The following is a 55,004-nucleotide window of genomic DNA, read 5'->3' as shown; positions in this document are numbered from 1 at the left end:
TCGCCGCATCTCAGTCCGGTGATGCGGACGCCTGGGCGGCGAATTTCGCCGAGGACGGCGTCTTCCACGATCCGGTCGGCACGCCGCCGATCGTGGGGCGCAGTGCGATTCGCGATTTCATCGCCGGGGTGATCCCGAATTTCAGTCCGTTCCTGGGGCTTACGCCGCGCGAGGCCCACACCGTGGGCGATTCGGTCGCGGTGTCGTGGAGCGGTGCGGCGGTGTCGCTTTCGGGCGCGCCGGTCAACTGGTCCGGCATCAATGTCTACGAACTGGATGCCTACGGGCTGATCGCCGAGGCGAAGGCGTACTTCAACCGGGAGATCTTCAGCGCCCAGCTGAATCGCTGAGCAACGCGTACTGCGCCACCGCCATCCGGTGCGCCGCTTCCTCGGTCGCACCGGAAATCAGCGCGAGATAGCGGCCCTCCAGGACGAAGCAGGTGAATTGCTGGTCGGGCGCTTGCGGATCGGAGTCGCGCAGGCAGACCGCGTCGGGAATGCCGCTCGGGGCGGTGGCGACCGTTTGGTTCCCGGTGGGCACCGTGTGGTCTGCTGTCGGGGCGGACAGGCGCAGCAGGGCGTGGCGGGCGGCGACGGCGTCGGGGAAGCGCAGCAGCCGGGCGTTGTCCGCTACGGCCATGGCCTCGACCGGGATTCGCACCGAATCGCCCGGGCGATTGACCCAGAGATCGGCGACGCGGGGGCCGTACGCGATGCCGGTCGCGCGCCGGTGTCCACGCCACCCGGCGATGACACCCTGCTCGTCCTCGAACAGCTCGGGATAGGGCCATTGGCCGGGTGTCGCGGGCAGTACGCGGCCCAGCAGGCCTTCCGGGTCGAGGGGCAGCGTCGCCAATTTCTCGGCCGGAGTGGGCGCGAAGGCGTCCAGCACAGGCAGTTCCGCGTCGAAGGCGGTTTCGGCCAGGGACTGCAGGGCGGCGCGATCGGTGGTCGGGTTGGTGACGTAGACGGTCACCACGAACGGGCCGTGGGCGAGGGTGGCGGCCAGCGTCGGCTCGTAGGTGCGCCAATGACCGTGAGTCGCAAAGTAATCGGCGAAGGGGACCGGGAGGTTGTCGCGATTGACGGCGAAGTCCCGGGCATCGATCTGGCGGGCCGCGTCGATGGCCGTCATATTGTCGCGCATCCGCAGCACCGTGAGGCGCACCGACCGCGACACCCCGATCCGGGGCACCCCACTCGGATCATCGGTGCCGCCGATGCTGAATCCGGCCAGCATCCCGTGCTCGGCGAGGGTCTCGCGCGTGGCGTCGGCGAGAATGCCGACGGCGTCCAAGGGCGTCGGCACCGGAATCGCGGAGGTCCACGCCAGCGCCGCATCGAACGCGCGCGGCGCCACCACCGCCTCCGCCATCCGCACCGATTCCATCAGCCCGCCATAGCTTTCCCCGGCGTCCCGCGGGGCGGCCAGCGGACGCCCGCTGTATCCCCCGAGATCCATCCGGCCCACGGCCGCCGTCACCGGCCGCGGCGCCCCCGCGACCGTGCACGCGGTCACGAGCACCGCGATCGAGAACACCGGTAGCCATTCGGCGTAGCCCCGCCACCCACCGGAACCGTGTGACCTCGCCGCCGGATCGAATCGACGCATCCCGCACCCCCGTCGTACCGGTCCGGTGCCTGATCGCCTATTGCCATGAGCCGCACGAGTTTTCGTGCCCCATCGCACGAGAACCACCGAGATCATCTCCCGGACGCACAGATTCGAGTGTGATCGCGATTTCCTTGCGCGGTAAACCTTTCCGCCGAGATCGCGACCGGTCCGTAACCAAACCGCGGGCTGCGGGCTCGTTCGGAGCGAACTCGCGGACGAGGTCGGCGGGCACGGCTCACGCCCTCGTGCAGGGCTCCGAACTGCGCGAATCGAGACGGAAATGTATTTGCGACCGCCTCGCGCCTACGGGAGCATCTCAGGATGCTGTTGACGATCTCTTGTACGCGACCGGACGGTGCCGCATGGCCGGCCAGCGATCTCGGCTATCTGCTGCACAAGAATCCGTCGCGCATGCAAACCTTCGAACAGTCCTACGGCGAGGCGCACGTCTTCTATGCCGAGGCGGGCGAGGAGCGGTGCACGGCCGCGCTGCTGTTGGAGATCGATCCGGTGCGGCTGGTGCGCGGGAAGTCCAAGGGGGCGCCCGACTTCAGCCTGGGCCAGTACGTGAACGACCGGCCGTACGCGGCGTCGTCGCTGCTGTCCGTGGCGATCTCGACGGTGTTCGGGACCGCGCTGCACGGACGGTGCAAGCAGCGGCCGGAGCTGGCGGAGACCGCGCTGCCATTGCGCATCGAACTTCCGGCCGTGCCGTGCAAGGGCGGGGCGGAGTACGCCGAGCGGGTGTTCGCGCCGCTGGGCTGGACGGTCGTGGCCACTCCCCTGCCGCTGGATCCGGCTTTCCCGGACTGGGGCGATTCGCATTACCTGCGCCTCGAACTCACCGGGACCATGCGGCTTTCCGACGCGCTGTCGCACCTGTACGTGCTGCTGCCCGTCCTCGACGGCAGCAAGCACTACTGGCTCGACAGCGCCGAGATCGACAAGCTGCTCCGCTTCGGCGAGGGCTGGCTGGTCGACCACCCGGAGCGCGAATGGATCACCCGCCGCTACCTGACGCGGCGATACACGCTGGTGCGCACCGCGCTGGCACGCCTGGCAGAGCTGGATGACGCCGAGCCGGAAGAGTTGGACGCCGTCGAGGAGGATTTCGACGAGGCCGACGCCGAGTCGACGACCGCGCAGACGGATCCCGATGGAACGGGTGGAGTGTCGCAGTCCTCCGATCCCGCGTATTCGGCCGAAGCCGCTTCCCGTCATTCCGGCGCGCTTTTGGCCGGAATCCAGCCCGGCAGTGTGGATCCCGGCCAAAAGCATGCCGGGATGACGGGTGCAGCATCCGACGACCCTGCTGAGCGGGGGCCGTCACTGGCGGTGCTGCGCCGTGCCGCCGTACACCGGGCGCTGCTCGAGGTCGGGGCGAGCCGGGTACTCGATCTGGGCTGCGGGCAGGGGGCGCTGCTGCGGGAGCTGGTGGCGGATCGGGCGTTCGCCGAGATCGTCGGGATCGATGTGTCCATGCGGGAGTTGAAGATCGCGGCGCGGCGGATGCGGCGGCTGCCGGAATGGCAGTCCAAGCGGGTCACCGTGCGGCAGGGCGCGCTCACCTACACCGATGCGTCGCTGACCGGGTACGACGCGGCCGTGCTCATGGAGGTCATCGAGCATGTGGACGCGCCGCGGCTGAAGGCGTTGGAGCAGTCGGTGTTCGGGGCGGCGGCGCCGGGCGCGGTCGTGGTGACCACGCCCAACAGCGAGTTCAACGTGCGCTACGAGACGCTCGCGGCGGGGACTTTCCGGCATTCGGATCACCGATTCGAATGGAGCCGGGCAGAATTCGCGGACTGGGCACACCGGGTCGGGGAAACGTACGGGTACGCCGTGCGATTCGAACCGGTCGGGCCCGAGGATGCGGAAGTGGGGGCGTCGACGCAGATGGCTGTGTTCACGAAGCAGGGTAAGAGCAGCGACAGCGACGAGAAAGGAGCCGCGTAATGGCCGAGCTGTCCGTTCCGGTGCTGTCGCTGGTCGTCTTGATCGGCAGCAGCGGATCCGGGAAGTCCACGTTCGCGCACAAGCACTTCCGCTCGACGGCGGTGCTGTCCTCGGATGCCTATCGCGGGCTGGTGAGCGATGACGAGTCCGACCAGTCGGTCACCAACGAGGCGTTCGAGCTGCTGCACCACGTGGCGGGCGTCCGCCTGCGGCGCGGGCTGCGGACCGTCATCGATGCCACCAATGTGCAGCCCAAGGCGCGGCAGGCGCTGGTCGAGCTGGCGCGCGCCCACGATGTGCTGCCGGTGGCGATCGTGCTGGACGTGCCCGAGGCCGAGTGCGTGCGGCGCAACGCGCTGCGCGTGGATCGCGCGGATCTGGGCCCGCACGTGGTGAACCGCCACCAGCGTGACCTGCGGCGTTCGCTGAAGTTCCTGGAGCGCGAGGGTTTCCGCAAGGTGCACGTGCTGCGCGGCGTCGAGGAGATCGACGCGGCCACGATCGTGGACGAGCGGCTGTGGAACGACAAGAGCGATCTCACCGGCCCGTTCGACGTGATCGGCGACGTGCACGGCTGCCGCAGCGAACTCGAGACGCTGCTCGGGGAACTCGGCTATGTCATCGCCCGCGACGAGGACGGTCGTGCGGTGGACGCGCGGCACCCGGAGGGCCGCACGGCCGTGTTCGTCGGCGACCTGGTCGACCGCGGCCCCGACACCCCGGGCGTCGTGCGGCTGGTCATGGGCATGGTGGCGTCCGGAAACGCCCTGTGTGTCACCGGAAACCACGAGTTCAAGCTGGTCCGCGCGCTCGACGGCCGCCGCGTCACGGTGGCGCACGGGCTGGCCGAGTCGCTGGCCCAGTTCGAGGGCGAGGACGCCGAATTCCGCAAGGCCGCACACGAATTCATGCGCGGCCTGGTCAGCCACTACGTGCTCGACGGCGGCAAGCTGGTGGTCGCGCACGCGGGGCTGAAGGAGGAATACCAGGGCCGCACCTCGGGTCGGGTGCGCGAGTTCGCCATGTACGGCGAATCCACCGGCGAGACCGACGAATACGGGCTGCCGGTGCGCTACCCGTGGGCCAACGACTACCGCGGCAAGGCGCTGGTGCTGTACGGGCACACGCCCATGACCGAACTGGTGTGGGTCAACAACACGCTGTGCCTGGACACCGGCGTGGTGTTCGGCGGCCGCCTGACCGCCCTGCGCTACCCGGAACGCGAACCGGTTTCGGTTGCGGCCGAACAGGTCTGGTTCGAGCCGGTGCGCCCGCTACAGGCCGCCGTCTTCGCCACCGGCGAGGCGGTGGTGCAGCGGGACCCGGGCGTGCTCGACCTGGACGACGTGCTGGGTCGCCGCGTAGTGGAGACCCGGCATCTCGGCCGCGTCAGCGTGCAGGAGGACGCCGCGAGCGCCGCGCTCGAGGTGATGAGCCGCTTCGCGGTGGATCCGCGCTGGCTGGTGTACCTGCCGCCGACCATGTCGCCGTGCGCGACCTCCACCCTGGACGGCTACCTCGAGCATCCGGCCCAGGCCTTCGAGTACTACCGCTCGGAGGGCGTGGAGACCGTGGTGTGCGAGGAGAAGCACATGGGTTCGCGTGCGGTCGTGGTGGTTTCGCGGTCGGCGCAGGCGGCGCGGGACCGGTTCGGTGTCGAGGACGGTTCGACCGGCGCGGTGTACACCCGCACCGGCCGCCCCTTCTTCGACGATCCGGCCGCCGCCGAGACGCTGCTGGCACGGGTGCGGGCGGCGGCCGAAACCGCCGGGCTGTTCGAGGAATTGGGCACCGACTGGCTGCTGCTCGACACCGAGCTGCTGCCGTGGTCGGCCAAGGCGCTGGGGCTGCTGCGCAACCAGTACGCGGCGGTCGGCGCGGCGGCGCGAGCCTCCCTGGCCCGGGCCTCCGAGGTGCTGGCGGCCGCGGCCGAAAGAGGTTTGGACGTAGCCGATCTCGCCGCGCGCACCACCGCGCGCCAGGATGACGCCGACGCCTTCACCACCGCCTACGGCCGCTACTGCTGGCCCACCGAAGGTCTGTCCGGCGTCCGCCTGGCGCCCTTCCAGCTGCTGGCCGCCTCCGGCGCGAACTACGCCGTCCGCGACCACAACTGGCACCTGGAACGCCTCGACCGCCTGGTCGCCGCCGACCCGGAGTTCTTCACCGCCACCGGCCGCCGCGTGGTCGACCTCGCCTCCCCCGAGGCCGAGGCCGACGCCACGGCCTGGTGGACCACCCTCACCGCAGCCGGCGGCGAGGGCATGGTGGTCAAGCCCCTGGGCTCCCTGGTCCCGGGCACCAACCGCAGCGGCCGCCCGGTCCAGCCGGGCGTGAAATGCCGTGGCCCGGAATACCTCCGGATCATCTACGGCCCGGAATACCTCCGCCCCGACCAGCTCCAGCGACTGCGCTCCCGCGGCCTCGGCGGCAAGCGCTCCATGGCGCTGCGCGAATACGCCCTGGGCTTGGAAGCCTTGGACCGCTTCGTGGCCCGCGAGCCCTTGTGGCGAGTCCACGAGGCAGTATTCGCGGTCCTGGCGCTGGAAACGGAGCCGGTCGACCCGAGGTTGTAAGGCTCGGGGCCGAACGCCCCCGTCATTCCGGCGTGCTCTTGGCCGGAATCCACACCACGGTCTCAGCCCCCGTCGCAGTGGATTCCGGCCAAAGACACGCCGGAATGACATTGCGGAGACACTCCGGAATGACGATGCGGACTCAGTCCAAGTCGGCGGCCAGGTGGTCGCGGAGGCGAGTCAGGTAGGGGCGCTGGCCTTTTCCTAGCTTCTCCTCGGCGGTGTCCAGATCGAACCAAGCGGCACGGTCGATTTCCGGGAATTCGGCCATGCGGCCGGAGCGGGGTGGCCATTCCATTTCGAAGGTGCCGGGGACGATCAGGGTCGGGTCCAGGTCGGCTTCGACCGCCCAGACGGTGACCTGTTTCTTGCTGCTGCCGCTGCCGTATTGGACCTCCCCCAGGGGAATCCAGTCGCCGTCGGGCACGGGCAGGCCGAGCTCCTCGAAGAATTCGCGGCGGGCGGCGGCTTCCGGCTGCTCCTCGGTGGGCTCGTACTCGCCCTTCGGGATGGACCAGGCCGAGGCGTCCTTCTTCGCCCACAGGGGGCCGCCCATATGCCCGAGCAACACTTCGAGGCCGGAAGTGCGGCGGAACAACAGGACTCCGGCGCTGAATCTGAGGCTCATGGGAAGCAGTCTGCCGAACCGCGCTCACGCCTCGGGAATCGGCACGCGCCACACCACCGTCGTGCCGCGACCATCCAGGCCCAGCCCGATCTCCACCACGCCGTCGAGTTCGGTGGCGCGTTCGGCGATATTGCGCAGGCCGCCGCGCCGGGGCGCGTCGCCGACGCCGATGCCGTTGTCCGCCACCGAGATCCGGAGTTCACCGCGGGCGGCGGTCACCGCCACGTCGATGCGGGTGGCGTCGGCGTGGCGAACGGTATTGGACAGTGACTCGCGCAGCACGGCGATGGCTTGGCGGGCGGTGTCGGGCGGGACCAGGGTGTCGATGGGCCCGTTCTGCCGCAGGTTCGGGGTGAAGCCCAGGTGGCGGGCGGCGGTAGTCACCAGATCGCTGATCTCACTGCGCAATCCGCCCTGCCCGCCGGAGGCCGACTGCAGCGAGAAGATGGTGCCGCGAATGTCCTGAATGGTGTCGTCGAGATCCGCGACCACGCGTTCGAGGCGATCGGCGATGTCCGGTGTGGGCTGCATGCGCAGCGCTCCCTGCAATGCCAGACCGGAGGCGTAGATCCGCTGGATGACCGAATCGTGCAGGTCGCGCGCGATGCGGTCGCGGTCCTCCATCACGGCGATCTTGGCGGAGTCCTGCTGCCGCCGCACGGTATCGCGCTGGACCTGCTCGTACATCCGGACATTGGTGATCTTCGTCGCGGCGATGACCGCCAGCGCCTCGATGATCCGTTCGTCCTCGTCGGTGAAGGCGCCCGAGCGCTTGTTGGCGAGATAGAGATCACCCAGCAGCCGTCCGCGATAGCGCACCGGCACGCCGAGGAAGCTGTGCATGAGCGGATGCCCGTCGGGCCAGCCCTCGAAGGCCGGGTGGGTCATGAGATCGTCCAGCCGCACCGGGTCCTCGCCGGAGAGCACCACGCCGAGCACGCCCCGCCCGCACGGCCAGTGCCCGATCCTGCGAATCGTCTGCTCATCCATGCCGACCGGCACGAACTGCGTGAGCCGTCGCTCGCCGCTGCCGTCGTCACCGGGTTCCAGCAATCCGAGCGCACCGTATTCGGCGTCGACCAGCCGGCAGGCCGCGGTCACCAGCTGCTTCAGCACCAGATCCACGTCCAGGTCGGAGACCACGGCGTACACGGCCTCGACCAGGTCGTGCAGCCGCTCCTCCGGGGCGGTCAGCGCCCGTAGTTCATCCGGTACGCCACCCCACGACTCCTCGGACATGACTCAGAGGCTACCCACCGGCAACCTGAGGACATTTGTCTCTGGGGTGGGGTGTCGCGACGGAGCAGTCTGATTTCAGACCATTCGGCTGATTTAGGAGTCACACAATGACGATGATCGGAACCGAACCGCGCACCGAAGCCTGGACCGGTTTCAAAGGCGGCCTGTGGCGAGACGCCATCGACGTGCGCGATTTCATTCAGCAGAACTACACGCCCTACGAGGGCGACGGCGGCTTCCTGGCCGGCCCCACCGCCCGCACCCTGGGCATCTGGGACAAGCTGAGCGCCATGTTCCCCGCCGAGCGCGAGCGCGGCATCTACGACGTGGACCAGCACACCCCCTCGACCATCACCGCCCACAAGCCGGGCTACATCGACGAGGGCAACGAGCTCATCGTCGGCCTGCAGACCGATGCCCCGCTGAAGCGCGCCATCATGCCCTACGGCGGCTACCGCATGGTGCAGTCCAGCCTCGCCGCGTACGGCGTGGAGGAGGACCCGAAGGTCGCCGAGATCTTCACCAAGTACCGCAAGACCCACAATGACGGCGTTTTCGACGCTTACACCGCCGACATTCGCGCCGCCCGCAGCGCCGGCATCGTGACCGGCCTGCCGGATGCCTACGGCCGCGGCCGCATCATCGGCGACTACCGCCGCGTCGCGCTCTACGGCGTGGACAAGCTGATCGAGGGCAAGAAGGCCGACCACCTCGCGCTCGAGGACCTGTGGGCCGATGACGAAACCATCCGTCGCCGTGAGGAAGTCAGCGAGCAGATCCGCGCGCTGAACGAGCTGAAGGAGATGGCCGCCTCCTACGGCTACGACATCTCCAAGCCCGCCAGCAATGCGCAGGAGGCCATCCAGTGGCTGTACTTCGCCTACCTGGCCGCGGTGAAGGAGCAGAACGGCGCGGCCATGTCGCTGGGCCGGACCGCCAACTTCGTGGACATCTACCTCGAGCGTGACCTGGCCGAGGGCCTGATCACCGAGGAGCGCGCCCAGGAACTGGTCGACGACTTCGTCATCAAGCTGCGCATCGTGCGCTTCCTGCGGACCCCCGAGTACGACGAGCTGTTCTCCGGCGACCCGACCTGGGTGACCGAGTCCATCGGCGGCATCGGCTCCGACGGCCGTCCGCTGGTGACCCGCACCAGCTTCCGCTACCTGCAGACCCTCTACAACCTGGGTCCCGCGCCGGAGCCGAACCTGACCGTGTTCTGGTCGCCCGCGCTTCCCGACGGCTTCAAGCGCTTCTGCGCCAAGGTGTCCATCGACACCAGCTCCATCCAGTACGAGTCGGATGAGCTGATGCGGCCGCGCTACGGCGACGACACCGCCATCGCCTGCTGCGTCTCCGCCATGGAGGTCGGCAAGCAGATGCAGTTCTTCGGCGCGCGTGTGAATCTCGCCAAGACGCTGCTGTACGCCATCAACGGCGGCCGCGACGAGAAGAAGGGCAAGATCGTCGCTCGCGGCTTCGAGCCCATCACCTCCGAGGTGCTCGACTACGCCGAGGTCGACGCGGCCATGGACAAGCTGATGGACTGGCTGGCCAAGACGTATGTGCACGCGCTCAACGTGATTCACTACATGCACGACAAGTACGCCTACGAGCGCATCGAAATGGCGTTGCACGACTTGGATATTCGCCGCACCATGGCCTGCGGTATCGCCGGTCTGGCCGTCGCCGCCGACTCGCTGTCGGCGATCAAGTACGCGAAAGTCACCCCGGTGCGCGACGAGACCGGTCTCGCGGTCGATTACGTGATCGAGGGCGACTTCCCCAAGTACGGCAACAATGACGATCGCGTCGACTCCATTGCCGCCGAACTGGTGGAGCGGTTCATGCAGAAGGTCCGCATGTACCCGACCTACCGCAATGCCGAGCACACCCAGTCGGTGCTGACCATCACCTCGAATGTGGTGTACGGCAAGAAGACCGGCAACACCCCCGACGGCCGTCGTTCGGGTGAGCCGTTCTCGCCGGGCGCCAATCCGATGAACGGCCGCGACACCCACGGCATCGTGGCCTCGGCCATGTCGGTCGCCAAGCTGCCCTACGAGCATGCGACGGACGGCATTTCGCTCACCACCACGGTGACGCCGCAGGGTCTGGGCCGCAGCGCCGACGAGCGCATCACCAACCTGGTGGGCGTGCTGGACGGCTACATCGCCACCAACGGGTTCCACATGAACGTCAACGTCCTCAACCAGGACACGCTGTTGGACGCCATGGAGCACCCGGAGAACTACCCGCAGTTGACGATTCGTGTCTCGGGTTACGCGGTGAACTTCGTTCGCCTGACCCGTGAGCAGCAGCTCGACGTCATCAACCGCACCTTCCACGCGAGCCTGTAAAGGCTCACCGGCCGACACCGAGAAAGGTTGAAAGCAATGTCCACAGCGCTTCTGCCCCAGCCGAATATCGGTGTCGGCGCACCGGTCACCGGATCCGTCCACTCGTGGGACATCTCCACCGGAGTGGACGGGCCGGGCACCCGGTTCGTCACCTTCCTCAGCGGCTGCCCGCTCCGCTGTCTCTACTGCCAGAACCCCGATACGTGGTTGCGCAGCAACGGAACCCACATGAGTGTCGACGACGTGCTCATGGAGGCGGCCAAGTACGTGCCGTTCATCAAGGCTTCCGGCGGCGGCGCAACCATCAGCGGCGGGGAACCTTTGCAGCAACCCCAGTTTGCGACCTCTCTGCTGCAGGGGTTCCAAGGTCTCGGGCTGTCCACCGCCCTCGATACGTCCGGATACCTGGGGCGCCTTGCTTCCGATGAGCTCTTGGCGGCCACGGACCTGGTGCTGCTGGACATCAAGGCCGGACAGCCCGAGACCTACCGCCGTCTCACCGCCCGCGAACTCCAGCCGACCCTCGACTTCGCGCAGAAGCTCGCCAAGCGGGGCAAACGGGTGTGGCTGCGCTACGTGCTGGTTCCCGGCCTCACCGACGCGATCGAGGAGATCGGCGCGGTCGCCGGATTCGCCGGCGGCCTGGGCAATATCGAGCGGGTGGATGTGCTGCCGTTCCACACGCTGGGCCAGTCCAAGTGGGAGGCCCTCAACCGTCGTTTCGTGCTCGCCGACACCCCGACACCGAGCGCGGAGCAGGTCGAAGAGGCACGCAATGTCTTCCGGGACGCGGGCCTGACGGCCTACTAAAAGACCTTGTCGGGGACAAGGAACAGGGGAATGACGCGGCGGGTGGCGGAGGTTTCGGACCGCCACCCGCCGCGCCCCGTTACCCGGTTCTGCTCCGACCACCTGCGAGGATGATCACCGTGGACAACTCAGACAAGAAGATCCGAGTCTTCCTCCTGGACGACCACGAGATCGTGCGCCGCGGCCTGCAGGACCTGCTGGAAGCCGAGGGCGACATCGAGGTCGCCGGTGAGGCGGGCTCCGCCGCCGAGGCCCTGCGCCGCGTCCCCGCCGTCCGCCCCGACGTGGCCGTCCTCGACGTCCGTCTCGAAGACGGCGACGGCGTCAGCGTCTGCCGCGACCTCATGTCCGAGATGCCCGACCTCAACGTCCTCATGCTGACGTCCTTCTCCGACGACGAGGCCCTCCTCGGCGCGGTCCTCGCGGGCGCGAAAGGCTATGTCCTCAAGCAACTCCGGGGCCCCCAGCTCATCAACGCCATCCGCCGCGTAGCCGCCGGCGAAACCCTCATCGACCCCCACACCGCCGCCGAGGTCACCGAACGCCTCCAACAGCGCGCCCCCGCGAATCCCTTGGCCGACGTAGACCTCACCGAACGCGAAAAGCAGATCCTCACCCACATCGGCCAGGGCCTCTCCAACAAGGAAATCGCCGGCAAGATCTACCTCTCGGAAAAAACAGTCCGCAACTACGTCTCGGCCCTCCTCTCCAAACTGGGCCTGGCCCGCCGCTCCCAGGCAGCCATCCTCGCCGAACACCTCCGCCACGAACACGGCGACAACTGGGCCGACGGCGTCCGCTAGTCGATCGCGTCGAGCCGCTTGCGGAACCAATGCTCCGCATACCGAGAGTCGTTGTGCGGCTCCGTCTCCACATAACCCAACCGCTTGTAGAGATTGCGTGCCTCGACCAGATCACTGCGGGTATCGAGCACCATCCGCGTGGCCCCCAACTCCCGGGCAGCCTCCTCGGCCGCCGCCACCAGCAAGGCGGCACCGCCCTTCCCACGCACCCGCCGGTGCAAGAACACCCGAGTGAGCTCGGCCGTACCCCAATCCAACAACCGCACCCCCGCACTCCCCACCGGTTCGCCGTCGTACCAGGCAACCAACAACCGCCCACCCGGCGGCGCAAGCTCGCTCCCAGTGGTCGCCGCAATCCCCCGCTCGAGCTCCTCCGGCTCCGTACCCACCCCGCCCCGAGCCAGATACCACCGATCGCTCACCTCGGTGTAATACGCCCGCCACAGCGCACGAGCAACCGCCGAGTCGAACGCCTCCACCGCAACCATCCACACCACCCGCCCATTGTGCGTCCCGCCCGCACTACGGTGTCAGTGCTAGCCCAGGATCGAGAGCCAACCCAACGCAAGCGTGAAGGTTCCCATGACAGGCATCATCATCCTCATAGCCGCCCTCGCCATAGCCCTGTTCATCTGCTGGCTCATCCTCCGCTCCGTCCGAGCGGGCTCCGTCCGCATCGACGTGGAAACCCGAGACCCGGCGCCAGCCAACCAAGACCCGGAGAACCCTCAGCGGTAACCGGCGGAGTGACCCTCGACTTTTGCCAGCCGCTCAGTCCAGGTACGTGAGCAACAGGTCAGTGAGTTCGTCGGGGTGGCTCAGGGCGGCGCAGTGGCAGCCGGGGATTTCGTCGGGGCTGATTCCGAGGCGGGCTTGGGCCAGGCGGCGGAGGAAGGGGGCGGGGAAGAATTTGTCGTCTTGGCAGAGGATGTAGCGGGTGGGGATTGGGGGCCAAGTGGCATAGGGCCAGGGGGTTTTCGCGACTGTCGGGGATTCTCGGCGGTCTGCGGCTCGGCGGAGGGCTTCTTCCGCCAGGGGGCGGGGGACGCCGTTGTAGAAGCTGATGAAGGGGTCGTCGTTGCCGGTTTGGCCGTCGTCGAGGGCGGCCTGTTCCTTGACCGCTTCCGCGTAACCGGAGTTCGACCACCAGTCGTTCGGGGATTCGCCGGGGGCGGGGATCATTCCGGCGAGGAGGACGAGCAGGCGGGTGGGGAGGCGGGTGGCGGCTGCGGTCGCGGTGTAGGCGCCGTAGGAGTGGCCGACTATGACGAGGTCGGAGCGGTCGGCGGCGGCGTCGGTCAGGACGGAGACGTAGTCGTCGAGGGTGGCGTCGTCGTTGCCGGAGGGTAGGTCGGGCGCGATGGTTTCGTGGCCGCGGGCGCGCAGGCGTTCCTCGACGAGGTGCCAGTACCAGCCGATGTCGCCGCCGCCGTGAACGAGCAGGAAGGTCGCCATGGGATCGAGCGTGCCTCATCGGACCCAGAATTGGGCCGAGTCGGAGAGATTCCACCAGGAGACGTAGTGGGGGTCTTCGGATTCCAGGCGCCAGGACGATTCGAGGATGTCGAAGAAGGTGGCGTCGGCGGTTTTTCCGGCTCGGGGCTCACCGAGGTAGAGGAGCCGGGTGCCGCCCGCGTCGGCGAATTCGGTGAGGGTGGCCGAGGCCATGTGGTCGCCCCAGCCGGGCGGCCAGCAGAGCAGCAGGGTGTGGGCGCGGTGTCCGGCGTTGGCGGCGGCGTGAGTCGTGTTGGGGCTCACCGGATGCCAGAGGGTGCGCTGGCCGCGGTAGGTGGGGAAGGAACGGTTCGGGGTGATGCCGGGCGGCTCGGAGTCGTAGGCGTGGACGGTCAGGCCGGCGCGGGTCAGCTGGGCGGCCCAATAGCCGCGGCCCGCACCGATTTCGGTGATGGGCCGGCGGGCACAGGCTTCCGCGATCCAGGCGAGGGTGCCGGGCGTGGGGATCGCGTAGGCGTAGGCGGACTGCAGGATCGTCTGTGCGAAGGCGAGTCTCGCGCTGCCCGCGACGCGACCGCCGTTGACGACGCGGTGGCGGGCGAATTCGGAGACCGACGGGCCGACGATGTCCCAGTACGGATTGTCCGCTTCACCGCCGGTCAGGTAGTGGACGAGCCGCAGGTCGAAGGCTGCGTCGGCACGCTCGTCGCCGGTGCCGGGTAGCCGCGAGGCGGTGTCGAGATACTCGGCCACCCTGGGGAATTCGGCGCGCAGGCGCGCCTCGTCGCCGAGCAGGGCGGACAGTTCGGTCCGGCGTTGCGGAGTGAGCACCAGGTCCGTCACCCGAACGATTCTGGGGCCACCGCGCCGAATTCCGGCGCGTGTCGGTCGAATTCGGCGTCTAGGCGCGTAAACCGTTGATCAGTGCCATGACGACGGGTTCGGTCCGGGTCCGGGCGATCTCGGGGTCGTCGGCATTGGCGATGAACATGGCGGCCTCGCCCAGCATGGACAGGATCATCAGCGACAGCGGCCGGATGTCGAGGTCGTCGCGCAGCACCCCGGCCTGGATGCCCGCCTGGAGACCCGCGACGACCAGACCCAGGCCGTACTTCTCGTCGACCGCCCGCCACTCCTCCCAGCCGAGCACCGACGGCGCGTCGATCAGCGTGATGCGCACCCGTTCGGTGTCCACGCACGACAGCAGGAAGTTGTGCAGACCGGCCTCGAGCATGGCCATGGGGTCGGCCGGCGGCGCCTGCGCCATGGTCTCCCCGACCTGCTGCAGGGTCTCCTGCTGCACCTGCTCGTAGACCGCCCGGAACAGGTCCTTCTTGTCCTTGAACTGGTGATACATCGCGCCGCGGGAGCTGCCCGCCCGCTCCACGATCTCGGGGGTGCCGACGGCCGCGTAACCGCGCTCGGCGAAGAGTTCGCGCGCGGCGGCGATCAGGCTCGCGCGGGTCGACTCGGATCGTTCGGCTTGCTTGGCCATCGGCGCCTTTCTGGTCTCGGTGGGTGGATCGTAACGCCGGACTATTGAAAACAGGCAGCCTGTTTGTTAGTTTGAAATCCTCTTCACCGTCTCGGCTCCAAGGGGAGTGATTCAGATGACGAACGCAAGCACCCTCGAATCCCGCGCCAGCTGGCGCGATCCCGCGCTCGGTACCCGGCGCGAACTGTCGCTGCCACAGGGCAAACTCACCGTATTCGACAGCGGCAGTGGCGATCCCATCGTTTTCGTGCACGGACTGCTGGTCAACGCCAACCTGTGGCGCAAGGTGATCCCCGGACTGTCCGGCGAATACCGCTGTGTCGCAATCGATCTGCCCTTCGGCTCACATGCCCTCGCCATGCCCGATGCCGACCTCACCCCGCCCGGACTGGCCCAGCTGGTCATCGGCGCCATCGAGGAGCTCGGCCTCGGCCCGGTCACGTTGGTGGGCAACGACTCCGGCGGCGCGGTCAGCCAACTGGTCGTCGCCGCCCGCCCGGACCTCGTCTCCCGCCTGGTCCTGACCTCCTGCGATGCCTACGAGAACTTCCCGCCGCCGTTCTTCAACTACGTCGGCCTGGCCGCGCGCACCCCCGGCGCGCTCACCTCGCTGGCCCTTAGCATGCGCATCCGCGCGGTACGCCGCCTGCCCATCGCGTACGGCTGGCTCGCGCGCGGCGCGTTCGAGCCCGCGGTCGGCGACTCCTACGCACTTCCGGTGAGTATCAAGGCAATTCGCGAGGACGCCCGCCGGGTGATCGTCGGCATCGACAACAAGTACACCCTCGCCGCCGCCAAGACCTACGGCGATTTCAAGCAGCCGGTCCTGCTGGCCTGGTCGGCCGGAGACCGCTTCTTCCCGGACCGCTACGCCGAACGCCTGGCCGCCGAATTCCCCGACGCCCGCATCGAATGGATCCGCGACTCGCGCACCTTCTCCCCCGAGGATCAGCCCGCTCAGCTGACGGCCGCGATCACCTCCTTCCTGAAGGAGACCCGCGCCGAGAACCCGCGATGACCGTGCGCGACCTGCCCGACCTCGCCGACGTCGAACACCGTTTCCTCGACGTCGGCGGGTTGCGCACCCATGTGGCGCTGGCGGGCAGCGGCGAACCGCTGGTGCTGCTGCACGGCTGGCCGCAGCACTGGTGGCAGTGGCGGCATCTGATCGGCCCACTGGCGCAACGCTTCCGGGTCATCTGCCCGGATCTGCGCGGGCTCGGCTGGACCGACGCGCCACCGGACGGCTACCGGCCTTCGGTCATGGCCGACGACATCGCGGGTCTGCTCGACGCATTGGCGATCAACCGGTTTCGCGCCATCGGCCACGACTGGGGTGGATTGGCGGGATATCTACTGGCCCTGCGTTTTCCGGATCGAATGCGGCAGTACATCGCGCTCAATACGGCGAGCCCGTTCCTACGGCCGACACCGAAGGTCGTGGCGGGCAGTGCTCGCCTGTGGCATATCGCGGCCAATGCCGCACCCGTGGCGGGTCCGCTGCTCGCAGCGCGGGCGATTCCGGATTGGGCTCTGCGCCACTGGATTCACCGATCGGCGGCGCTGACATCCGAGGATCGAGAGATCTTCCTCGCCCAATTCGACGAACCGGACCGAGTCGGCGCAACCGTTCGCTACTACCGCAACCTCGTCACCCACGAGATACCGCTCCTACTGGCGGGACAGTACCGCTGGTCTCGGCTCACGGTGCCAACGCTGGTTCTCACAGGCAATCGGGATCCGATCGTCGCGGTCGAATCCACCCGCGAATTCGGCAGTCTGGCAACCGATGTCAGCGTCGAGGTGCTCGAGGATGTCGGACACTTTCCCGCGACCGAACAGCCGGAGCTCGTCGCCGCGCGGGCGCTGGAGTTTTTCGGCGCTCAGAAATCTCCGCCGTCGAATCCGTCGAAACCGCCGAAGTCTCCGTAATCGCCGAAGTCCTGGCCGCCGAGATCGGCGCCGGGGTCGATGCCACCTTGGTCGTAACCGCCCTGGTCATAGCCGGGGTCATAGCCGCCCTGGTCGTAGCCCGCGCCGTTGTCGGCGGCGTCGAAGCCCGCCTGATAGCCGTCGCCGTAACCGTTTTCGAAGGCGGCGGTGTCGTAGCCGACGCCGGACATCCCGCTGAAGAGGGCGTTGAACAGCACCGCGGAGCCGACGCCCCAGGCACCGGCGACCAGGGCGGTCTTCCACCAGGGCTCGGAGTACCAACCGGCCGGAACCGGTCGGCCCGCGACCCGGCCGCCCGGATAGTAGTTCGGGGTGGCCGGGGACGGCGTGGGCGAGGCCTCGACGCGGCGGCCGTCGAATTCGATGGCGCGATCCTCGGTGACCCGACCGGCACTGCGCTGCCCGTCGAGTTCGGGCACGGCCGGACCGGGATCCATCCCCATGGCGGCCCGTGCGGCGCGTACGTAGTAGAGCCCTTCCAGCGCGGTCTCTTTCGCGAGCCGCGCCTGGGCGGGCGTGGTGGCCTGCTCGATCTGCGAGCCCGCGGCATTGAACCGCTCCCCCGCATCCGCCAGCGCCTGCTTGGACGCCGGATCGGTGCCGCCGAGGTTGTACACCTGCCCGCCGAGCCGCTCGATCACCCGGCGCGCATCGGCCTTGGCATCCTCGAGCTGGGTGTTCGACCGGGAACGTTGGGCGCGGTTGACCGCGACGACACCCAGCAGCACAACCACCATGACGATGAGCAGAACCACGACCGTAGCCATGCGCCCAGCCTACGCAGCGAAATTCGCTGAACAGTTGCTACTCGCTGTGAGCGAACGGACTATCCGGTCACAACGCGCAGCGGGGTTATCCAGCCACAGCGGCGAATCGACCGTCGCGGCGGGCTGGATCAACCTCCTCTTCGTCCAGCTCCGACACGGCGAACTGTCGCTTGCCCGCGGTCTTGGCCGAATACATGGCCCGGTCGGCACTGCGCAGCAGATCCGAGAAGTCGCAGTCCCGTCCGGGCGGGCAGAAGGCCGTGCCGACACTCGCCGACGCCGGCACCGGCCCGGCGGCCGTGGGCACCGGCTCGCACAGCGCGGCCAGCACCCGCATGGCCAGCTCACCGAGGGTATTGCGACGCGCAGGCAGCGCGACCACGAACTCGTCGCCGCCGTAGCGCGCGATCACGGTCTCGGCCGGGCAGGTCGCGCGCAGCCGCTGGGCAATGGTGACCAGCACCTCATCGCCGACCGTATGCCCGTAGCCGTCATTGATGGCCTTGAAGTCGTCGAGGTCGATGAGCAGCAGCCCCACGCCTCGCGCCGGATCGGTGGACATCACTCGCACACGTTCCTGCAGCAGCGAGCGGTTGGCCAGATCGGTCAGCGCGTCATGGGTGGCCTCGTGCCGCAGCCGCGTCTGCAGGGCCGCGATCTCCTGCACCCGCACCGACACCGCCTCCGACAGGCTGCGCTCCTGCTGCGCCAGCGCCCGCGTCTGCAGCGCCTCGGCATAGGCGTCGATGGCCTGGCTGGCGATGAACGACCAACGGGTGGCGATCAGCGACCCGCGCATGCCCGGCGAGAGCCCGAGCAGCGCGCGGCTGGCCGGGGCGAGCATGCGGGTGCGGTCGAATGGTGATTCGGCCAGACTGCGGCCGATGCGGCGGGCGGCCTGCACCGGAAACGGTTCGGACCCGGCCAATTCGAGCAATTCGTCGATGACCCGGCCGAAGATGCGCTCGAGTTCATCGGAGGGAACCGTGGGCGAGTGCCCCAGCGCGGCGCTGCCGCCGCCCGGGTGCACGGCGCGCACCCATTCCCTGATGGTGACCGCCACGATGGCGGAGGTTCGGGTGTCGAGACGGATGGGCATCGGCGCTCACCCTGCGTACGCGATGACAGGACCGGCGGCCGCGCCGGTCACGCCCTTCGGATCGAACTCACTACTACGCGGTCGGATACACCAGTGGTGCATGCTCACCGCCCCCTTTCCGATACCCCCGTCCGGACAAAAAGGATCCTAGCAAGCCACCCGACATCGAAAACCCCTGATTCAGAACAGGTTCCCGCTGTCTCGCGAATGGCGATCGCAAGGCTCATCGCTACCGTTGCGCCGGTGTTACACCCGATTTCGGCATGTTTGCCGCGACGCGCCGACGGCGCGGCCCGACCGGCGGTGACATGCGAGTACCCGACCTGATTGGCATTCCGGGAGTGAGGTTCGGTACAGTGCTCAACGCACACGGCATCCACGGATGCGGTGCCTGCGGGTGTAGTTCAATGGTAGAACCTCAGCCTTCCAAGCTGATGGTGCGGGTTCGATTCCCGTCACCCGCTCTTTCCCGCCCCGCGCTGCACGGGTGCGCCGCGGGGAGCGTTCACCGAACGCGTAACGGGGTGTAGCGCAGCTTGGTAGCGCATCCGCTTTGGGAGCGGAGGGTCGCAGGTTCAAATCCTGTCACCCCGACCATCTTTCGACTCTTTCATTCCTGGTCAGAGCCTTATCGCCTTCTGCGGCAATGAGACTGGACTGTCCGTTGTTGACCGAATCTGCCCACTTTTGCCCAAGGCTTGTTGCACGTAGATTGCACGGCAGTTTTCAGCCGTGGGCGGTGGCCGTGACGTACACGAGTACACCGGTCACCACGACAAGGACGATCGTCGAGACGGCCAAAGCCCAAGTAGCGCTGGCAAGGCGTCTGGACTGTTCCCACTCGACCTTCATCCGGTACTCCAAGATCCAGATCTCATGGATCTTGAAGCGGGCGAACCCAACCTTGTCGGCCGCTTCAACAGACTGCGAAAGATCCTTCTGGATCCTTCTCGCCTCATCCTCGGTCAATGGGGGAATACCACCGGGGCCATTCATAGCGAATTTGCATGACATACCGGAAGATCGCCAGGGGGTGTTGGCCGTTAGCGGAGCGGCGAGACCTTGTCAGACCCCCCACTTATTATCGAAAGTTTGTTCGACTCGAGCTAGTCTCATGATCATGCCGGAGTTGTCTCGTCTGGAATGGGCACGCATGAATCTCGATCAGGTGCGTAGCCAGCTGCTCACTGCGGCCACCGGTGGCCGGTTTCTCACGCCCGAGCAGCTGGAGCGTGCAGCAGGGAAGATCGAAGAGGGGTTGCGTATCTACGAGGAGGAGACCGGTCCCCCGCCGGTGGAATCCCAGACCGACGGCGCGCGCCCGATCTGCTCGGAACCTCGCCGGTACAGGAGTCGCTGAGGTCGGCGTGGCCATCGGCGGGATGCCGGACCCCAATCGGGCCGGAGCATGATGACCAACATCCGCATCTGGTGGACCCGCCACCGATCGCATGGGTTGCCGGGATCCCCGCTAGTGCGTCGGAGTCGCTGGAGCCGTATGTCATCCATGTTCGGATAGACGCCGCACCGACCGGATCGGTTCCCGTGATTGCGCGAACCATCCGACCAGATAGCGACCACCTGGTCTGTCTCAAGTGTCCCCAAAAAGGGGCAGTTCGATATCTGAGCTTTGCTCATTCACGACGGCTGCTCTCGTTAGGCTTCGTCACGCCGATCACGGAATGCGTTGCGAGCATGGTGATTTCCCTCCAACGCAGGACTTGGTCCGGAGATCGGAGCGGTCCCGCTTGCTATGAACAGGCGGGACCGCGAACCCTAACCAACGCTCGCTGTGAAGAGAGGATGTTCGGGCCCGATGAGCCTAACGCCGATAACCGATCTGGAGGACCCCAAGCCCTCAGAGCCCAAAGGATCTAGCACCAACCCGCTGATCGCGCTGTCGCTGGCGGTCAGCTTGGCTACCTGCGCAGGGCTACTGGCGGGGTGGCCAGCTGCGGTGACTGTTCTGGTCGCCGTTCTGAGTCTGTTCACTCGCGCTCGTAGCGGACCGCAGTAACTACAGGACCGAGGGCATCCGGGGACTGTTCTTCTCCCGGCTTCCTCATACTGGCCGCCCTCAGCGGAGGGAGGGGGTGTCAAGGGTGCCGAAGGCATCGCGTAGCGACGCGACGAAGGAGCGCCCTTGACTCGCCCGAGTGGAGCGAGACAATCGGCCGCTGAGGAAGCAGGGGAACCACCACGAGGAGGCTCACGCCCGCTATCTATCTAAGTAATAGGCGAATTCGGCAGTTGTTCACTGAGTGTGGGTGCGGTGACCGGACCTGGTGGGGGCAGGCCCGGTCGCCGCGTTTGGATTAGAACGGCGGTTCGTTGTTGTCGGCGTCGTTGGCGGTGGTGCGGCCGAGGCGGGTGATCTGGGCCTTCTGGCCTTTCAGATCGACGGCTACCGTGTCGGCGGTGAGGTCCAGTCCCGCACGGGGTTTGGAGTCCTGGCCGAGGTAGGCGTCGGCGATCAGGCGGTGACCGGTGACCGTGACCCGGGAGCCTTTGCTCAGGCTGTCGGCGACGGTTTCGGCCAGTGGGCCCCAGCAGTTGACGCGGATGATGGTCTTGTTGACGTCGACCCATTCGTTGCGGTCGCGGTCGAACATTCGGTCGTTGGCGATGACCACGAAGTTGGTGACGAGCTTGCCGGTCTTGGTCGGCTGGCATTTGGGTTCGTCGGCGAGGTGACCGGTGATGGTGATGGACACGTTGCTGGTCATGGTGGCGATCTCCTGGGTCGGAGTCCGGGGAGCCGGGCTCTCGGTGGCTGGTGAGACGGAGGGCGGCGTGCCTGGGACTGTGCGGTCCTGTCAAGACTCGGCGCGGGTGCAGCTCACAAAAAGGCTTGGGCGCCAGCTCAATTGGGAGGTGTACCCGTGATGACCATCGGCTTGGTCTTGGCGGGATCGTGCGGGCTCGGGCATGGTGTTCTTCGACTCGGCGGACATCGAGAGTCTGGATTCACGGGCATCGCCCCAGGAGAACGCTGCCGTGACCGGCAATGGGTGTAGCGCCAGCGTCGGCCACCTCGCCGGCGAACCCGGATGACGGGCGGGCGAGGGCGGTGGGCTGGGCATCGGCTTCGCGGTCATCGTCGGCGACCGGATGTGCGGGCGTGGCCGCGGCGGAGGGGGCGGTGGCGACGAGACCGGCATCGGTGGCGGCGGCTGGGGACCACTGGCCGGAATCGCCGGTGGCCGGCTGGGCGAAGGCTGCTGGGTTGCGGTGGCCGGTCGCCGCCTGGTCGTTGACGATTGCCTCGGGTAGGACTCCGAATCCTGTGTGGGACTGGATCTCGCGGTCGATGCGGGAGTCGTTGAGTTGGGAGGTCAGACGGTGCAGGTCATGCGATTCGGTTGGGCCGCTGCTGGCGACGTCGGCGGCGGCGGGCCGGTGTGCTGATCCGGGCGTGGTGATCGGGCATGACCCTGCCGGGTCTGGGCATCGTGTCCGCGGTCGGTGAGCGGCTGACGGGTTCGCCTATTACTTCGATCATCGCGGTGTGCGGGCGGGCGCCGCAAACGCGCCGACGCACCCCGGGCGCGGAGCCTGCGGAGCGGACGGGGGCGTGCGGCGTAGCGCGGGTGCGGCGCGCGCCAGCGCGCCGCCTTGATCCTGTATGGCGAAATTCGGCAGTTGATTAGCGGTTTCATCCGTACGGCCACTGCAAGATGACTTCAGGGCTAACCTTCTAATTATGCGTGGGACTTGGCTACGGGCAGCGCTTGCGGGCGCTGCCGGAGCTGTAGCGGGAGCCGTATGGGCGAATATGCACAATCGGGCTGTGCGCAATAAGCTACCCACTCGCACATCGTCAACACTCTCAGAACCGCACGTATCCACAACGCACCCCACACGGGAACAAACTTCACTAACTTCGACAGAATATCCAAATAACGTACAGATGGAGACAACGTCTGCGTCGAATAGCAAGCCCCCCAAAGAGGGAGGGAAGATCTGGCCGACGATACTCACCGTAGTCGTAGCGCCAGCTCTCGTATTCACAGCTGTCACTCTGTCTGCATTTTGGATGAGTGCTCGAATATTACCTGCCGACGAGAATTTTTCGAATACGTCGGCGGGCTTCAATATTTGGGTACCAGTTGATACTCCTAACGGATTGCTCGAATTTGAATCGGTGGAGTACTTTGAATCGCACTCCGACGGGGTCGTGCATCTTTCCGTCGACGTGAACTACGGTTCCCGCAAAGGCGCTACATCAAATCCCGCAGCCCCACCCGCGGAAATAGGAATACAGCTACCTGTCATGGGGGCCTCCGTTGTTCGGTGCGACGATGGTGCCGTTTGTCAAATAACCACAAAGGACGGATACTGGCCACCAAACACTCTCTTGATCGCTAACAAGGATTCTGCGGGCGATCCCCTTACGCACGTGGATATTGATTTAGGTGGCGTCGAGGGGCTTGGATTCACTGTAACCAACTCCCGGGTGCAAGTTAGACTTCCGACTGCATATCCAGACGTACCCGAGGCGCGAATTCCACCCGCTCCGAAATCACCGGCCGTTGACGATGTTGGCGTGGTTTATAAAATTCCAGATGCCAACAAGTTCACCTGGGGTAGCCCGACTCCAAGAATCAGTGCACTATGGGATAGCAAAAACAGTTCTGTCGACGCTCTTGCGTATTGGGAATATTGGCACGAGAATGCGCCAGCCCCTTTCATCGGGATCCGTGACGACGTTTTGGACAAGCAGTCACGTGCTACATTCAATGCTGGGGTATGGCTTGGAATAGCGGGTGCCAGTTTGGTAGCAGCACTGCAGGCAGTTCTCGCCGGAATTACTCTGAGAAGAAGCTGATCACAGTTTTGCCCGCAATGGGTCGCCGAACCCAATTGCTGAGTGGAGAGTAACGGAGTCAGACCCCCGCCTTCAGACAGGGTCTGAGCCATCCCAGCTGCCTGAAGATGGCATCAATCTCATTAGACATCATATCTAGCGGGCTTCCCCGAAATTGAGTGCACGCGAGGGAATTATTCCGATTATCCATACGCTACTTACCTCTCATGGAAGACAACAATTCCGGCATTTCCTTCGTCGCCGAAACACGTTCCTTGTAGTGTGGGTCTACTGCAGCCAAAAGAACTACAGCAGCCCATACGCTAGGCTGGCAGCATCGTTCGGACTGCGATCGATCGTTCTGAATCTCAGCTGCGCGATGTGGTTCAGCGTATCTCGGGATTGGTATAGGCCCGAGGTTGGTCACACATCGAGTAGGCGGCGGGTGAACCCAGCTTCAACTAGGCGTGCGTATGCGGCTCGAACATCGGAGGGCACGTCTTGTTCTATGGCCCATCCCTTTTCTGGGTAGACCCAGATTCGTTGGGTATCACCCACAAGCATGTTGATGACGCGATCGACGTCGCCGATGCTCGCTACATAATCATCTAGCGCAAGCGGGAGTGATCCGCAGACTACGTCCACTTCGGGCCACCGCTTCCGGCAGATCGCGTAGCTACGACGCTGCTGGTAGGGCCTGGAAATGAGCATTACCGACTTGATCGAGTCCACATAGCCACGCTCGCTGAGCAGAGCACGGGTGAGGTCGATGTTGTCGCCGGTATTGGTCGCCTCAGGCTCGATCAGGATGGCCTCCGCCGGCACTCCCAGCTCGATGGCGCGCTCCTGGAAGTGCACGGCTTCTCCTCGCGGGAACCGATCCACGGTTGTCGGGGCATTGGCGCCCGTGAACACGATCAATGGAAAGGTTCCCGCACGATAGAGATCCGCGGCATACGTGGCGACGCCGATATCGTGGCCTCCGAGTCCGATTCCGACATCGACGGGCCGTGGCTCGTGGTGCATCTGGTTGTACTCCCAGAGGCGCTCGACATCCGAGCGATATTCCATGGGCAAGATCGCGATAGGCATCGGCTGCTCCTCTACTCGGGCAGTTTGAAGTCGTACGTCCACGAGAAGCGGGATGCCGCATGAACACCGCGCGCAAACTCAATCAGGACATCATTCGAGGTGTACGTACGGCGCGTGAGGATCATGACAGGCTCGCCAGCAGGCAGTTCTAGGCTTTCTGACTCGTCGGGAGTGGGCATCCGCGCGAAGATCGTTTCCGACATGTGGTCGGGTTCATAGCCCTGCAACGTCAGTACTTCAAAGCCGCCGCCCCGGCCAGCAGGGCCTGGCGTTGGGTCCACCAGCGGCGTGCCTTCGACGATCTTCGGAAGGTAGTAGCTGGTGAGTGTGTGCGTTGGCCGCCCCGCGTCTCGCACGGTGCGCGCTCGCTCATACACCGGTGAATTCGGCTCCAGTCCATAAGCTTCTGCTACCTCTGGGTCGGCCTCGACGAGGGCAACCGTCTGCGTTTGGTCGGTTCGCTGCCACGGTCGGCCGGATGCCTCACGGTCGGCAATGAACGCGACCGTGTCGCCGTACTTCCACTTCTTCTTCGAGTACCGCTCGGTGCCCATTCGGCGCATGGGTGGCCGCTCGCGGACGACGGTTCCGCGCCGACGGATTGGGGTTACCAACCCCTCAGCTTCTAGCAGGTTCACCGCCTGGCGGACGGTCTTGATGTTCACGTCGTAACGGCTGGCTAACTCCTCCTGCTTGGGAAGCGTTGCCCCAGGGAGGTATTCGCCTCGGTTGATGGCTTCGCGCAGGTGGCCCGCCACTTCTCGGTATCCGCTCATGTCGCTCGGGTGCTCTCTCGTTGCCGTTCTGCGGTGTGGTCCGCATTAAGAGTAGCCATATTCCGGCAATTGAGGAATACGGCCACTTAGAACCAGCTCTATTGCTTGCTGTAGCTGCCAATGCTCCAATAGAGCTACCCCTATTAAGGGTCTCAAACAGGGGTTCGATAGCTCAGCTAAGGCAAGGAGTTGGAGCAATGGCTCTCAAGGATGCGTGGTTGAAGCCGGTCTACGAGGACGTGTTCCCGGAGGGAACGATGCTGATCGGCGGTATCGAGCCGATCACCGAGTACAACGCGGATCGCAGCAAGCCGAAGAAGCAGAAGGTCGATTTGGACGACTTCGGCAATGGCACGGGCAAGCGGTTGTGGAAGGGCACGGTGGCCGACCCGACCGGGTCCGGTGCGAAGGGCAAGACCCTGGACGTCGTGTTCGTCTCGGACGTGCAGCCGGTTCCCTCGGTGCCGTCGGTCATGCCGGGTTACACCCCGGTCGTGTTGGAGGGCTTGCAGGTCAAGCCCCGCATCGTCGGTGATGGCCAGTTCAAGTCGATCGGCTGGAGCTTGCGGGCGACCGGCATCGTCGGCGACAACTCCGGCGCGAATCAGCCGCCCGCGGATGTCCCCGCGTCGCGTCCGGCTCGTAACGGCCGCTCCGCCAACGAGTCCGAGGCGGTGGCGTGATGTCGGTACAGATGACCACTTACGTGGTGACCACCGGAGTCCGCTCGGTGGAATTCGCGCCGCAGAGCCTGGACCAGGGCGGTGTGTGCCCGCCGCAGATCCGGGTTCGGTTCGCCGGCTACGTCGCGGGCTTGGATCTCGACATCGACGACGCCCGCGAACTGTTCTACAGCCTCGGTGTAGCGCTGGTGGAACACGATGTGGCGCTGAAGGACTCGCCCTTCGTGATGCGGGTGGTGGCGTGATGGGCATCAAGCACGAGCAGTCGTACGTGACTGTCGGAATATTCGGCAAGGCGTCGGCGGAGTACTGGGTCTGCGAGTCCGATGGCGAACAGGTCGTGATCGTTCACGTCGGCGAGCATGTCTCGGTCTTCATGCCGTTCGCTCAGGCCGTGGCTTTGCGCGCCGATCTCGATGCGGCGCTGGACAAGTTCACCGCGGTAACGGATCCGGAACCTGAGTCCGGGGCGGTGGCCTGATGGACCTCTACAGCGTTTCCCTGTGGGTCGTACTCCTGATCTCGTTGATTCTGTTGCTGGTCGTGCTGGGTATCGGGCTGGGCAAGTTCTTCGCGCTCGCTGAGCGGGTGGACTACCTGTGGGCCTGGATCGGCGAGGTCCGCTACGAGTTGATCGCGCAGGAGCACGCCGAGGAAATCCAGGGGATGCGTGAGCGCATGGACCACCTGCAGCACATGCTTCGCAAGCTTCACGAACACGGCCCGTCCGTGACCGGTGCGGCATCCGACAAGTCGGGCGAGGTGTCGCCATGGGCCTGATGCGCATGATCTACCAGGCCGCACTGGGGCTGGGAGCGATTTGCTTCTTCCCTGTGGCGCTGCTGTTGGCCTTCGGTCCCCGCGAATCCGTTCCGGCGGTCCCGGACCCGGTTCCGGGTGCCTGTGCGCCGTTCTGCGTCACCGCGACCGCGGTAGGTGACCCGCAATGAGCATTCCCTTTCGGCTCGACTTCGACGGGATGGCGGGGGGTGCGTGATGGACATCGCCGTGGGGTCCCGTGCCATGGTCGCGGCCCGCCTGTTCGCGGTCACCACCACGGTGGCCGTGGGTGTGGCCGCCTTCTGGCTCTCCTTCGCCACCCTGCGGGATCTGGCGATACTGGCCCACATTCCGGCCTCGGATGCGTGGCTGTTCCCGATGATCGTGGACGGCACCATCGTCGAGGCCACCGTGGGCGCGCTGGTACTGACCAATTCCCCGGAACGGCAATGGTTCCGGCGGGTGCTGGTCATCGGCGCCATGGTCTCGATCGCTGGCAACAGCCTGCACGCGGTCGCCGCCGGTAAACCGCTTCCCCCGTGGGCCTGCGCCCTGGTGGCGGCTATCGCGCCGCTGAGCCTGCTCGCCGACACCCATGGGCTGGCACTGCTTTTCCGTGCGGCACAACGTGTCTCGGCCCCAGTGGCTGAGGCGGTCATAGAAGAACTCCCTGAGTCGGACCCGGTCAGCGTGGACACGGTCGAACCGGCAGCGTCGCCGGTTCCTGCTCCGACTCCCTCACCCGTTCCTGTTCCTGCGCGTGCGTCGGCCGTGGCAACGCCGCTGCGGCCCGCGCTTCCCCTGCAAGCCATGCTGCCGATCTCTGTACCTGTTGGAGGTGCGTGATGGAACCCATGCACAAGTCCGAGAACTACTGGGTGCCCCGAAACCAGAACGGGCGCATCGACTACCACATCCTCACGACGGGCCTCACCGGTCACGGCGTCCCGGCCGTGCGGTACGACGACCAGGCCAATTCCCGCGACCGCGGCCTGATCGTGTTCACCGCTGGCGGCGGCCCGTGCCGCTCGTCGGGCCACAGCCCGTACCTGACCATGTCGGTATCGACCGCGCTGGTACTGGTGGATCTGCTGTTGGCCGCCATCGTGGATGCGCGGATTGCCGAAGGTGCTGACCTGCGACCCGTCCCGCATCGTGACATCACTTGGGACCGTTGCACCTGCGCTCTGTGCGCCGATGACGGGGCGGTGCGGTGATGCTGTTCATGCGGCTCTGCCTCGCCCTGCTCGTGGCCTCGATGCTGCTGGTCGCGATCGTGCTCACGGTCCGGCGCGGACCCAAACTGCCCGCGGCCGCCCAGCTGATCGCTGCGGCGCCGGACGAATTGGCCAGGGCGGTAGAGGTTCTCGCCGATCCCGCCCGCCGCCGAGCCATGCTGGCCACCCTCGATCTCGGCAGGCTCGAGCGTGGGTTTCCGGAGCTGGAGTGGTGGGATTACACCGAGTCCGGTATCGAGGCGGAGTGGACGCTGCTGTGCGGGCAGTCCACCAAGACCTGGACCGACCCGGACATGCTCGACGCCCTGGCTCACTACCTCATGGTCCCCCAGGTGCTCGCGAGTTCGCCGGAACCGTCCCGGATTCGCTTGCAGGTGAAGGTCTTCGACACTCTCGCCACCCCGATCCTGGCACCGGTGATCGGCCACGATGGCGTGGACTTGGAGGCCGCGCACGTGGGCATGCGTGAGGACGGATTGCCGTGGCTGCTGCGCATCCTCTACGCCCATATCCTGCTCGCCGGCGCGACCGGATCCGGGAAGGGCTCGGTGCTCTGGTCGATCCTGCACGCCCTCGGCCCGGCCATCAAAACCAAGCTGGTGGATGTCCGGCTGGCCGATCCCAAGGGCGGCGCGGAATTCGGCCGCGGCGAGGAGCGGCTGTTCACCGTGTTCGCCGCGACCGGCGACACCATCCTCACGATGCTGGCCGACGCGGTCACCGAGATGGACGAACGGCTCGTCCGCATGCGCCGCGCTGGCCTGCGCAAGCTGGTCCCTTCCGTGGACGAACCCCTGATCCTGATCATCATCGACGAGGCCGCTTCGCTGTCGGCCTACGCCACCCGCGAGGAGCGCGAGGAATTCCGGCGCTTGACCGGCCTGCTGTTGTCCAAGGGCCGCGCTGCCGCCGTCACGGTCGTGGCTGCTCTTCAGGATCCGTCCAAGGAGACGATGCCCAATCGTCAGCTGTTCCCGGTGCGGATCGGTCTGCGATTGGACGAGCCGACTCAGAACACCATGGTTCACGGCCAGGGTGCCAAGGACCGCGGTGCTCGTTGCGACGAGATCTCCGAACTGACACCGGGTGTCGGCTACGTCGGCGAGGACGGCACCAGCGAGTTCGTGCGGGTCCGCGCATTCATGATCCCCGACTACGTCGCGGATCGGATCGTGGACATGTACTCACCCGCACCCGAAATCACTGGCCCCACTGAGGATTACAGCGATTTCGATCCCGATGACCTCGGCGATGAGGATCTCGGCGACGGTCCGGCGGTGGCGGCATGAAGACCGGATTCGTCAACGAAACCTGGGTGGCCGCCTATTGCCACAGCTGTGGCGAACCCTTCGACAACAGCGAGGGCGAACCGGCGCTGTTCCCCTCGACCGACGCCGCTACCGAATGGCTCCGTGACGGCGGGTGGCTGGTGGTCGGCGACCAGATTACCTGCGACGCCTGCGTTCTGGCCGCGCACTGCGCCCAGCACGGCCACAGCTGGGGCGACTGGAAGCCCTGGGAACGCCTCGACCGTCCACACGGCTTCCGTCGCGGCCGGACCCGCCACTGCCTGCACTGCGATCGCCTCGACAAGGAGTACTGCTCATGAACAACACCGTCCAGATCCGCCTGTCCGGCGACCTCGGCGACATCACCATGGTCATCGCCGAACTGCTGGCCTCCAAGCAATTCCGGATGGTCGTCGACGAAACCCCCTACCGCAACCGCACCGGAGCCGGTGTGCGCGTCTACATCGAACTGGCCATGCCGCCCGCGGCCGGGCAGGCGCCCGATCCTCAGCCGCCCACGGCCGACAAGGAGCTCGATCATGAGTAGCGGTCACCGCTTCGAGCGCGGTCTCGATACCCAGATCTCGTTGCGGTTCTGGCTGGAGCGCAACGGCTTCGACCCGCTCGACACTGCCGCCGACCCCATCGACGAGGACGACCGCGCGCTCGGCCTGGCCGTGGACTACCTCGGCGGGCGGTGGGCGGCATGAACACCTGGCGTCCCAACACTCCGCCCGTGCCTCCTGAGCATGACCTCGGCGGCTGCGAACAATGCGGATCCCCGTTCACTGTCGTGATCTCCCGGCCCGATTGCGACGAGGAATTGCAGTGCACTGCTTGCGGATTCGTCAAGCCACTCACCTGCGAGGAACTCGACTGCGACTGGACCGAGTGGTCACGCAAAGGCTATTGCCCGCGGTGCGGAACGATGCTCATCGAGGCCATCGACTGGAACCCCGAGGAATGGGACCCGACGCTATGACCGGCCTCACCATGCCGCAGACCCTCGAATCGGTGCGGTGCCTGTCGGTCCGACGTCCCTGGGCGAACTTGATCGTCGCCGGACCCAAGAGGATCGAAAATCGGACGTGGACAACCGATTACCGCGGCCTGGTCGTCATCCACGCTGGAAAGACGTGGGATGCGGCGGGGGCCGCTATGGCCGCCCGGCTGGGCATGGACGGCTTCGACACCGCCCCGCAATGCGCCACCGGATACCTCGGCCTCGCCGAGCTGCTCAACGTTCACCCCGCCGACGACGGCTGCTGCCCGCAATGGGGTGAGCACGCCCCGGGCATCTACCACTGGACGCTGGGCACCCCGACCGCCTTCCCCGATCCGGTGAGCGGCGGCGGTCGGATGGGTCTGTACACCTGTACCGATCCCGCCGTCCTTTCCGCGATCACGCGCGTCACCAGGAAATCGACTGCGTCGCAGGTGAATCCGATTGTGAAGGCCGCCGCCGCACAGGTCGCCAAATCTCGACGCCGCAAGGCCACCGTCGAACAGCTGTCACTGTTCGCGCTTCCAGAGGAGATCCGCTGATGCTCACCCTGACCGACTTGTTCTGCGGCGCTGGCGGTTCCAGCTCGGGCGCCGCCCTCGTACCCGGTGTCGAGATCCGCTACGCCGCCAACCACTGGCAGCTGGCGGTCGATACCCACAACACCAACCACCCCGCCACCGATCACGCGTGTGCCGACATCTCGCAGGTTGATCCGCGGCTGTTCCCCCGCACCGATCTGCTGTGGGCCTCGCCCTCGTGCACGAACCACAGCCAGGCCCGCGGCCGCCGCCGCGCCGCCGATATTCAGCCGGACCTGTTCGGCGAGTTACTGCCCGACGAGGCGGCCGAACGCTCCCGCGCGACCATGTGGGACGTGGTGCGCTTCGCCGAGCAGCACCGCTACCGCGCCATGGTCGTGGAGAACGTGGTGGATGCCGCGAAGTGGGTGATGTGGCCCGCCTGGCAGCACGCCCTGAGCCTGCTCGGGTATCGCTTCAAGGTCGTCTACCTCAACAGCATGCACGCCGCCATCGGCGGAGACCCGGCCCCGCAGTCCCGCGACCGACTCTACGTGGTGTGCTGGCGTGCCGAGGACCGCGCCCCGGACCTGGATCAGTGGATCCGCCCGCGCGCCTGGTGCCCGAACTGCGACCGCGAGATCCGCGCGGTGCAGGCGTGGAAGAACCCGGACCGCCCGTGGGGCCGCTACCGCTTCCAATACCTGTGGCGCTGCCCCGCGGTGTCGTGCCGCAACACCGTGGTCGAACCGGCCTGGCTGCCCGCCTCCACCGTCATCGACTGGCAGCTGCGCGGAGAACGCATCGGAGACCGCCCGACCCGTGTTTTCCGCGACAAGACCACCAAGCAGATCATCGGCGAAGGCCCGCTGTCCCCGAAGACCATGGCCCGCATCCGCGCGGGATTGCAGCGCTTCGTCGGTGATCCCGCACTGCTGGTGCCCACGGGCGGCACTCGCCGCGACGCTGCCGCGCCGGTGAGTCTGCCGATGTCCACGCGCACCACCACCGAGAACGATGCCCTGCTGATCCCGGTGGAGGCCCGCGACGGTCTGCACGCGCGCCCGGTCACCGCGCCGGCTCGCACGATGACCGGCCGCAGTGAAACCGCGTTGCTGGTGCCCTATTACAGCAACGGCACCGCCCAGGCCGTCGGCCAGCCCATGGCCACGGTGACCACCCGAGACCGGTTCGCGTTCGTGGTGCCGCTGCGCAACAACAACACCGCCAAAGCCTTGACCGAACCCCTGGACACGGTCGCCGCCTCGGGCAACCACCACGGGCTGGCCACTGCCGCCACCACCGTGGAGGACTGCGAATTCCGGATGCTCGAACCCTCCGAGATCGCCCGCGCCATGGCCTTCGACCCGGCGTACGTGATCCTCGGCAACCGCCGTGAACGGGTGCGACAGGCTGGAAACGCTGTAACACCGCCCGCGGCAAGGGATCTGGTCTCCGCGCTCGCGCAAGCCCTCGGCCACGACGTAGGACAGGTGGCGGCATGAACCACGACACCGTCCAGGACGTCCGGCTTGCTGGCGAACACCGCTTCGGCGACACCGTCCTCACCGCGCTCGGCAACCTGATCATCGCCACGGTGACCGCGGTATTCGTCGCGGTGTGGTGGGCGCTGCTGTTCCCGATGATCTCGCTGCCGATCGGCCTGGCCGTCACCGCTGGTGTGGTGATCGCTTGGCCCGCTGGACTCTTCATCGTGGGCCTGGATCTCGCCGCCCTGGCTCTGTGGCTTGCGCTGTGGCCGGATTCGTTCCGCCGCTGGGTGATCCGCCGTGCAGAGGTGCGGTTCCTGCGCTGGTTCCGCTACCGCCGCCGCTGGGTGCCACGGATGAAAGCGTGCGGGCTGACCGACCGAGAAACCGACAAGCTGTACGTGCCGCGGCTGCGCGCCATGACCATCGGCGAAGGCATCGACCGCGTCCGCGTGCGGATGCTCGAAGGCCAGTCACCCGAGGACTACCACACCTGCGCCGTCCGGCTGGCCCACACCTTCGGCGCGCACCAATGCCGCGCCATCGATGCCGGCCCCCGTCACGTGGAACTGGTGTTCCGCCACGGCGATTCCCTCGCTGACCCGATCAAGCTGCCCACCGACCGCCTCCGCTGGAAGGACATCGCCTGATGACCGCCACCGAAATCACGACGGCTGCAAAGGAAACCGCCGCTGCCCGCCGGGCTCAGCCGGATCTGCACGACATCGCTCAAGCCGCCGCCGAGAAATTCGACGTGTGCCGCCGCCCGATCGCCATGCGCGTGTTCGACCCGGCGACGGGCAAGGTCACCTACGAGGGCGCACCCTGCAAGTCCACCTTGGAATCGGTGTGCCCCGCATGCGCGAAAGCCGCTCGCGCCCTGCGCATTCAACAGTGCCGCGAGGGCTGGCACCTGGACAAGGAACCGGTCGATCCCACCGCCGACCCGAGCAGCTGGCAGATGCAGGCATTGACCGAGCGTGCGGAGATGGCCGAGCAGTACAAGCAGGCCAAGGCGATTGGCGATCTCGAACTCGCTGAAGCGCTGCGCGAGGTGGTGACGGCGCTGGATGTCGACTTGCGGGAGTCCGGTGTCCGCGGCCGGTTCCCCGCCCTCGATGCCACCGCCAAGCCTCGCCGCCAGCGCTCGACCCGCCGCCGCCAGGACACCCCGAACCTGCCCCGGCGCAAGGTCGCCAAACGCACCGTCGGCGAGCTGCTGGGAGGCAAGTACCGGCCCGGCATGCTGTGCACGCTGACCCTGCCCTCCTACGGTGCGATCAACCGCGTCGGCGGGCGCGACGCCAACGGCAAGGTCTGCTCCGACGGCTCACCCCGCGACCCCAAGACCTACGACTACACCCGGGCGGCTCGCGACACGATCTACTTCGCCGCCCTGTTCGACCGCTGGATCCAGAACCTGCGGCGCGCCCTCGGCTACGACATCCAGTACTTCGCGGTGATGGAGCCGCAGAAACGCGGCGCCCCGCACCTGCACGTCCTGTTGCGAACCCCGGTGTCGCGCAAGCTGATCGCGCTGGTGACCGCGGCGACCTATCACCAGGTGTGGATGCCGCATTTCGATCACCCGGTCTACGACGACGACCACATGCCGGTCTTCGACGGCGCGACCTTCACCGATCCACGGACCGGGCGCGCGCTGCCGTCGATCGATGACGCGCTCGACGTGATAGGCGAGGTGGACGAGTTCGAACCGGCCCATACCGTCCGCTTCGGCGTGCAGGTCGACCCCCGCCACATCAAAGGCATGGTCGCCGGCGAGGATGCCGACAAGGCCATCCGCTACGTCACCAAGTACCTACACAAATCCATCGGCGAAGTGCTGGAGTCCGATTCACCGCGCACCCTGGCTCACTACGACCGGCTGCACCACGAGCTGACCCTCACCCCGTGCTCGCCGCGCTGCCCCGTGTGGCTGCGCTACGGCATCGTCCCCCGCGGTGTCTCCGACAAGACCGTCCCTGGCCGCTGCAAGGGCAAGGCGCACCGCCGAGACACCCTGGGCCTGCCCGGGCGTCGGGTCCTGGTCTCGCGCCGCTGGTCCGGCAAGACCCTGCCCGATCATCGTGCCGATCGCGCGGAATTCGTTCGGCAACTGCTCGCCTCGGTCGGTATCACCAAGGCCGAGACCGGTCGCCTGCACATGCGCCCGGTGGAACCCGGAGACCCGGATCGTCCACTGCGTGAACAGCTGATCATGAGCGCGATCGCCAAGAGATCGGGATGGCGGGCGCAATACCTGATCGCCAAGCTCGCGGCGGAAACACTTGATGGACAGGAACATTCAGCAATACCGACTGCCGCATAGCCGGGAGGAAGACCCATGATCAGGAACGAAGGCTACGTGGATCTGCACGGAGCGGCCGAGTATCTCGACGCCAAGCCGCGGTTCATCCGCCGACTGGTCGCTGAGCGGCGGGTGCGCTTTTACAAGGTCGGCGGTCATTTGCGCTTCAAGCTCGCGGATCTCGATGCGTACGCGGAAGCCGGATGTGTGGAACCGGTGCGGGTGCGCTGGAGCGGCGGCAGGGTGGTGGCCTGATGGGACGCCGACGGTTCGGCATGATCCGCAAGCTGCCTTCCGGGCGGTTCCAGGCGTCGTACACCGGCCCGAATGGCAAGCGCCAGAACGCGCCCTACACGTTCCGTACGCGCACGGACGCGGACCGGTGGCTGGTGCAGGTGGAGAACGACATCAGTCGGGGTACCTGGCTCGATGAGGGCATCGGCCGAGAGCGGTTCCAGGACTACGCGAAGGCGTATCTGCGGGACAGCCCGGATGTCGGGCCGCGCTGGGAGGAGACATGCCTCCGCAATCTGCGCCTGCACATGGTCATGCTCCAGGACATGCCGCTGATCGCGATCAGTCCAGTGGTTGTTCGGCAGTGGTATGCCGAAGCCATGGCGGGCACCGGCGGTCGGACCTCGATCGCGCAGTCCTATCGCTTCCTGCGGGCGGTGATGAACAATGCCCTGCGGGAGAAGGGAATTCGCGAGAACCCCTGCAAGGTCAAGGGCGCGGGCTCGGACCGGGCCAAGGAGCGGCCGATCGCCACACCGAATACGGTGGAGGAATTGGTGGATGCGATCACTCCCCGATACCGGGCGGCGGTACTGCTGGCGGCCTGGTGCGAGATCAGGCGTGGGGAACTGTGCGCGCTGCGCACCACCGACGTGGACGTGACGGCTGGCATCGTCTGGATCTTCCAGAATCGGGTGGAGCTACTGGAGAGCCCGGTCAAATTCGACAAGGCACCCAAGACCACCGCCGGCGTGCGCCCGATCGCCATCCCGCCGCACCTCACGCCTTATCTGCGCGAGCATGCCGAGAAGTGGGCGGGCACCGAGCGGTTCTTCGTCGGTCGCGACGGGCTGCCGATGCGCGGCAACGCGATCTCACAAGCGTTCGGCAGAGCCAAGAAGCAGGTCGGGTTTACGGGCTCGTTCCACGATCTGCGCCACACCGGGCAGTCGCTGTCGGCGGCCTCGGGTGCGACCCTGGCGGATCTGAAGAAGCGTGCCGGGCATTCCTCGGACGCGATGGCTTCTCGCTATTTGCATGCGGTCGCCGGGCGGGATCGGGAGATTGCCAAGCGTCTCAGCGAGTTGGCCGAGCACGGTGACGCGGCGATCCTGCCACCTGGCATTTTCATGCGCTGACGGTGGACGATGTTGCACAGGGGATGCACGGGCGCTCTACGGAAAGGCTCTGACCAGGGATGGTGTGCCCGCTTTGGGAGCGGAGGGTCGCAGGTTCAAATCCTGTCACCCCGACCATCTTTCGAGCCCCTGACTCCAAAGATCGCTGATCACAACGAAACCCCCGGTCGCAACTATTGCGGACCGGGGGTTTCGTGCGTTGCGGAGTCGGTTGCTGTCGTGTCCGGTGACCTTGACGCCCAGGATCACTCGGGCGTCAGCCTCCGGTCGTGGCCAGTCGCCGGACCGGTTGGCGCACGGTGGGTTCCGCGCCCAGGTCGTGCAGCCAGCGGTCCAGGTCGTCGAGGTCGCGGGGGCCGAGCTGGTCGGGATCGATGGTGGTGCGGAGCTGGTGTGCGACGCCGGAGTCGAGCAGTACGCGCAGGCTGCGGGCGGCGGGGCGGATGCTGCCGCGGGTGGCGGTGATGTCGTCGTAGCGGGCGGGCGGGGCCTTCACGTCGAAACCGACCCAGTCGAGCAACCCCGCCGACAGCAGCTGCTCCAGCCGGCGCGGATAGGACCCGGCGGTGTGCAGGCCGGTCGCGAAGCCCACGGACCGCACCTCGCGCAGCGCCTCGACCAGGCCGGATTGCAGCAGCGGCTCGCCGCCGGAGAACACCACGCCGTCGATCAGGCCACGACGGCGGAACAGGTGCAGCCGCACCACGTTCCACTGCAGCGCCGCCGGTGTGCGCGGCGAGAGCAGCTCCGGATTGTGGCAGTAGCCGCAGCGCCACGGACAGCCCTGGGTGAACAGCGTGGTGACCAGCTTGCCGGGCCAGTCGCAGGTGGACAGGCGCGACCAGCCGCCGAGGCGGATCATGCGAGCACCCCGGACGGCTCCAGGAACGGGACGCGTTCGGCGTGCTCGCCGCGCTTGCCGATATTGAACGAGGACACCGGCCGGTGATAGCCCATCACCCGGGTCCACACCTCACACTCGGCACCGCAGGTGGGGCAGGACGGCTGGGCGCCGGCCAGATACCCGTGCCCGGGACAGATCGAGAACGTCGGCGTGACCGTCAGATACGGCAGCGAGAAGCGTTCCAGCGCCCGGCGGACCAGCGTGCGGCACGCCTCGGCGGTCGTGATGCGCTCGGACATGTACAGGTGCAGCACCGTGCCCCCGGTGTACTTGCCCTGCAATTCGTCCTGGCGTTCCAGGGCTTCGAAGGGATCGTCGGTCCAGCCGACGGGCAGCTGCGACGAATTCGTGTAGTACGGATTGGATTCCGTGCCCGCCTGCCGGATGCCGGGGAATCGGGCGCGATCCAGCTTGGCGAACCGGTAGGTCGCGCCCTCGGCGGGGGTGGCCTCCAGATTGAACAGATGCCCGGTGCGCTGCTGGAACTCGACCATGCGCGAACGCACGTGATCGAGCAGCCGCACGGCCATGGCGTGCCCGCCGAAGCTGGTGATGTCGGAGGCGCCGCCGGAGAAATTGCGGATCATCTCGTTGACGCCGTTCACCCCGATGGTCGAGAAGTGATTGTCCAGCGAGCCCAGATACCGCTTGGTGTAAGGGAAGAGCCCGTCGTCCATGAGCCGCTGCACGGTCGCGCGTTTGATCTCCAGGCTCTCGCAGGCCAGCTCCAGCAGCGCGTCCAGCTGCGCGAACAGCGCGTTCTCGTCTCCGGCGCACAGGAATCCGAGGCGGGCGCAGTTCACCGTGACCACGCCCACCGATCCGGTCTGCTCGGCGCTGCCGAACAGGCCGTTGCCGCGCGCGAGCAGTTCGGTCAGATCCAGTTGCAGGCGGCAGCACATGGAGCGGATGTGGTGCGGTTCGCGATCGGAGTTGAGGAAGTTCTGGAAGTAGGGCAGCCCGTACTTGGCAGTCATGGCGAACAGGCGCAGCGCGTTGTCGCTGTCCCAGTCGAAGTCGCGGGTGATGTTGTAGGTCGGGATGGGGAAGGTGAAGACGCGGCCGTCGGCGTCGCCCTCGGTCATCACCTCGATGTAGGCGCGGTTGATCAGATCCATCTCGGCCTGCAGGTCGCCGTAGCGGAAGTCCATGGGGACGCCGCCGATCACGGGCGTCTCGTCGCGCAGGTCCGCCGGGCAGGTCCAGTCGAAGGTGAGGTTGGTGAACGGCGTCTGGGTGCCCCAGCGCGAGGGCACGTTCAGGTTGTGGATCAGCTCCTGCATGCCCTGGCGCACTTCGCGATAGGTCAGGCAGTCCTTGCGGACGAACGGGGCCAGGTAGGTGTCGAAGGAGCTGAACGCCTGCGCGCCGGCCCACTCGTTCTGCAGGGTGCCCAGGAAGTTGACGACCTGCCCGCACGCGGCCGAGAAGTGCTGCGGCGGCGCGGAGGCGATCTGGCCGGGGACCCCGTTGAAGCCCTCGACCAGCAGGCTGCGCAGCGACCAGCCCGCGCAATAGCCCGACAGCATGTCCAGATCGTGGATGTGGAGATCGCCCTCGCGGTGCGCGCGGCCGATCGCCTCGGGATACACGCGGTCCAGCCAGTAGTTGGCGGTGATCTTGCCCGCCGCGTTGAGGATCAGCCCGCCCAGCGAATAGCCCTGATTCGCATTGGCATTGACCCGCCAGTCGCGGCGTTCGAGGTACTCGGTCACGGAATCGACAGCATCAATAGCGCTCACAGCAAACACCATATTGTGGTGAAAACCGTTCTGGCACACCATATTTTGTGGGACATATGTCCCTGGACAGCGGTTGGCAACCCCGGCCGAGGGCATGAGACCAGCGCCTATGGGACGCGGCGGGGCACACGCGCCGGTTCCTGATGTGCACACGGTGTGATTCAGCGCTCGGAATTCACCCCGGGCCGACCACGCCCGATTCGCCCGGATCCACCGCGCCTCGCGAACGCTTCGCAACCGATAGCACTTCGCTCTGAAATTCACCCGCCGTGCAGGTGATCACACCTCGCCGGTAACCGGATGTTGTGCCTCCGTTTGCACTGTGTTATCGATTTACAGTGCTGGTCGACCACAAGGTGAACATGTCCAGCTCGTCGTTGTCCGGCGGGCGGGTCGGTTCGCGCATTCTGCCCATCGCCGCGCTGGTCGTGGCGGTGCTGTTGCTGAGCGCCGCGCAGGTCTGGGCGTCGATGCACGACACGCTCGGTCCGCTGCGCAGTCTGGTCGACGACTACTTCGCCAATCCGCAGTCCGCGGCGGTGTCGTGGGCCGGATTGGGGCTCGCGTGCATCGGCGTGCCCGTGCGGGCGCGGGTGGTCAGCCTGGTTGCCGCAGGGGTGCTGGATCTGGCGACGCTGGCCCTGCAGGCGGCATGTGGATGGCACGTGTCTATCGGGACGGGACCGACGCTCGCGCTGACCGGATTGACGATCGTGGCCTTCCGCTGGGAGGGCGAGCGGCGGCGGACGGCCTTGCAGGCGATCGCGTTCGGCGTGTTGTTGATCATGGCCTCGAAGCTGGCCGACACCTGGCTTCTGGTCAGCATCATCGCGGGCCCGCGGGTCCTCGATCAGTACGTGCTGCTGGCCGACCGGGCGCTGGGCGAACCGTCGTGGCTGATCGGGCGACTGCTCGACGCGCTGGGACCGGTGCCGTCGCATGTGCTGCACGTCGTCTACATCCAGTTGCCGGTGGCGGCGGTCGTCGTCGCGGCGTGGCAGCTGCGGCATGTGACCACGAGGGGGTGGCCGCGACACCATTTGGTGCGAACCTTCCTGGTGCTGGGCGTGATCGGCCCGATCGGATACGTGCTGTTCCCCGTCGTCGGCCCGGTCTTCGCCTACGGCCCGCTGGGGCACGGGCTGGAAATCGGTTCCTGGCCACAGGTCTGGCCATCTTTCACCTCCGACCCCCAGCCGATGCTGTTCGACTCGGAGACCGCCCGCAACTGCATGCCGTCCATGCACACCGCGTGGGCGACCGCGTTGTTCATCCACTCCCGCACCGGGCCACGCTGGCTGCGCTGGGCCGGGACGTTCTGGCTCGTCTGCACGCTGCTCGCGACGCTGGGCTTCGGCTACCACTACGGCAGCGACCTGGTGGCGGGCGCGGTGCTGTGCCTGACGGTGGAGTCGGCGCTGCGCGATCCCGAGCGCGGCTGGGACCTGTACCGGGCCCGCATCGTGTCGCTGGGCGCGGCGGTGCTCGCCGGGTTGCTGCTGTCCTATCGCTACCTGCCGGTGACCATGTCGGAGCACCCGATTCCCGCCGGGCTCCTGGTCCTGGGCGCGCTGGGTGCCGTCATCTTCACCTTCTACGCGACCTGGTTCGCCACCCCGGGCGGCCGGGTGGCGCAGTGGGGTGGCCGGATGGCGCCCGATGGATTTGCCATTGATTTGCCGCTCCCCCAAGGCAATCCGGACAAGCTGCGCGAAAGCCGGAAGGGTTAGTGTTTCCCCGATGATCACGACGCGGGCGGGGCAGCGAGGCTTGCTGCGCAATCTGAAGACAGACGGTGGCATACCCCGCATTCCGATCTTGATCGGCCTACTGCTGGCCGTGGCCATCACGGCGCTGTTCTCGGCCATGCACGGCTTCCTCGATCTGCAGGTCTACCGCGTCGACACCAAGGGCTGGCTGGAAACCGGCACGCTCTACGGCCCGACGCTGCCGGTGGCCGGGCATACCGATCTGCCGTTCACCTACCCCCCGTCCGCTGCGGTGCTCATGATCCCGTTGGCGGTGGTGCCGCTGTGGCTGGCCGAATTCCTGGTCACCGCAAGCTCGCTCGCCTGCCTGGGGGTGACGATCTGGCTGGTGCTGTCGCGGGTGCGGCCGGATCTGGATCCGCGCACCAAGATCACGTTGAGTGTGGGCGCGGTCGTGGTTGCGCTGGCCATCGAGCCCGTGCGGACCACGCTGTGGTTCGGGCAGATCAATCTGGTGCTGATGGCCGCGGTCGCGCTCGACTGTCTGACCGTGAAGCCGAAGTGGCCCCGCGGCTTGCTGATCGGCGTGGCCGCGGTGACCAAGCTGACCCCGGCGGCGTTCGTGCTGTACTTCCTGATTCGCCGCGATTGGAAGGCCGCGGGGACTGCGGCCGCGACCGCCGCGGCGGTGATCGGCGGCGGATTCCTGGTGTTCCCCAAGGAGTCCCGCGACTACTGGCTGCACGCGATCACCGACACCAACCGGATCGGCTCGCCCGATTACGTGGGCAACCAGTCGCTCAAAGGGATGGTCTTCCGTCTGGGCGTCCCACATTCGGCTGCCACCGCGGTCTGGCTGAGCCTGGCTCTCGCGGCGGTGTGCGCGGGCGCGGCCCTGATGCATCACCTGGTCGGTGTCGAGCAGTCGAACGCGCGGCGGGAGAACATTTCCGGACCCACGCCGGTGACGATCCTGTCCGTCACCGCATTGCTCGTGAATGCCGCGGTGTTGCTGCTGATCTCGCCGGTGTCGTGGACTCACCATTGGGTCTGGGTCGCCCCGGCGCTGGTCACCGCGGTCGCGTGGACCACCTCGAATCCGCGGTTCGCGCCGTACACCGCGATCGCCGTCTTCGCTCTGTTCTTTCTGATCGGTCCGGGTCTGGTGCCCAACGGCAAGCATCGGGAGCTCAATTGGGCGTGGTGGCAGCACATCCCGGGTGACATCTACATCATCGCCACAGTCGTCCTTCTGGTCGTCGGCTTGGCCCGGTTGATCCGGCTGCGCACCCGCCAGACCGTCGGCTGACAAAGGGACGCCGCTGACGGCAGCCCCACCGGTTGCCGTTTGATTGCCATGAGCTGATTTCGCGTGGTTTTTCGCGATGCACTGCAGTTGGACGCATGACCAGGTACCTTGTTGCGAAACATCAGCGGCTCAGACTTGCGAGGACCCGTCATGGCAGCCACTTCGAAATCCCTTCGAGACCATGTCGGCAGAGTGCTGCGGGCGGCACCGGCCTCGAGATGGGCACGCGCCCTGCTCGTTCTGGTGCTGGTGGTGCCGACGCTCGCGTCCGCGGTCTACATGTGGATCATGTGGGATCCGGAGCTGTATCTGAAGCACATACCCGTCGCGGTGGCCACCGAGGATGTCGGCGCTGTCAGTGATGGCAAGGCCCAGAACATGGGTGCGGAGATCCTCGATAATCTGGTTTCCAGCGGCGATCTGCAGTTCCATCGCGTCGACAGCGCCGAGGCGGTGCGCGGGCTGCGGGAGAGCCGGTACGCCTTCTCGGTCGTCATCCCGGCGGATTTCACCCGCAATGTGCTGAGCGTGACCGATCCGAAGCCGCATCCGGCGCGAATCGCGGTCTGGTACAACGACTTCAACGGCACCCTCGGACCGGCCGTCGCCAACAGCGTGGTGGCGGAGGCGCAGACCAAGATCGCGACCACCATCGGGAAGCAGTACGCCGCACAGATTCTCGTGGGCGTGAACAGCCTCGGCTCCGGACTCGGCGACGCCGCCCAGGGCGCGACGCAGCTCGCGCAGGGCACCACTCAGCTGTCCGACGGCTTCGGCCAGTTCTCGACCGGGCTGGGCCAGGCGGCCACGGGCGCGGCCCAGCTCAGCACGGGTGCGGGCCAACTCCACACGGGCACCGCGCAACTCGCCGACGGCGCGAACCAGCTGGTCACCGGCACCGATCAGCTGGGCACCGGCGCGGCACAGATCCGCGACGGCCTCGACCAGGTGCTGACGCCGCTGCTGGCCACACTGGATCCCACCGGCCAGTCGGCCTCCGATCCCGACTCGATCATCGGCCAGCTGACCCAATTGCGTGACGGCACTCGGGAATTGGCCCGCCAGCTCACCGATCCCAAGGCCGACTACCGGGCCGGAGTGCTCGCCCTCGCCGACGGCGGCAACCAATTGCGCGACGGCGCGGCACAACTCGACAGCGGCGCCGGCGAACTGTCGACCGGCCTGCAACAGCTGGTCGACGGCAGCCGCGAAATCGGTACGGGCGTCAGCCAACTCGGCGACGGCGCGGGCCAGCTCGACACCGGTCTGCGCGACGGTGCCGCCGCCGCACCGCACATCGCCGACACCGACGCCTCGGCCGACATGTTCGCCCAGCCCGTCACCATGGACATCCGCAACCAGGAACCCAGCCAGGTGGTCCACGACGGCGACCGCGCCCACAAGGCCCTCGCGGGCGGCGCGGGCCCGATCATCGTGGTCATGGGCTCGTTCCTCGCCACCATCGTGCTGTGGATGCTGTTGAGCCCCTTGCGCGGCCAGTCGGCCGGCAGCCCCTGGCGGCGCGCCGCCCGCCCCGTCCTGTGCGGCGTGATCGTCGGCGGCCCGTGCGGCATCGCGCTGGCCGCGGCCGCCGCCGTCTACGCCTGGTCGATCGGCTGGTCGCCCCAGAACTGGCCGGCCATGGCCGCTGTCATTGTGCTGGTGGGCATCTCAGCGGTGGTCACCGCCCAACTGTTCGTAGTCCTCTTCGGCCGCGTAGCAGGCTCGATAGCCGCCTTCGCCTTCTTCATGTTCCAAACCTTCGCCTTCGGCGGCGTCTTCCCCGCAGGCACCACTCCCCTGCCGTTCCAACCCTTCAAGGACATCGCCCCGATGACCTTCGCCCGCCGCGCGATCATCCGAGCCGACATCTCCCTCTACGACACCATGTTCTGGGTCTCGATCCTCACCCTGCTCCTGATGGCCGTCCTAGCCCTCGCCACCATGATCGGCGTCCGCTACCTACGAACCACCAACCGCACCGGCGGCGCATTCACCGTCTCCGAGAAGCCGGACACCAGAACAGATTTCGCGCTACCGAGCTGATTCCGTCACGAGAGATGAGCCCGGACCCGAAGGCCCGGGCTCATGGGTAAGCCGTCGGTGAACAGCGCGGCCTATTGGCTCGAGCCGCTGGTCGCCGCGCCGAACAGCCCCGAGAGCACGCTCCTGATCACCGCGCTCGGCAGGCCGTCACTCGATCCGGCCGCGGAGCCGCTGGCGGAGCCGGTCAGGTAGCCGCGGCCCGGCCCGCTGGTCGATCCGGTGAAGCCGTCGGGAGCGTCATTGCCCAGCTCGGCGAGACCGCAGGAGGCGAGCCCACCGCCGGAACCGCTGGTCAGGGCGCTGAGAATACCGCCGGCCAGCCCGGCGGCAGAACCGGCCTCGGGTCCACCGGAGGATCCGGCGAGGAAGCCGGTCGCGGAGCCGGTGACCGAGCCGGTGGCGGCCGATTTGGCCCAGCCGCTGAGGAGATTCTGCAGGCAGGCCTGGCCCGGCGGCAGGGCCGGGGCGGCGACCGGAGTCTCGCTCGGGGCTTCCACCGTGAGCGGTTCGGCGGCGGCGGGCCCGGCCCCGACGGCGAGGGCGATGCCGAGGGAAGCGGTGATCAGAAGGGTGTATCGCATGGACAAGCTGCTCTCATGTGGTTCAAGCCGATGTTCCCGTACCGGCGATCACCGATGGCCGCCCGAACCACTGACCGGGTGTAATCCGAAGTGTCACAGGGCCCCCTCTCGAATCAATGGAGGCTCAGGCCACCAGAGATCACCTGGACGTTCGACCAATTTAGCCCGAGGGTCACGCTCGCGGCGCGAATATGGATCACCGGGAACAAAATTCGCGGTATGTACACCGAGATGTTGTCCACCAGAGGCTTATCCAGGCAGTCAGATCCATTTCACACGCGGATTGTCATGAACAGCAGTCGGGTCCGCAGCAGGAGCGTGCGGCGGGTTTGACCGCCTTGATGATGGCGGAGTGCATGCCGTCGGCGACCGCGTGGGTGGGCTCGATCTCGATTTCGCCGAATCCGGCCGCCTCCAGGTGGTTTCGGTACTCGGTGAAGGACAGCGCGCCCGCGATGCAGCCGACGTAGTCGCCGCGTTCGGCGCGTTCGGCGGGTGAGAGGGCGTCGGCGGCGACCACGTCGGTGATTCCGATGCGACCGCCGGGGGTCAGGACGCGGGCCATTTCGGCGAACACGGCGGGCTTGTCGGTCGACAGGTTGATCACGCAGTTGGAGATCACGACGTCGATTGTGTTGTCGGGCAGTGGAATCGATTCGATCTCGCCCTTCAGGAACTCGACGTTGGCGACCCCGGCCTTGGCCGCGTTCTCACGGGCGAGGGCGAGCATTTCGTCGGTCATGTCGACGCCGTACGCCTTACCGGTCGCTCCGACGCGGCGGGCGGACAGCAGCACGTCGATGCCGCCGCCGGAACCGAGGTCGAGAACGGTGTCGCCTTCGCGCAGGTCCGCGACCGCGGTCGGGTTCCCGCAGCCCAGCGAGGCCGCCACGGCCTGGATCGGCAGCTGTTCGCGGTCGGCGGCCCCGTACAGGCTCGCGCCGAAGTTCTCGTCGATATCGATCGCGCCGGTCGCGCAACAGTCGCTGCCACCGCAGCAGTCCTCGGCGGTACCACCACCCGCCACCGCCACCGCGGCCGCGGCGTACCGCTCACGCACCGTCTCGCGCAGCTCGTTGCCCTGCTCTGACATGGGACCACTCCCTCTCGGAATCCCGGAACCGGTGAATCACTTCCCCTACCGGGTTGTATTGATGACTATCGATACAAGTCTGGCGTCTTGATTAGACATCTGTCAATATTGACGTGTGTCGAAACAGGATCTACCGGTGATCGCCTCCCCCTCGGGCTGCTGCAACACCACGCTGTCCTCACGGCTCGATGCCGAGACGGCCACCGCACTCGCGGCCACCTTCAAGGCGCTGGGCGACCCGGTCCGGCTGCGGCTGCTGTCACTGATCGCGGCCGCGGGCGGCGAGGAGGTCTGCGTCTGCGAGCTGACCCCGGCCTTCGACCTGTCGCAGCCGACCATCTCCCACCACCTGAAGGTGCTGCGGGAGGCCGGGCTGCTGACCTCCGAGCGACGCGGAACCTGGGTGTACTACCGGGTCGTTTCCGAAGCGCTGCAACGACTCTCCGATGTCTTGGTTCCCGTCGGCGTGACGGTCACCTCGGCATGAGCGCCGCCGTTCCGGCCCTGGCCCGGCGTGTGGCGGCCGAAGCAGTGGGCACCGCCGCGCTGGTCGCCGTCGTCGTCGGTTCCGGAATTGCCGCCCAACAGCTCTCACCCCACGATGTCGGCCTGCAGCTGCTGGAGAATTCGACCGCCACCGTTCTCGGCCTGGCCGTGCTCATCGTGCTGTTCGGACCGGTCTCCGGCGCCCATTTCAATCCCGCTGTCTCCCTGGCCGATTGGCTCGCGGGCCGCCGCGGCAACACCGGCCTGACCGGCCCCGAGGCCGTCGCCTACATCGCGGCACAGACCTTCGGCGCGATCGCGGGCGCCGTGCTCGCCAACATCATGTTCAACCTGCCCGCCGCCCAGATCTCGACCCACCACCGCGTCGACTCCGGACACCTGGTCGGCGAAATCGTCGCCACCGCAGGCTTGATCGCACTCATCTTCGCCCTCGCCCGCACCGGCCGCACCACCCTGGCACCGGCGGTCGTGGCCGCCTGGATCGGCGCGGCCTACTGGTTCACCAGCTCAACAAGTTTCGCCAACCCGGCCGTCACCATTGGCCGCATTTTCACCGACACCTTCGCCGGCATCGCCCCCACCTCAGCACCCGGCTTCATCATCGCCCAGTTCCTCGGCGCCCTGATCGGCCTCGCCCTCATCGCGATCATCTACCCCGCCGCACCCACGTCAGCCGACAACGTCGTGGTCCCCCACCCCCAGACTCAGGACTGAAAGGCCGACGCCCGCAATGACATCCCCCAAACCGAGCGTCCTCTTCGTCTGCGTCCACAACGCCGGCCGCTCCCAAATGGCCCAAGCCTTCCTGACCCACCTCGCGGGCGACCGCATCGAAGTCCGCTCCGCCGGAACAGCCCCCGCCGCCACCCTCAACCCCGCCGCCGTCGAAGCGATGCGCGAGCTAGGCATCGACATCACCGCCCAAACCCCGAAAATCCTCACCCCCGACACCGTCGAATCCTCCACCGTCGTAATCACCATGGGCTGCGGCGACACCTGCCCCTACTTCCCCGGCGTCGACTACCGAGACTGGACGCTCGCCGATCCCGCGGGCGAGAGCCTCGCCACCGTCCGGCTCATCCGCGACGAGATCCGCGCCCGGGCAGAAAGACTCGTCTGTGAGCTATTATCGGGGAGCAGTGATCGTCAGACCCCCGGCAACCGCGCGTAAACGCCATCGCTGCACGCGCGCAGGTTATCCGACCCGGTACGAATCACGGTAGAGTTCGAACCAGTGATCGCCTGCGGTGCAACGCAATCCAGCATGCAGGCCGTTGCAGGTCACTGTCCCGACTCTCGTCGCCGCGCCACTGGCCAGAGCGGCATAGCCGGTGGCATCAGGCCGATTCCGGCTGCCATGGCAAAGACTGAACCCCGTCGTCGCGTTGCCGCTCAAAGTGACCGAGTGAGATCCGGCCTCTCCAACCGCAGCAGCCTCGGTCGGGTTCGAGCAGCCCGCAGAGTCCGCAACCGCATATGTGGCCTGTGGGACCGTGCACGTTACCGAGTACTGATCACGCTCGCTGTCGTTTCTCGAGATGACGCAAAGGACTTCACGCCCGTCCGAGGAGAAGTCCGCCAGCTGCAACATTCCGCCGTCGCGTACTCGATACCGAGCGCAACCAGCGAGGAGCGTGAGCACTAGCAATAAGCCGACTCGCGCTCTCCTCAGCCAAATCGTCGACATGAATTCAATGGGCGTCACCATGTCATCCCTACTTGTGCGAAAATGGCCAAGTTGTGGATTGTCCATCGGAATCAGTGACGACCACCTTGGTGAAATAACCGCTGACCGGATCCGACAACACGATGTGGCTGTCTTTCGTCACGATTTTCGCAGGACCCGATTTCTGGTACTGCTTGAAGAAGCCGGTGCCGTCGCCTTCCGCGGTATTGGAACCCCACGATTTCCATGTGATCCCCTGCAGTCTGACACCGGAGTCACCGCAGGCGACGATCAGGTTGTCCGGGCGAGTGACCGGGTTGTGTGTGATGCAGTCGATCAACTGCGGCGCGCCGGCGGCCGCCTCGGCGGTTGTGGTCGGATTACCGGCTTTCGCGGATGTGGCGGAACCGGCCGGCGTATTCTCTTCGGGAGTGCAAGCGGCGATGGAAAGCGTGGCGCAGGCCACCACTGCGAGGCCCATGATAATTCGTGAAGCTGTGCTGCTCATATCCCCAAATAAACCTCTGCCGCTTGTCGCACCCTTGCATCTTCCTTAACAGCGCGGGCACGGCCAGTCTGAGATCTGGTGATCAACACCGGATTGTCATTCGATAATCCCCGAGCGTCGGGTCGGATATCAGCCCGGCTGACAGGTGGGGCACCAGAAGAGGTTTCGGGCGTCCATGACCGCGTGGACGACCGTGGTGCCGCAGAGGCGGCAGGGGTCGCCGAGTCGGCGGTAGACGTAGGTGCGGGGGCGGTCTGCCGCGTATGACGGTGCGCCGTGGTCGTGTTCGGGGCGGACTACGTGCATCAGGCCTCGGCGGACGCCGACCTTCATCAGCTCGACTAGGTCCAGCCACATCGCGTCCCACTCACTGCGGGTCAGGGACTTTCCGGGGCGGTAGGGCGAGATGTTGTGGCGGAAGAGAACTTCCGCTCGATAAACGTTGCCGACTCCGGCGAGAACCTTCTGGTCCATGAGCAGTGCCCCGATGGGGCGCGACGAGCGGCTGATGCGGTGCCAGGCGCGGTCGGGGTCGGCGTCGCGGCGGAGGGGGTCGGGGCCCAATCGGGATGTGAGGGCGTCGACTTCGGGGTCGGTGAGGATTTCGCAGGCGGCGGGGCCGCGGAGGTCGGTGCCGTGGAGTTCGCCGTTGCGGCCGCCGCCGATGAGGCGCATGCGGACCTCGCCGACGGGATCGTCCATGGGGACCGGGGATTCGGTGAATTTGCCGTACAGGCCCAGGTGGACGTGCAGGGTGACGCCCGAATCATAGTGGTGGAGCAGGTGTTTGCCGTAAGCCTCGGCGCGGGTGAGGACGCGGCCGTGGATCAGGGCCGCGCCGTCGGCGAATCGGCCCTGGGGGCTGGAGACGGAGACCTGACCGCCGGCGAAGCGCTTGTGGTGCAGCTTCGCCAGGCGGTGCAGCGTATGGCCTTCGGGCACGAGTCAGTTGCCTTCGGGCACAGGTCAGTTCGGGAGGCCGGGGGGACGCCGGTCTTCTCGTACTCGGCGAGGATGTCGATGCGGCGCTGGTGGCGCTCCTCGTCCGACCACGCGGTGGTCATGAAGGCGTCGACGATGGCGAGCGCCTCGGACGTGGTGTGCATGCGGCCGCCGATGCCGAGCAGCTGCGCGTTGTTGTGCTGGCGCGCGAGCTGGGCGGTCTCCACGCTCCAGCCGAGGGCGCAGCGGGCGCCGGGCACCTTGTTGGCGGCGATCTGCTCGCCATTGCCGGAACCGCCGAACACGAAGCCCAGCGAACCCGGGTCGGCGACGACGCGGCGGGCGGCCTCGATGCAGAAGGCCGGGTAGTCGTCGAGGGCGTCGTATTCCAGCGCGCCGCAGTCGACGACCTCGTGGCCCTGGCCCTCCAGGTGAGCCTTGACGTGGTTCTTCAGTTCGAAGCCGGCATGGTCGGCACCCAGGTATACGCGCATGGCAGCGATTCTGTCAGGACGTCCGCGCGCGATCGGAAAGGGGGCTCTCACCCGGGAGCGCGGACCGTGAGCCACGTCTCGGCGAGCCCTCGAACGACCCCGCGACGACGCCGAACCGCGGACACCGGTGAAACGTACTATCCAGGCATGACGTCCGACGACAATTCACCACCGCCGAACGCCTACGGGGGGCAACCGGCCGGCGGCCCGCCGGGGCAGCCGTCCACCGGGAGCTATCCCCCCGTCGGTGGCCCGCCCGCACAGCCTCCCACCGGCAGCCATCCGGCTCCGATCAATGGCGCGGGCGGCTGGGATCCGCGCCTGGGCCCGCCGGGTTGGGCTCCGCAGCAAGCGTATTCGCCGCCCCCGCCGCCGATCGTGCAGCAGACCCGCGGCCTGTCCCCGTACGGGATGCCCGCGCGGCACAACTGGGAGATCCCGCTGCTGGTGATCGTCGTGATCACCACGGTGATCGCGTACCTGTTCGCCCTGCTGTTGCTGTTGACCGGCAATGCCGGCCAGATCACGCTGATCCTGGTGTCCGCGCCACTGGTGGTCTACCTCATCCGCGGTATGACCTACGCGACCCAGCGCGTCAACGGTGTGAAGATGTCGCCCACGCAGTTCCCCGAGGGCTATCGCATGGTCCAGGAGGCCGCGGCCCGGTTCGGCATGACCAAGGTCCCCGACGCCTATGTGGTGCTCGGCAATGGCCAGATCAATGCCTTCGCCTCCGGCCACGGCTTCCGCCGGTTCGTGGTCGTCTACAGCGACCTGTTCGAAATCGGCGGCGCGGCACGCAATCCCGACGCGCTGGCGTTCATCATCGGCCACGAGGTCGGGCATATCGCGGCCGGACACGTCTCGTACTGGCGGCAGCTCGGCATGTTCGCGGGCTCGTACGTGCCGATCCTGGGCAGCTCGCTGATCCGCTCCCAGGAGTACACGGCCGACAATCACGGCTTCTGCAACCGCCCGCAGGGCGCACCCGGGGCGATGCAGACCATCGGCGCGGGCAAATACCTGAACAATCTGGTCGGTTTCGACGAGATGGCCGATCGCGCCGCCCAGGAGAAGGGCTTCTTCGTCTGGATCGTGAACGCCATGGCCAGCCATCCGGTGCTGACCTGGCGCATGTGGGCGCTGCGCGACCGCAGTCGGCACGGCAAGCTGTTCTGGCGGCCCTCCGCCCCGCCCGCCCCGCCGATCGCGGCCCAGCCGTACGGCGGTTACCAGCCGCCCGCCGGATACGGCGTCCCCCAGGCATACGGCAGTGCGCCCCAGCCCTACGGCAATCCACCGGGGTACGACGGCACGACGTATCAGGAGTACCGCGGCCCGAACTGAGATTTCGCGCCGACGACAATCGGGCGGGGTCCGTTCCTACGGACCCCGCCCGATTGCTGTTCGAAGCTCGGGGCGGCACCGGAGCCGTGCGCTGAAGTCCCGGGGAGGCGGGGGAGCCTCAGTCGAAGACCGGATCCTCGGTGCGAGTCCGCTTGAGCTCGAAGAAGTGCGGGTAGGACGCCAGCGCGACCGCGCCGTCCCACACCTTGCCCGCCTCCTCGCCGCGCGGGATCCGCGAGAGCACCGGCCCGAAGAACGCGGTGTCGTTGATGTGGATGGTCGGCGTGCCGACATCCGGCCCGACCTTGTCCATGCCCGCGTGGTGCGACGCCTTCAGCGCCTCGTCGAAGTCGGTGCTCTGCGCGGCCGCGGCCAGCTCGGCGGGCAGCCCCACCTCGGCCAGCGATTCGGCGATGACCTGCGCGAGCAGCTCGGCGCGCGAGCCGTCCTCGCGCTCGTAGTCGGCGCGGCGGTTGTGCAGCCGGGTGCCCATGGCGGTGTACAGCGGCAGCAGCACCTTGTCGCCGTGCTCGGCCGCCGCGGCGATGGCGACCCGGACCGGGCCCCAACCGGTGGCGAGCAGCTCTTCGTACTGCGGGGGCAGACCCTCGCGGCCCTCGTTGAGGACCGACAGGCTCATCACGTGGAAGTGCGCTTCGATATCGCGGACCTGCTCGACCTCGAGGATCCAGCGGGAGGTGATCCAGCACCACGGGCACAGCGGGTCGAACCAGAAATCGACCCGGTCCTTCTTGGTGTCGCTCACAGGGAAGTCCTTTCGCAGTTCTCGGCGGCCGGGGGCAGGGCCGTCCCCCATGCGCAACAACTCGGATTGTTGCCGATATTTCCGCTCCGCCCGACTCGGCCGGGTCTAGGGTCGGAATATCGGCCTCGTCGGGAGATCACGTCCCGGTGGGCGGACCCGACCGCGCGAGCAGGGAGGTTTCGGCATGACCACATCCAGGTTCGTCATCGCGGGAGGCGGGCTGGCCGCGGCCAAGCTCGCGGAAGCCTTGCGCGCCAATGACTTCGACGGAACCGTGACGTTCATCGGCACGGAGGACCACCTGCCGTACGAGCGGCCGCCGCTGTCCAAGGAGCATCTGCTGGGTAAGAAGGCGCTGGTGGACTTCACCGTCGATCCCGCGCAGTGGTATCGCGACCACCATATCGAGGTGATGCCGGGCACCACCGTCACCGCCGTGGACCGCGCCACGAAAACCGTTGCGCTGCCGGACGGTACGACGCTGCCCTATGACAAGCTGGCGCTGGCCACCGGATCCCGGCCGCGACTGCTGCGCATGCCGGGCGCGGACGCCGAGGGCGTGCATGTGCTGCGCACCATCGAGGATTCCGACGCCCTGCTCGCACTGTTCGGCACCGCGCGTCGGCTGGCTGTCATCGGGGCTGGATGGATCGGGCTCGAGGTGACCGCGGCGGCGCGGGCGGCGGGCGTGGAAGTGACTGTGCTGGAGACGGAATCGGTACCGTTGCAGGCCGCGCTGGGCACAGAGATGGGTGAGGTGTTCGCCCAGCTGCATCGCGACCACGGTGTCGATCTGCGGCTCGGGGTGAAGGTAGGCGAGATCACCACCTCGGGCGGCAAGGCCACCGGCGTGCGGCTCGACGACGGCACCGTCATCGAGGCCGACGCGGTCCTGATGGCGGTGGGCGCGCGGCCCAATATCGAACTGGCCGCCGACGCCGGGCTGGCCGTGGGCGGCGGCGTCCTCGTCGACGAGAGCCTGGCCACCAGCGACCCCGACATCGTCGCCGTCGGCGATATCGCCGATCAGCAGCATCCCGTGCTGGGGCAGCGAATCCGGGTGGAGCACTGGGCGAACGCGCTGAACCAGCCCGCGGTGGCGGCGCTGACCATGCTCGGGAAACCAGCCGTGTACGACCGGCTGCCCTACTTCTTCACCGATCAGTACGACCTCGGCATGGAGTACACCGGCTACGTCGGACCCAAGCAGCACGCGCACGTGGTGGTGCGCGGCGATCTCGGCAAGCGCGAGTTCGTCGCGTACTGGCTCGATTCCGGCAACCGGGTGCTGGCCGGAATGAACGTGAACGTGTGGGATGTGACGGACAAGATCAAGCAGCTGATCCTCGGCGGCGAGGCCGTGGATCCCGAGGACCTGTGACAACCGTCACCTGACCCGGAGTGAAGGGTACGTCGCAATGGCGTGCGTGGCTCCGACCCGTTGATGAGAGCGCCGCCCGGGCGCACACCACCGAAGGAGCCGACCGTGAAGTACATCCTGATCAAGACCTACTCCCCCGCCGCCTACTGCGACACCTTCCTCGGCGACTGGGAACCCGAGGAGATCCAGGCGCACATCGACTTCCAGCGCACCCTCGGCGAGGAACTGGCCAAGTCCGGCGAACTCGTCGACGCCCAGGGCCTCGCCGACCCGGGCCAGGCCCGAATCGTCATGTCCGACGGCCGTTCCGCGCCGGTGGTCACCGACGGTCCCTTCCCCGAGACCAAGGAATTCCTGGCCGGATACTGGATCATCGACGTCGATTCGCCCGAACGCGCCATCGAGATCGCCGCCAAGGCCTCCGCCGCCCCCGGCCCCGGCGGCAAACCGATCGGCGAGTACATCGAGGTCCGCCCGATCATGAGCGCACCCCCCGCCGCCGAACTCTGATGCCGGACCAGACCCTCGAGGACCTGTTGCGCGACCTCGCGCCGCAGGTCCTCGGCGCGCTCGTCCGCCGCTACGGCGACTTCGACGCCGCCGAGGACGCCCTCCAGGAAGCCCTGCTGGCCGCCGCCACCCAATGGCCCGCCGACGGCCTCCCCGACAACCCCCGCGCCTGGCTCATCTCCGTCGGCCAGCGCCGCATGATCGACGCCATCCGCGCCGACATCTCGCGCCGAAACCGCGAGGAAGCCAACGCCATCCACGATCCGGAGCGTCTGGGCGGGGCGACACTCGATCCTGCGGACACGGCGGTCGCGCGGCTGGAGGGCGACAGCTGGGGGCGACTGGTTTTTCGCGACACCCGCCCCGGCCGTGATGGCGAATCCGCCCATGGTGAATCCAGCCCCACGGTCAACGCCGCTCCCGGCCGTGGCAACTCCGCCCTTGGTGAATCCCACCCCGTCGCCGGCGCCGATCCGGCAGGTGGGCTCGATCTCGACTCGGTGGGCTCGGACCGCGACGACACGCTCACCTTGTTCTTCCTGTGCTGCCATCCCGCGCTGTCGCCCGCGAGTGCGATCGCGCTGACCCTCCGCGCGGTCGGCGGGCTCACCACCGAGGAGATCGCGCGGGCCTTCCTGCTGCCGGAAAGGACCATGGCGCAAAGGATCACGCGCGCCAAGAAGCGGCTGGCGAGCGAGGAGCGGCCCTTCGCCATGCCCGCCGAGTCGAACGGGCATCGGGCGGAATGGGATACGCGGCTCGACAATGTGCTGCGGGTGCTCTACCTGATCTACACCGAGGGCCATACCAGCGGCGGCGAGCGACTACACCGAGCCGATCTCTCGACCGAGGCGATTCGCCTGGCCCGCGCCCTGTCTCGCGCACTGCCCGACAACCCCGAGGTCACCGGACTGCTAGCCATGCTGCTGCTCACCGAGGCCCGCCGCGCGGCCCGCACCGGCGAACACGGCGAGCTGATCCCCCTCGAGGAACAGGACCGCAGCCTCTGGGACCGCGAAATGATCATCGAGGGCGTCCGCCTGGCGACCGCGTCGGTCCGCAGCGGCCTCATCGGCCAATACCAGATCCAAGCCGCCATCGCCGCCCTGCACGCCCAGGCCCTGCGCCCCGAAGACACCGACTGGCCCCGAATCCTGCTGCTGTACAACGCCCTCGAACGCCAATCCCCCAACCCCATGGTCACTCTGAACCGCGCCGTCGCCCTGGCCATGGTCCACGGCCCCCAAGCCGGCCTCGACCTCACCGACACCCTCGGGGAGTCCCTCTCCGGCAACCACCGCCTCGACGCAGTCCGAGGCCACCTCCACGAAATGGCAGGCGACCCAGAGGAAGCCATAGCCGCCTACACCTCCGCCGCCCG

The 55,004-nt window shown here is 67.0% G+C and carries 59 protein-coding genes, 2 tRNA genes and 1 pseudogene (1 of these 62 running past the window's edge); 41 read left to right on the top strand and 21 right to left on the bottom strand.

The genetic code is table 11. The features are described from left to right. A protein-coding gene (locus ON43_RS10115) for a nuclear transport factor 2 family protein (RefSeq protein ID WP_040806106.1) crosses the window boundary here: on the top strand, positions 1–350 show its 3' portion. Its footprint begins 40 nt before the window's first position; only the last 350 of its 390 coding nucleotides appear in the window; its start codon lies off the left edge, out of view; the stop codon is at positions 348–350. Here the strand turns inward: ON43_RS10115 and ON43_RS10110 are convergent. Beyond that, positions 328–1,614: a DUF7373 family lipoprotein gene (locus ON43_RS10110; protein WP_040806104.1), complete on the bottom strand. Its 1,287-nt coding sequence runs from the start codon at positions 1,612–1,614 to the stop codon at positions 328–330. The two genes, ON43_RS10115 and ON43_RS10110, sit on opposite strands and share 23 nt — an antisense overlap. A gap of 324 nt (positions 1,615–1,938) precedes the next feature. On the opposite strand from ON43_RS10110, the gene ON43_RS42350 reads away from it, so the two are divergent. Beyond that, the gene (locus ON43_RS42350; protein WP_086007916.1) at positions 1,939–3,573 is read left to right on the top strand and encodes a 3' terminal RNA ribose 2'-O-methyltransferase Hen1; all 1,635 of its coding nucleotides are present in this window, start codon (positions 1,939–1,941) and stop codon (positions 3,571–3,573) included. Next, positions 3,573–6,149 carry a polynucleotide kinase-phosphatase gene (locus ON43_RS10100; RefSeq protein WP_040806102.1) on the top strand — a complete coding sequence of 859 codons (2,577 nt, stop codon included), beginning with the start codon at positions 3,573–3,575 and terminating at the stop codon, positions 6,147–6,149. Before ON43_RS42350 ends, ON43_RS10100 begins: the two co-directional genes overlap by 1 nt. Before the next feature lie 142 nt (positions 6,150–6,291). Here the strand turns inward: ON43_RS10100 and ON43_RS10095 are convergent, their stop codons facing one another. Continuing rightward, positions 6,292–6,777 (bottom strand): NUDIX hydrolase, encoded by a 486-nt coding sequence (locus ON43_RS10095; RefSeq protein ID WP_040806100.1) that lies wholly within the window; start codon positions 6,775–6,777, stop codon positions 6,292–6,294. Between the two features lie 24 nt (positions 6,778–6,801). Continuing rightward, positions 6,802–8,016: a GAF domain-containing sensor histidine kinase gene (locus ON43_RS10090; RefSeq protein WP_040806099.1), complete on the bottom strand. Its 1,215-nt coding sequence runs from the start codon at positions 8,014–8,016 to the stop codon at positions 6,802–6,804. 107 nt (positions 8,017–8,123) lie between these two features. On the opposite strand from ON43_RS10090, the gene pflB reads away from it, so the two are divergent. The 3 genes from pflB to ON43_RS10075 all read left to right on the top strand — a co-directional run bounded on the left by pflB (position 8,124) and on the right by ON43_RS10075 (position 11,989). Then, positions 8,124–10,376, top strand: a complete 2,253-nt coding sequence (pflB, locus tag ON43_RS10085; protein WP_040806098.1) for a formate C-acetyltransferase — start codon at positions 8,124–8,126, stop codon at positions 10,374–10,376. Between the two features lie 36 nt (positions 10,377–10,412). Then, positions 10,413–11,186: a pyruvate formate-lyase-activating protein gene (gene pflA, locus ON43_RS10080; RefSeq protein ID WP_040806095.1), complete on the top strand. Its 774-nt coding sequence runs from the start codon at positions 10,413–10,415 to the stop codon at positions 11,184–11,186. A 119-nt stretch (positions 11,187–11,305) separates the two neighbouring features. Next, positions 11,306–11,989, top strand: coding sequence for a response regulator (locus ON43_RS10075; RefSeq protein ID WP_245568528.1), 684 nt, complete (start codon positions 11,306–11,308; stop codon positions 11,987–11,989). Here the strand turns inward: ON43_RS10075 and ON43_RS10070 are convergent. Then, positions 11,986–12,477: a GNAT family N-acetyltransferase gene (locus tag ON43_RS10070; RefSeq protein WP_040806148.1), complete on the bottom strand. Its 492-nt coding sequence runs from the start codon at positions 12,475–12,477 to the stop codon at positions 11,986–11,988. The genes ON43_RS10075 and ON43_RS10070 overlap by 4 nt on opposite strands. 94 nt (positions 12,478–12,571) lie before the next feature. Between ON43_RS10070 and ON43_RS44740 the strand changes: the two genes are divergently transcribed. Beyond that, the gene (locus tag ON43_RS44740; RefSeq protein WP_157513980.1) at positions 12,572–12,727 is read left to right on the top strand and encodes a hypothetical protein; all 156 of its coding nucleotides are present in this window, start codon (positions 12,572–12,574) and stop codon (positions 12,725–12,727) included. 33 nt (positions 12,728–12,760) lie between these two features. Here ON43_RS44740 and ON43_RS10065 read toward each other — a convergent pair whose 3' ends face one another. From ON43_RS10065 to ON43_RS10055, 3 genes are read right to left on the bottom strand one after another with little or no spacing between them, the layout of a single operon-like run. Continuing rightward, positions 12,761–13,444 carry an alpha/beta fold hydrolase gene (locus ON43_RS10065; protein ID WP_040806092.1) on the bottom strand — a complete coding sequence of 228 codons (684 nt, stop codon included), beginning with the start codon at positions 13,442–13,444 and terminating at the stop codon, positions 12,761–12,763. A 15-nt stretch (positions 13,445–13,459) separates the two neighbouring features. Further along, on the bottom strand, positions 13,460–14,287 hold the full coding sequence (locus ON43_RS10060) for a hypothetical protein (protein ID WP_040806090.1): 828 nt from the start codon (positions 14,285–14,287) through the stop codon (positions 13,460–13,462). A gap of 58 nt (positions 14,288–14,345) precedes the next feature. Continuing rightward, on the bottom strand, positions 14,346–14,939 hold the full coding sequence (locus ON43_RS10055) for a TetR/AcrR family transcriptional regulator (RefSeq protein WP_040806088.1): 594 nt from the start codon (positions 14,937–14,939) through the stop codon (positions 14,346–14,348). Positions 14,940–15,054: 115 nt separating this feature from the next. Between ON43_RS10055 and ON43_RS10050 the strand changes: the two genes are divergently transcribed. Further along, positions 15,055–15,957, top strand: coding sequence for an alpha/beta fold hydrolase (locus tag ON43_RS10050; RefSeq protein ID WP_040806146.1), 903 nt, complete (start codon positions 15,055–15,057; stop codon positions 15,955–15,957). Next, positions 15,954–16,871: an alpha/beta fold hydrolase gene (locus ON43_RS10045; RefSeq protein ID WP_051178230.1), complete on the top strand. Its 918-nt coding sequence runs from the start codon at positions 15,954–15,956 to the stop codon at positions 16,869–16,871. The genes ON43_RS10050 and ON43_RS10045 overlap by 4 nt, the downstream gene beginning before the upstream one ends. On the opposite strand, the gene ON43_RS10040 is transcribed toward ON43_RS10045, so the two are convergent. After that, the gene (locus ON43_RS10040; RefSeq protein ID WP_040806086.1) at positions 16,823–17,659 is read right to left on the bottom strand and encodes a hypothetical protein; all 837 of its coding nucleotides are present in this window, start codon (positions 17,657–17,659) and stop codon (positions 16,823–16,825) included. The two genes, ON43_RS10045 and ON43_RS10040, sit on opposite strands and share 49 nt — an antisense overlap. 85 nt (positions 17,660–17,744) lie before the next feature. Beyond that, positions 17,745–18,758 (bottom strand): GGDEF domain-containing protein, encoded by a 1,014-nt coding sequence (locus ON43_RS42345; RefSeq protein ID WP_051178229.1) that lies wholly within the window; start codon positions 18,756–18,758, stop codon positions 17,745–17,747. Between the two features lie 393 nt (positions 18,759–19,151). Between ON43_RS42345 and ON43_RS10030 the strand changes: the two genes are divergently transcribed. Then, positions 19,152–19,222 (top strand) — tRNA-Gly (locus ON43_RS10030). Positions 19,223–19,278: 56 nt separating this feature from the next. Beyond that, positions 19,279–19,355: transfer RNA gene (locus tag ON43_RS10025), tRNA-Pro, on the top strand. 129 nt (positions 19,356–19,484) lie between these two features. On the opposite strand, the gene ON43_RS10020 is transcribed toward ON43_RS10025, so the two are convergent. Next, positions 19,485–19,727 carry a hypothetical protein gene (locus ON43_RS10020; RefSeq protein WP_040806083.1) on the bottom strand — a complete coding sequence of 81 codons (243 nt, stop codon included), beginning with the start codon at positions 19,725–19,727 and terminating at the stop codon, positions 19,485–19,487. A gap of 151 nt (positions 19,728–19,878) precedes the next feature. Here ON43_RS10020 and ON43_RS10015 point away from each other — a divergent pair, with 151 nt between their 5' ends. Then, positions 19,879–20,118, top strand: coding sequence for a DUF6374 family protein (locus ON43_RS10015; protein ID WP_157513979.1), 240 nt, complete (start codon positions 19,879–19,881; stop codon positions 20,116–20,118). 955 nt (positions 20,119–21,073) lie between these two features. On the opposite strand, the gene ON43_RS10010 is transcribed toward ON43_RS10015, so the two are convergent. Beyond that, entirely contained in the window at positions 21,074–21,484 is a 411-nt protein-coding gene (locus tag ON43_RS10010) for a single-stranded DNA-binding protein (protein WP_051178228.1), read from the bottom strand. Positions 21,485–22,794: 1,310 nt separating this feature from the next. Here ON43_RS10010 and ON43_RS44735 point away from each other — a divergent pair. After that, positions 22,795–23,586 carry a hypothetical protein gene (locus ON43_RS44735; protein ID WP_157513978.1) on the top strand — a complete coding sequence of 264 codons (792 nt, stop codon included), beginning with the start codon at positions 22,795–22,797 and terminating at the stop codon, positions 23,584–23,586. Between the two features lie 402 nt (positions 23,587–23,988). Here ON43_RS44735 and ON43_RS10005 read toward each other — a convergent pair whose 3' ends face one another. Next, positions 23,989–24,657 (bottom strand): YdcF family protein, encoded by a 669-nt coding sequence (locus ON43_RS10005; RefSeq protein WP_040806078.1) that lies wholly within the window; start codon positions 24,655–24,657, stop codon positions 23,989–23,991. A gap of 11 nt (positions 24,658–24,668) precedes the next feature. Next, the gene (locus tag ON43_RS10000; protein ID WP_040806076.1) at positions 24,669–25,433 is read right to left on the bottom strand and encodes a GntR family transcriptional regulator; all 765 of its coding nucleotides are present in this window, start codon (positions 25,431–25,433) and stop codon (positions 24,669–24,671) included. A gap of 197 nt (positions 25,434–25,630) precedes the next feature. Between ON43_RS10000 and ON43_RS09995 the strand changes: the two genes are divergently transcribed. From ON43_RS09995 to ON43_RS09915, 18 genes are read left to right on the top strand one after another with little or no spacing between them, the layout of a single operon-like run. Beyond that, positions 25,631–26,116, top strand: a complete 486-nt coding sequence (locus ON43_RS09995) for a hypothetical protein (protein WP_051178227.1) — start codon at positions 25,631–25,633, stop codon at positions 26,114–26,116. Continuing rightward, positions 26,116–26,361: a hypothetical protein gene (locus ON43_RS09990; RefSeq protein WP_040806073.1), complete on the top strand. Its 246-nt coding sequence runs from the start codon at positions 26,116–26,118 to the stop codon at positions 26,359–26,361. Before ON43_RS09995 ends, ON43_RS09990 begins: the two co-directional genes overlap by 1 nt. Then, positions 26,361–26,597, top strand: a complete 237-nt coding sequence (locus ON43_RS09985) for a hypothetical protein (protein WP_040806071.1) — start codon at positions 26,361–26,363, stop codon at positions 26,595–26,597. Before ON43_RS09990 ends, ON43_RS09985 begins: the two co-directional genes overlap by 1 nt. Beyond that, on the top strand, positions 26,597–26,896 hold the full coding sequence (locus tag ON43_RS09980; RefSeq protein ID WP_040806070.1) for a hypothetical protein: 300 nt from the start codon (positions 26,597–26,599) through the stop codon (positions 26,894–26,896). The genes ON43_RS09985 and ON43_RS09980 overlap by 1 nt, the downstream gene beginning before the upstream one ends. Next, positions 26,887–27,066, top strand: coding sequence for a hypothetical protein (locus ON43_RS09975; protein ID WP_040806069.1), 180 nt, complete (start codon positions 26,887–26,889; stop codon positions 27,064–27,066). Before ON43_RS09980 ends, ON43_RS09975 begins: the two co-directional genes overlap by 10 nt. A 46-nt stretch (positions 27,067–27,112) precedes the next feature. After that, on the top strand, positions 27,113–27,742 hold the full coding sequence (locus ON43_RS42340; protein ID WP_051178226.1) for a DUF2637 domain-containing protein: 630 nt from the start codon (positions 27,113–27,115) through the stop codon (positions 27,740–27,742). Next, positions 27,742–28,113, top strand: coding sequence for a hypothetical protein (locus ON43_RS09965; RefSeq protein WP_040806068.1), 372 nt, complete (start codon positions 27,742–27,744; stop codon positions 28,111–28,113). The genes ON43_RS42340 and ON43_RS09965 overlap by 1 nt, the downstream gene beginning before the upstream one ends. Then, positions 28,113–29,423, top strand: a complete 1,311-nt coding sequence (locus tag ON43_RS09960; protein WP_051178225.1) for an FtsK/SpoIIIE domain-containing protein — start codon at positions 28,113–28,115, stop codon at positions 29,421–29,423. The genes ON43_RS09965 and ON43_RS09960 overlap by 1 nt, the downstream gene beginning before the upstream one ends. Next, a complete protein-coding gene (locus tag ON43_RS09955; RefSeq protein WP_040806065.1) occupies positions 29,420–29,743 on the top strand; it encodes a hypothetical protein in 324 nt (107 codons plus the stop codon). Before ON43_RS09960 ends, ON43_RS09955 begins: the two co-directional genes overlap by 4 nt. Then, entirely contained in the window at positions 29,740–29,970 is a 231-nt protein-coding gene (locus ON43_RS09950) for a hypothetical protein (RefSeq protein WP_040806062.1), read from the top strand. Before ON43_RS09955 ends, ON43_RS09950 begins: the two co-directional genes overlap by 4 nt. Further along, a complete protein-coding gene (locus ON43_RS44730; RefSeq protein ID WP_157513977.1) occupies positions 29,963–30,133 on the top strand; it encodes a hypothetical protein in 171 nt (56 codons plus the stop codon). The genes ON43_RS09950 and ON43_RS44730 overlap by 8 nt, the downstream gene beginning before the upstream one ends. Beyond that, entirely contained in the window at positions 30,130–30,405 is a 276-nt protein-coding gene (locus ON43_RS09945; protein ID WP_157513976.1) for a hypothetical protein, read from the top strand. The genes ON43_RS44730 and ON43_RS09945 overlap by 4 nt, the downstream gene beginning before the upstream one ends. Next, a complete protein-coding gene (locus ON43_RS09940; protein ID WP_218003231.1) occupies positions 30,387–30,968 on the top strand; it encodes an ASCH domain-containing protein in 582 nt (193 codons plus the stop codon). Before ON43_RS09945 ends, ON43_RS09940 begins: the two co-directional genes overlap by 19 nt. Beyond that, positions 30,968–32,452: a DNA cytosine methyltransferase gene (locus ON43_RS09935; RefSeq protein WP_040806055.1), complete on the top strand. Its 1,485-nt coding sequence runs from the start codon at positions 30,968–30,970 to the stop codon at positions 32,450–32,452. Before ON43_RS09940 ends, ON43_RS09935 begins: the two co-directional genes overlap by 1 nt. Beyond that, complete coding sequence (locus tag ON43_RS09930) at positions 32,449–33,087, top strand: TMEM199/VMA12 family protein (RefSeq protein WP_040806052.1); 639 nt, start codon at positions 32,449–32,451, stop codon at positions 33,085–33,087. The genes ON43_RS09935 and ON43_RS09930 overlap by 4 nt, the downstream gene beginning before the upstream one ends. Then, positions 33,087–34,766, top strand: a complete 1,680-nt coding sequence (locus ON43_RS09925; protein ID WP_040806047.1) for a replication initiator — start codon at positions 33,087–33,089, stop codon at positions 34,764–34,766. The genes ON43_RS09930 and ON43_RS09925 overlap by 1 nt, the downstream gene beginning before the upstream one ends. A 15-nt stretch (positions 34,767–34,781) precedes the next feature. Next, positions 34,782–35,000, top strand: coding sequence for an excisionase family DNA-binding protein (locus tag ON43_RS09920; protein ID WP_040806044.1), 219 nt, complete (start codon positions 34,782–34,784; stop codon positions 34,998–35,000). After that, positions 35,000–36,118, top strand: coding sequence for a tyrosine-type recombinase/integrase (locus ON43_RS09915; RefSeq protein WP_040806041.1), 1,119 nt, complete (start codon positions 35,000–35,002; stop codon positions 36,116–36,118). Before ON43_RS09920 ends, ON43_RS09915 begins: the two co-directional genes overlap by 1 nt. 256 nt (positions 36,119–36,374) lie before the next feature. Here the strand turns inward: ON43_RS09915 and ON43_RS09910 are convergent, their stop codons facing one another. After that, positions 36,375–36,980, bottom strand: a complete 606-nt coding sequence (locus ON43_RS09910; RefSeq protein WP_051178224.1) for an anaerobic ribonucleoside-triphosphate reductase activating protein — start codon at positions 36,978–36,980, stop codon at positions 36,375–36,377. Further along, positions 36,977–38,776: a ribonucleoside triphosphate reductase gene (locus tag ON43_RS09905; RefSeq protein ID WP_040806131.1), complete on the bottom strand. Its 1,800-nt coding sequence runs from the start codon at positions 38,774–38,776 to the stop codon at positions 36,977–36,979. The genes ON43_RS09910 and ON43_RS09905 overlap by 4 nt, the downstream gene beginning before the upstream one ends. A 326-nt stretch (positions 38,777–39,102) precedes the next feature. Between ON43_RS09905 and ON43_RS09900 the strand changes: the two genes are divergently transcribed. From ON43_RS09900 to ON43_RS09890, 3 genes are all read left to right on the top strand, one after another. Further along, positions 39,103–40,494, top strand: coding sequence for a phosphatase PAP2 family protein (locus ON43_RS09900; RefSeq protein WP_063712517.1), 1,392 nt, complete (start codon positions 39,103–39,105; stop codon positions 40,492–40,494). A gap of 10 nt (positions 40,495–40,504) precedes the next feature. Beyond that, positions 40,505–41,782, top strand: coding sequence for a glycosyltransferase 87 family protein (locus tag ON43_RS09895; protein ID WP_083913288.1), 1,278 nt, complete (start codon positions 40,505–40,507; stop codon positions 41,780–41,782). 150 nt (positions 41,783–41,932) lie between these two features. Further along, a complete protein-coding gene (locus ON43_RS09890; RefSeq protein WP_083913287.1) occupies positions 41,933–43,828 on the top strand; it encodes a YhgE/Pip family protein in 1,896 nt (631 codons plus the stop codon). A gap of 71 nt (positions 43,829–43,899) precedes the next feature. Here ON43_RS09890 and ON43_RS09885 read toward each other — a convergent pair whose 3' ends face one another. Both ON43_RS09885 and arsM read right to left on the bottom strand, forming a co-directional pair. Beyond that, complete coding sequence (locus ON43_RS09885) at positions 43,900–44,409, bottom strand: hypothetical protein (RefSeq protein WP_040806039.1); 510 nt, start codon at positions 44,407–44,409, stop codon at positions 43,900–43,902. A gap of 286 nt (positions 44,410–44,695) precedes the next feature. Further along, positions 44,696–45,502, bottom strand: a complete 807-nt coding sequence (gene arsM / locus ON43_RS09880) for an arsenite methyltransferase (protein ID WP_040806037.1) — start codon at positions 45,500–45,502, stop codon at positions 44,696–44,698. A gap of 115 nt (positions 45,503–45,617) precedes the next feature. Here arsM and ON43_RS09875 point away from each other — a divergent pair, with 115 nt between their 5' ends. From ON43_RS09875 to ON43_RS09865, 3 genes are read left to right on the top strand one after another with little or no spacing between them, the layout of a single operon-like run. Then, complete coding sequence (locus ON43_RS09875) at positions 45,618–45,989, top strand: ArsR/SmtB family transcription factor (protein ID WP_040806034.1); 372 nt, start codon at positions 45,618–45,620, stop codon at positions 45,987–45,989. After that, complete coding sequence (locus ON43_RS09870; RefSeq protein WP_040806033.1) at positions 45,986–46,723, top strand: aquaporin; 738 nt, start codon at positions 45,986–45,988, stop codon at positions 46,721–46,723. Before ON43_RS09875 ends, ON43_RS09870 begins: the two co-directional genes overlap by 4 nt. Positions 46,724–46,739: 16 nt before the next feature. Continuing rightward, complete coding sequence (locus ON43_RS09865) at positions 46,740–47,180, top strand: arsenate reductase ArsC (RefSeq protein WP_040806031.1); 441 nt, start codon at positions 46,740–46,742, stop codon at positions 47,178–47,180. Positions 47,181–47,724: 544 nt separating this feature from the next. Here the strand turns inward: ON43_RS09865 and ON43_RS42335 are convergent. The 3 genes and pseudogenes from ON43_RS42335 to ON43_RS09850 form a co-directional block, all read right to left on the bottom strand. After that, positions 47,725–48,183: a hypothetical protein gene (locus tag ON43_RS42335; protein ID WP_157513975.1), complete on the bottom strand. Its 459-nt coding sequence runs from the start codon at positions 48,181–48,183 to the stop codon at positions 47,725–47,727. 129 nt (positions 48,184–48,312) lie between these two features. Continuing rightward, on the bottom strand, positions 48,313–49,125 hold the full coding sequence (locus ON43_RS09855; RefSeq protein WP_040806029.1) for an Fpg/Nei family DNA glycosylase: 813 nt from the start codon (positions 49,123–49,125) through the stop codon (positions 48,313–48,315). Positions 49,126–49,160: 35 nt separating this feature from the next. Then, positions 49,161–49,619, bottom strand: a pseudogene (locus ON43_RS09850) (ribose-5-phosphate isomerase); the annotation flags it as partial. Positions 49,620–50,015: 396 nt separating this feature from the next. Between ON43_RS09850 and ON43_RS09845 the strand changes: the two are divergent. Then, positions 50,016–50,966: a M48 family metallopeptidase gene (locus tag ON43_RS09845; protein WP_373283425.1), complete on the top strand. Its 951-nt coding sequence runs from the start codon at positions 50,016–50,018 to the stop codon at positions 50,964–50,966. A gap of 118 nt (positions 50,967–51,084) precedes the next feature. Here ON43_RS09845 and ON43_RS09840 read toward each other — a convergent pair whose 3' ends face one another. Next, on the bottom strand, positions 51,085–51,732 hold the full coding sequence (locus ON43_RS09840) for a mycothiol-dependent nitroreductase Rv2466c family protein (protein WP_040806026.1): 648 nt from the start codon (positions 51,730–51,732) through the stop codon (positions 51,085–51,087). 184 nt (positions 51,733–51,916) lie between these two features. On the opposite strand from ON43_RS09840, the gene ON43_RS09835 reads away from it, so the two are divergent. The 3 genes from ON43_RS09835 to ON43_RS09825 form a co-directional block, all read left to right on the top strand. Beyond that, positions 51,917–53,113, top strand: coding sequence for an NAD(P)/FAD-dependent oxidoreductase (locus tag ON43_RS09835; protein WP_040806025.1), 1,197 nt, complete (start codon positions 51,917–51,919; stop codon positions 53,111–53,113). Between the two features lie 105 nt (positions 53,114–53,218). Beyond that, positions 53,219–53,623: a YciI family protein gene (locus ON43_RS09830; RefSeq protein ID WP_040806024.1), complete on the top strand. Its 405-nt coding sequence runs from the start codon at positions 53,219–53,221 to the stop codon at positions 53,621–53,623. After that, positions 53,623–55,004: RNA polymerase sigma factor (locus tag ON43_RS09825; RefSeq protein WP_040806023.1), on the top strand; the 1,382-nt coding region annotated here is incomplete at its 3' end. The genes ON43_RS09830 and ON43_RS09825, both read left to right, overlap by 1 nt.

Origin of the sequence: Nocardia concava NBRC 100430 (assembly GCF_000308815.1) — a bacterium.
Classification (GTDB): domain Bacteria; phylum Actinomycetota; class Actinomycetes; order Mycobacteriales; family Mycobacteriaceae; genus Nocardia; species Nocardia concava.
The sequence above is the reverse complement of the archived record's forward strand: the minus strand, read 5'-3'. Positions and strand labels throughout refer to the sequence as shown.

Bases quoted from the DNA above. Each gene is read 5' to 3' on its own strand.
- ON43_RS10055 (WP_040806088.1), bottom strand. From the start codon at position 14,939: ATGGCCAAGCAAGCCGAACGATCCGAGTCGACCCGCGCGAGCCTGATC.
- ON43_RS10050 (WP_040806146.1), top strand. From the start codon at position 15,055: ATGACGAACGCAAGCACCCTCGAATCCCGCGCCAGCTGGCGCGATCCC.
- ON43_RS10040 (WP_040806086.1), bottom strand. From the start codon at position 17,659: ATGGCTACGGTCGTGGTTCTGCTCATCGTCATGGTGGTTGTGCTGCTG.
- ON43_RS09955 (WP_040806065.1), top strand. From the start codon at position 29,420: ATGAAGACCGGATTCGTCAACGAAACCTGGGTGGCCGCCTATTGCCAC.
- ON43_RS09930 (WP_040806052.1), top strand. From the start codon at position 32,449: ATGAACCACGACACCGTCCAGGACGTCCGGCTTGCTGGCGAACACCGC.
- ON43_RS09975 (WP_040806069.1), top strand. From the start codon at position 26,887: ATGGGCCTGATGCGCATGATCTACCAGGCCGCACTGGGGCTGGGAGCG.
- ON43_RS09950 (WP_040806062.1), top strand. From the start codon at position 29,740: ATGAACAACACCGTCCAGATCCGCCTGTCCGGCGACCTCGGCGACATC.
- ON43_RS44740 (WP_157513980.1), top strand. From the start codon at position 12,572: ATGACAGGCATCATCATCCTCATAGCCGCCCTCGCCATAGCCCTGTTC.
- ON43_RS09925 (WP_040806047.1), top strand. From the start codon at position 33,087: ATGACCGCCACCGAAATCACGACGGCTGCAAAGGAAACCGCCGCTGCC.
- arsM (WP_040806037.1), bottom strand. From the start codon at position 45,502: ATGTCAGAGCAGGGCAACGAGCTGCGCGAGACGGTGCGTGAGCGGTAC.
- ON43_RS09865 (WP_040806031.1), top strand. From the start codon at position 46,740: ATGACATCCCCCAAACCGAGCGTCCTCTTCGTCTGCGTCCACAACGCC.
- ON43_RS42340 (WP_051178226.1), top strand. From the start codon at position 27,113: ATGGACATCGCCGTGGGGTCCCGTGCCATGGTCGCGGCCCGCCTGTTC.
- ON43_RS09895 (WP_083913288.1), top strand. From the start codon at position 40,505: ATGATCACGACGCGGGCGGGGCAGCGAGGCTTGCTGCGCAATCTGAAG.
- ON43_RS10000 (WP_040806076.1), bottom strand. From the start codon at position 25,433: ATGAGCGGATACCGAGAAGTGGCGGGCCACCTGCGCGAAGCCATCAAC.
- ON43_RS10045 (WP_051178230.1), top strand. From the start codon at position 15,954: ATGACCGTGCGCGACCTGCCCGACCTCGCCGACGTCGAACACCGTTTC.
- ON43_RS09985 (WP_040806071.1), top strand. From the start codon at position 26,361: ATGGGCATCAAGCACGAGCAGTCGTACGTGACTGTCGGAATATTCGGC.
- ON43_RS09905 (WP_040806131.1), bottom strand. From the start codon at position 38,776: ATGGTGTTTGCTGTGAGCGCTATTGATGCTGTCGATTCCGTGACCGAG.
- ON43_RS09960 (WP_051178225.1), top strand. From the start codon at position 28,113: ATGCTGTTCATGCGGCTCTGCCTCGCCCTGCTCGTGGCCTCGATGCTG.
- ON43_RS42345 (WP_051178229.1), bottom strand. From the start codon at position 18,758: ATGCCCATCCGTCTCGACACCCGAACCTCCGCCATCGTGGCGGTCACC.
- ON43_RS44730 (WP_157513977.1), top strand. From the start codon at position 29,963: ATGAGTAGCGGTCACCGCTTCGAGCGCGGTCTCGATACCCAGATCTCG.
- pflB (WP_040806098.1), top strand. From the start codon at position 8,124: ATGACGATGATCGGAACCGAACCGCGCACCGAAGCCTGGACCGGTTTC.
- pflA (WP_040806095.1), top strand. From the start codon at position 10,413: ATGTCCACAGCGCTTCTGCCCCAGCCGAATATCGGTGTCGGCGCACCG.
- ON43_RS09995 (WP_051178227.1), top strand. From the start codon at position 25,631: ATGGCTCTCAAGGATGCGTGGTTGAAGCCGGTCTACGAGGACGTGTTC.
- ON43_RS09990 (WP_040806073.1), top strand. From the start codon at position 26,116: ATGTCGGTACAGATGACCACTTACGTGGTGACCACCGGAGTCCGCTCG.
- ON43_RS09920 (WP_040806044.1), top strand. From the start codon at position 34,782: ATGATCAGGAACGAAGGCTACGTGGATCTGCACGGAGCGGCCGAGTAT.
- ON43_RS09945 (WP_157513976.1), top strand. From the start codon at position 30,130: ATGAACACCTGGCGTCCCAACACTCCGCCCGTGCCTCCTGAGCATGAC.
- ON43_RS09965 (WP_040806068.1), top strand. From the start codon at position 27,742: ATGGAACCCATGCACAAGTCCGAGAACTACTGGGTGCCCCGAAACCAG.
- ON43_RS09870 (WP_040806033.1), top strand. From the start codon at position 45,986: ATGAGCGCCGCCGTTCCGGCCCTGGCCCGGCGTGTGGCGGCCGAAGCA.
- ON43_RS09890 (WP_083913287.1), top strand. From the start codon at position 41,933: ATGGCAGCCACTTCGAAATCCCTTCGAGACCATGTCGGCAGAGTGCTG.
- ON43_RS42335 (WP_157513975.1), bottom strand. From the start codon at position 48,183: ATGAGCAGCACAGCTTCACGAATTATCATGGGCCTCGCAGTGGTGGCC.
- ON43_RS09980 (WP_040806070.1), top strand. From the start codon at position 26,597: ATGGACCTCTACAGCGTTTCCCTGTGGGTCGTACTCCTGATCTCGTTG.
- ON43_RS44735 (WP_157513978.1), top strand. From the start codon at position 22,795: ATGAGTGCTCGAATATTACCTGCCGACGAGAATTTTTCGAATACGTCG.
- ON43_RS10070 (WP_040806148.1), bottom strand. From the start codon at position 12,477: ATGGTTGCGGTGGAGGCGTTCGACTCGGCGGTTGCTCGTGCGCTGTGG.
- ON43_RS10095 (WP_040806100.1), bottom strand. From the start codon at position 6,777: ATGAGCCTCAGATTCAGCGCCGGAGTCCTGTTGTTCCGCCGCACTTCC.
- ON43_RS09915 (WP_040806041.1), top strand. From the start codon at position 35,000: ATGGGACGCCGACGGTTCGGCATGATCCGCAAGCTGCCTTCCGGGCGG.
- ON43_RS10100 (WP_040806102.1), top strand. From the start codon at position 3,573: ATGGCCGAGCTGTCCGTTCCGGTGCTGTCGCTGGTCGTCTTGATCGGC.
- ON43_RS10005 (WP_040806078.1), bottom strand. From the start codon at position 24,657: ATGCCTATCGCGATCTTGCCCATGGAATATCGCTCGGATGTCGAGCGC.
- ON43_RS42350 (WP_086007916.1), top strand. From the start codon at position 1,939: ATGCTGTTGACGATCTCTTGTACGCGACCGGACGGTGCCGCATGGCCG.
- ON43_RS09835 (WP_040806025.1), top strand. From the start codon at position 51,917: ATGACCACATCCAGGTTCGTCATCGCGGGAGGCGGGCTGGCCGCGGCC.
- ON43_RS10110 (WP_040806104.1), bottom strand. From the start codon at position 1,614: ATGCGTCGATTCGATCCGGCGGCGAGGTCACACGGTTCCGGTGGGTGG.
- ON43_RS09935 (WP_040806055.1), top strand. From the start codon at position 30,968: ATGCTCACCCTGACCGACTTGTTCTGCGGCGCTGGCGGTTCCAGCTCG.
- ON43_RS10090 (WP_040806099.1), bottom strand. From the start codon at position 8,016: ATGTCCGAGGAGTCGTGGGGTGGCGTACCGGATGAACTACGGGCGCTG.
- ON43_RS10015 (WP_157513979.1), top strand. From the start codon at position 19,879: ATGCCGGAGTTGTCTCGTCTGGAATGGGCACGCATGAATCTCGATCAG.
- ON43_RS09910 (WP_051178224.1), bottom strand. From the start codon at position 36,980: ATGATCCGCCTCGGCGGCTGGTCGCGCCTGTCCACCTGCGACTGGCCC.
- ON43_RS09885 (WP_040806039.1), bottom strand. From the start codon at position 44,409: ATGCGATACACCCTTCTGATCACCGCTTCCCTCGGCATCGCCCTCGCC.
- ON43_RS10065 (WP_040806092.1), bottom strand. From the start codon at position 13,444: ATGGCGACCTTCCTGCTCGTTCACGGCGGCGGCGACATCGGCTGGTAC.
- ON43_RS10010 (WP_051178228.1), bottom strand. From the start codon at position 21,484: ATGACCAGCAACGTGTCCATCACCATCACCGGTCACCTCGCCGACGAA.
- ON43_RS09940 (WP_218003231.1), top strand. From the start codon at position 30,387: ATGGGACCCGACGCTATGACCGGCCTCACCATGCCGCAGACCCTCGAA.